Origin of the sequence: Bacillus cereus group sp. N12 (genome assembly GCF_016483575.1) — a bacterium.
Classification (GTDB): domain Bacteria; phylum Bacillota; class Bacilli; order Bacillales; family Bacillaceae_G; genus Bacillus_A; species Bacillus_A toyonensis.
In genome coordinates, this window is record NZ_JAEHBO010000008.1 from 1 (window position 1) to 57671 (window position 57671).

Consider the following 57671-nt stretch of genomic DNA (forward strand, 5'->3'; position numbering starts at 1 on the left):
TAAAGGCAAAATTAAAAATGAGCCCGGTGCAATACCGGACTCATTTGGATCAAGCTGCCTAATGAAATAACCGTGTCTAACTTTTAGGGGTCACTTCAATTTCCGCTCTTTTTTATCCTTTTACAATTGAAATTATTGAATCCCTTCTGGTAACTTAATTGAATCAAACTTTTCATATGAATCAATCTTTATACTCACAACTGCATCCAACTTTTCCTTATCTGTACTAGCTTTTTTATCTGCGTTACTTTCACTCACTTTTATAGTTGTTCGCATCTCTTCAAATTTATAATCTTTTGTTATTATATATTCAATGTTAAACGCATCCATACTAAATCCTTCCGTTAATTTTTTCATATCTCCATTAATTTTTTGTAACGTATCTACTGCTTCTTTTCCCTTTAATTCAAGTGTAAGTTTATATGTGTCCCCATCCTTCTTTGCTTTCATTTTCTTAGCCAAAGCTTCCGGTAAATCTAACTCATTCAGTAAATTTTTACTGACCATTACATCATTTACATTAAATTGATCATTAGGTATCGTAACTAACTCTCCTGTATCAGGGTTTTTCACTTGAGCAGCGACCTTTCCATCTACTTCATACGTTACAATATCTGTACCACTTATTTTCATTTCAGCTCTAGAATTCTTCAGTTTCGGCTCCATCTGTATTTTCATTTTAATCTCTTCTGATTGGCTGCTCCCCTTCATTGACATAAGAGATGTCAATGTAAGATATTCCTCTTGTTTTAATCCGTCAGCTGCTTTTTTAAAAATATCCTTCGCTACTAACTCTTTTTCTTTTTTTACAGATACTGTTTTAGGTCCACTTGTTTTTTCACTGCTACAACCAGTTGTTAAACCTACTATTAGAGCCAAACTAGATATTACAACCATTTTCTTCATACTGATTCTCCCCATTTCCCGCTTAAAAATATTTTCATTTCATGTATAGTAAATCAACTGAAATAAATATATATACAATAATTATTTAACCTCTAAACTAAACCAGTTATTCAATCCGTATACTAACGTAACTAATGCTCCTATTACACCAAAAACAACAATATTTATACCAATTGATGAACCGAATAAAACAGCCATCATTGACACCATCAGTAATAGCATGGCGATACTATTTATCTTAATTTCTACTATGTCGCCATCCTTTACTTTCTTTTCTTTACTTCCAAAAAAAAATTGTTTTACTTTAATATTCGCTTCATCTAATTCAAAAGGAAGCGTATATTCTTCGTTATTCTCAAGTTTCATTACTACTTCGTTATCTACCTTTACTGCAACTCTTGCTGCTCCGCCCATTATCCCTGTTGCTCTTATTACTTTAATGCTCATATTAAATCCCCCTATTAGATTTCACTGCGACTATTAAAAAATTCCCCTTGTTGCACACTACTTCATCCTCCGTTTAATAAACATAATATTCCAAAAGGTATTATAACAAGTCCCTGTACAATATTTTGTCAAAATTTGTCGCGTTTCTACAAAAAGGATATTTTATCCATTACCGTAGAAAAAAGACTCTTACAATAGTAAGAGTCTTTTTTCTACAGTACACTTTCATTAGCTGAAGGATTATTACTTCATTAAGCAGTCTCACCCGCAAACAAAAACATACTATCACTTCGGCTGTAAAGTTAATACTTTCCCTTCAATTCCATCTGTATTTAAAGTAGTCATATGATACGTGCCATTTACCCAATCATCTATTTGATCATGATACCAATCGCTTCTAAAATGTCCTGACTGTCCTGGTCCCACTATATGATAACCGTTTGACATATCCTTCGTATCAATAACGAATCGCCAAGAAGCCCCGTGATTTACAATACCGTTATCGCCGTAACTCGCGGCTTGAACGGTAACTTGACTTCCGCCAATCGGAACTGGTTTCTCACGATTAAAAGCAAATAACTCTAACATACTAGATGATTTCGAAATTGGATGTGTAAAAGCAAGTTGATGGTAATCGCCCCACTTCCACTCTGCAACATCGGGTCCATACTCCTTCTGCAATTTCTTCATTACATTCTCGTACGATGTATGCACAACTTTTGTGAAGCCTCCATACTTAGAAAACCATACACTATTTTCTCCGGCTACTTGTTTCCGAATCAATTCATCAACAACTTGTGACTTTCCTTCAAATAACTCCATCACATCTTTCGGTATTTCTTTTGAAAATAACGTATTCGAAATCTCTTTCATTAACAAATGAAAAATTAATGGTGCCGCTTCATCTTTACTATCGTAAAAGTTCCACTTTGTTAATTGTTTTACGCCTTCTTTCTCTACTTCATTTAAAGCTGTTTTATGTAACTCTTTTAAAAATATTGGAGTAAACTCTTTCCCGTATAAATTCTTTTGATCCATCTGTAATCCTTCTAAATCTTTCACCGTATACTTGTCCTTCTCTTGCAAAAACTCTTGAATACGCATTTGTCTATATGGCTGCGCCCACGTATTGCTAATATGGTATGGATAATTATCATCCACAATTTTATTATTCGCAGTTGAAATAAATCCTTCTTTCGGATTTATTACTTTTGGCAGTTGATCATATGGGATATACCCTTCCCATTCATATTCATCAGTCCACCCTGGCACTGGCAAACTCCCATCACCTTTTTTACGCACTGGTATATTTCCATTCGCTTTATAAGCAATCGTGCCATCGTTTGATGCAAATACAAAGTTTTGAGTTGGTGTATGAAAATCTTGAAGTGCCGTTTCAAACTCATTCCAATCTTTCGCTTTATTCATATTTAATACAGCCTTTAATTCAGCAGAAGGCTCCAAAGCAGTCCATTTCAAAGCGAATACTGTTTTCGTTTTCTCTTTTCCTTTATCCGCAAACTCTGAAATGACTGGACCATGCCTCGTAACCGTCACATTATACGGAATTGTTTTCCCGCCTTTTACTTTAATAGATTCGTCAACAACAGTAGCCTTTTCCCACTTATCGTTATACAAAAATTCATTTTCATTATTAGGGTTTCTCTTTTCAATATATAAATCTTGCACATCAGGACCGGTATTCGTAACGCTCCATGCTATTTTGTCATTGTGTCCTAATATAACACCTGGCACTCCAGCGAAAATAACGCCACTCACATTTAAATCTTTCATTTCAAGTCTCGTTTGATACCATATAGAAGGTGTCGCAAGAGATAAATGAGGGTCATCCGCTAAAATTGGCTTACCTGACGCACTCTTCTCACCGCTCACAACCCAGTTATTACTACCGTTAAACTCCGGCGGAATTATCGTTTTTGAAAAACTTTGTGCTACGTCCACATTTGTATTTTTCAGTTCAGCGAGCAATCTAGGGGCATCTTTCGGATATGTAGGAAATATCTCATTTGCTTGCTCTTTCGGAAGATTTTTCAGCGCCCAATAACGAAACGCTTGCCCGTGCCAATGTCCTCCTAAATCAAACGCCATATACTTCCCAATCGTTAAAGTATCAACAATTGACCATTCAGCAGGTTCATAACCTAATATAGTAAACTCAACTGGCAATCTCTTTTCCGCTTTCGCTTCACGTATAAAAGCGTTCACCCCATCAGCAAATGACTGCAAAGCAAATTTTGCTTCCCCATCATATTGACTAACAGACGCTTCTGCTGCTCGCCGTAAACCGAGCGTTCGAAACAATTTATCTCTATCAACGGCTGCTTCTCCAACAACTTCACTTAACATACCAGAAGCTTGCCTTCTACTTAAATCCATTTGAAATAAGCGATCTTGTGCTTGCACATACCCTTGCGAAAAATATAAATCATGTGCATTTTCCGCTTTAATATGCGGTACCCCGTTACTATCTCGTTGCACCGTAACAGCATGTTGTAAATCCTCTAGCTTTTTCGTTCCATCTATCTTTGGCATAGATCTCAGCGTATATACGTTCAAAAAAATCACACTGCAAATAATCAATAAAAGAACGATACTACTAGACCAAATAAAAATTCTCTTACCTCTAGTTCGTTTCTTCTTTATAACAACTTCCATATAACCCCTCCTTTCTCAAACTATTCGCTTCTATTTTGAAAGAACCTTTTAAAATAGAAAAATCCTTATATGCTACGGATCATACAAAATGAATCCTTCCTTTTCTTCACTTAAATCTACTTGCCCTTTCTTACACCAATTCCTCAAAATCCCCTTCACATAAGCGAACGTTCGCTTATTATGTTCAAACGCAATTTTAAGTGCTTCTAGTACTACCTTTCCTGAAACTCTTTGTATCCAATCCTTCAATTCCTTCACGATATATGGGGATAAACTACTAATATGTTGTTCATAAAACTTGTACACTTTACTATTGGGAACGGCCTCTTCTATACTTTCTACCTCTTTCTCTTCAATAACTTCTTGTAAACTACTAGTATCCTCTTCTTCAGGCATACCAAAATGATGCAATAACAATGGGATCTTCCATTCTTTTTCAAGACATCTACGTAAATACATATGTATGAACTCTTTATTTTTCACAGTCTTCAACTCACGTAACACACATTTTTCTACATTCATATTTAAAATAGGGTTATAACGTAGCCAATTTACTATGAATAACTCTTTCGTTTCCATATCATAAAAAATCTTCCCATATTCAACAAACCGGTTTAATAGCTTCTCAACAGTTTCCATACTGTAACCTGTTTCAAGCTCTGCCACTCGCTTCGGTAATATGTAAATACCACATTGCTTCGTTTTCGTTCCCGTTAACAAATATATGTAAAAATAACGCTCTTCTGGTGTTAAATCTAATATGAATTCATCTTGCCAAAAGTTCACCTGCACATTACGGTACACCGCCATCTATTTCCCTTCACTCTTTGCTAGCAAATAAGAAATCCCAATCCTTCAATATAAATATAGGAATGTGAGAACTGTTTTGGCATTCGAATTACAAATTTTTTACTACTTCCTGTAAAGTAACAAAAAGGTTATTTAATCTTGCTACCAAAAATACAATAGACATCTGTCTATGTAAATGACAGATGTCTATTAAAGTCGTTTAAAAATCTAGTTGTTTCATAGACAATGGATTTTTAGGTGAATAATAAAGTTGCTTCATTTGAGAACCAAATAATGAAAATGAACCCTCATAATAAACATAACAAATAGAGTATTTGCATTTAAACTTTATAAAACTCAAATGTATTTTTTTCTAGACATATTGCTTCATCGGAACTTTTAATAATAATATCAAAACGTTGACTGTATGGATGCATAAACACTTTATACTGAATCCGACGTTCTGCATGAGACCGCCTTAAATAATTGATATCGGCTCCCCTTTCAGCAATATCTCGGCTAGACCTTCTCATTAATTCCGTTTCATCATCTGTATAGAAGTAAATTTTCAAATCAAATAGATCGGGATTAATAAATGCGACACACATTCCTTCTACAATTGTCACTTTGTTTTTTGAAGAAATTAACTCGCTTTTCATATAATGCGTATCTATCGTATAAAAATCTAAACCAGCCCTTACCATCTGAACATCTCTTTCTAAAGCAGACAAATGATGCGCTGATGGATGACAAGCCGTCATTTTATAATGATGATTTTCGTTTTGATATGTATAGTCAATAATTGCATGCTTTCGTATGTCTGAACTAACAATATATGGATCTGTATTAATATAATTCACTTCATTTTGATCTAGTAGGTCTACAAGCATATTAGCAAACGTTGTTTTTCCAGCAGCGCCATGTCCTGAAACACCAATAACAACCTGTTCATTAGTCCTACTAATCCAATTTATGATTTCTTGCAATAACTTATCCATCCTTCTCCTCCTTTTACTGATATACTGCCCTTATTTTAATTAGTTAAATATTGAGATGTCCCCTCATCTTATTATACATGAAAGAAAAAATAGCATAATGATCCATCGTACCATCTCTATTTTTGAACAACTATATTATTTGTGAACACTTACAACGACGTTTTATGTTTTCGCGCTTGTTTTGTTCTTGTAGTTGTTTTTGTTTTTGTTTTTGTTTTGTTTTTTCTTAGTGATTTATTACTTGGTAGGTGCTTATGAGGGGCTTGGAAGGGGCTATATAGCGTTTTATTCCCGTCTAATTTAATTACACACGCCTCCTACAATCTTCTTATACTGTGTACACCTATAAAATTATATTGTTTCCGAAAATAAAAGTACTGAATTTTCTTCGTATATCCTTTTACTCTTCGTATCTTTTTTATTACATCGGAATTTACCTACTCTTGAACATAAAAGAATAACAACTATGCCTTACCGAAAATTAATACGTTCTGTTCTCTTATTATTTGTAGAAGAACGATTCTTACGCATTCGCGGAATATTAGCATTGCTCATTTTCACTTCATTCAGTATTTTATGGACTTCTTTAGTATTACCTCTAAGTGCTACACCTCATAATCTATCACATACAGCTATTGGTGCATTCGGCCTTGCTGGAGTTGCAGGTGCATTAGCTGCTACGAAAGCGGGACAATTAGCAAAGGATTAGGACAACGAACAACTGGCATAGCCTTATCTTTATTAGTACTTTCATGGCTCCTAATTAAATTTATTAACTACTCTCTATTGTTACTAATTTTCGGCATTATCCTTTTAGATTTAGCTGTGCAAGCTATACATTTCACCAATCAAAGTATGCTTTTCACAGTGCGCCCTGAAGCAAGAAGTCGAATCACTGTCAGTTACATGATTTTTTATTCTATCGGTAGTGCAACGGGTGCCATTCTTTCAACAAATGTTTATGCAAAATACGGATGGAACGGAGTATGCCTATTAGGTGTATCCTTTAGTGCTTTTGCTCTTTTATTTTGGGCAATGACCTTACAGCAATCATCACAACTAAAAAAAGAATAATTCATTTATATATTTTCTAATATGCATTTTTCTACAAGACTATAGAATACCATTTACTTTTTAAAATAAATCAACGGCATTTTCATATTAAAAATGCCGTTGATTCCAAACTTTTATGTATGCGATTCGCCATGTCATGTTAATGGTTCCTATACTAACGAAATACCTCTATTACAAATTACCTTTAACTTGTCCAACAATCTCATTTATCGTATTTCGATCAAACTTATCACTAATTTCGTATGGCTTACGATCTTCTACTAATTGTACCCCTACGATGTCTTTTCGGTCTTTACCATATTGCACTTCAATAATAGCTCCACGCTCTATTTGTTTCCAAATGAGACCTGCTTCATCTTTATTATCTAAAATAATGCAGTCCTCAATACTTTCGTCAATCCCAATTAACTTATTATCATCCATATATCCAATCTCGTATTGTTGCCGTTCTTTCGCTTTACCACTTACTAATATACCTTTGCTACCATATGAATAATCCATATAGTCCTTTTTCTCAGATTGTACCACTTTCGGCTTTTGTGCTTCCGTTTTTTCAGCAGCCCCACAACCTGTAATAAGACCAATCGGCATAGCCACCGTTAATACTACTCTAGTAAATTTCTTTATCATTTGTAACCAACCTCACATGTTAAACTTTAAATTCCATTTATCCTCTTACCAAATAATAACATAACACTACAGAGAAGATGCCAAAGATAAAATATTATTTACATTCTCCCACTTTAAAAACCGATGCGGAAAGTTATACATCTATTTTGTCTCTTTCCCGTTTACCTTAATGTAATATTCTCATGATTATAATTAGATGGAAGGTCAAAATCACAAACTGAATTGCCAAGGAATTATAGAAAGTAGACATCCTACTCACATACGATTAGTATTAAATTTGAGAGGTATGGAAAACTCGATAAAAAATATAAACTATATCATTACAATTAAAATGGTCTTTATATTAAGGAAGGAAGTGCACAGTTATGGATTTTAAAACAGTTATGCAAGAGCTTGAATCCCTCGGTAAGGAAAGAACGAAAAAAATATACATATCTAACGGTGCACACGAGCCAGTTTTCGGCGTAGCTACGGGCGCTATGAAACCAATCGCTAAGAAAATAAAATTAAATCAAGAGTTGGCTGAGGAACTTTATGCCACAGGTAACTACGATGCTATGTACTTTGCAGGCATTATTGCAGATCCAAAATCTATGAGTGAGTCTGATTTTGATCGCTGGATAGACGGGGCATATTTTTATATGCTATCCGATTATGTAGTGGCAGTAACTTTATCAGAGGCAAATATTGCACAAGATGTTGCTGATAAATGGATTACAAGTGGGGATGAGCTTAAAATGTCTGCAGGCTGGAGTTGCTACTGCTGGCTTTTAGGAAATCGCAAAGACAATGAGTTTTCCGAAAGTAAAATTTCCGATATGCTTAAAATGGTGAAAGATACGATCCATGATTCGCCAGAACGAACAAAATCCGCTATGAATAATTTCCTAAACACTGTGGCAATTTCATATGTGCCACTACATGAAAAAGCAGTAGAGACTGCAAAAGAAGTTGGTATAGTTGAAATCAAACGGGAGAATAAAAAGAGCAGTTTGTTAAATGCTTCTGAAAGTATTCAGAAAGAACTTGATAGAGGCAGACTTGGTTTCAAACGTAAATATGTAAGGTGTTAAAAGTATGAAGGTGTCAATCTAAGTGAGATTGACACCTTTTTTTATGGACATTACTAGATTAATGGGACTCAAAGTTAAAGAGAACCAATCATTCATTTCCCTCTATACATCTAAAACTTCTTCTTTCAATTTATATACTCTATCTCTTTTCTCATCATCTTTGATAAAAATAAGTTTTCCTTCTTTAACAAAACCTTCTAATATTAAGCATACTTGACCATATGCTTTAGGCTTATTTGTTGTGAATCTTTCATCGGGTATTTTACCAGGTCGTATTAATCGTTCGCATAGCTCAAGTACACTTATTTCTTCAGAATTAAGTAATTCCAAAATAGCTTTTTGCAATGGCGATAACGGTACGGGTATCTCAGCTACCTCCACCTTCTCTTCTTCTTCAAATAAATCTTCAAATGAAATTTGATTCATTACATCTTTTCCTTTCTCACAATTGATTTATATAACATGAACTGAATCCTATATGTACTGGAACTTTAAATATTATGTATTGTTATGTAGTACTTACCTTATTACATGAATTTCAAACTCATGCCCGTAATTCCATATAGTATGTTTCGATTATACCAAATATACGTTCTGTCTTCTATTGTAGAATCTTTTATAACAGGAATGAAAGTAATAGTGAACATTTTTCTTCTCGTTAGTTGTATAAAAAACTATGTAAAAAAACAGAAATAAGTTTACATAATAAAATTATAGCTATCTATTAATTTTCTATGCTAAAACGCAAAAAGCACTTGTTTCCTTTAATTGACAATCAAGTGCTTTAAGTTCATCTGTTTTTAAGTAGCATTTATTTTGTAAGTTTTATAGTGATAGTATATAACACTTTTTACATGTCATGACAACTACTACGTTAAAACTTACGAGTTTGTATGAGTTCGCTAATTTAATATACATCGCCATGTAAAATGTCATCTCGCCTAAGCTCGTACTTCTTCATTGCACACAGGACTCCATGATGGTACAACCATCATGGAGTACATACTTTCAAAAAACCTTTTGTTTTTCTATCTACTTCACATATACTTTATTTTTTATTCATATATACTTATGCGTATTTAAATTTAGCACCACGAACTTTATCATATCCGTACATAGAATATAATTTAATAGAGTAAGCTTTATAAAATCACTATAACTAAACTCATTTATTTACTGTAATGAGTTTTTAATGTTTATTTATATTTTAGGAATATCAATTATATTTCCTGGTGACTCATTAATAAGAATATCTGAAATATTTGGGTTCCTTTTTTTCAACTTGAATATTTGAATTTTTGTTAATTCAGGGCTAAATGATATATTTTGTGTTTTAAACTCCAAATTCATAATTTTATTTTGAAGTTTTAATATAAAAACCTTCCATTCTTGTAATGGAGAATCCGAAACTTCCTCCGAATTTTCTAATAGTCGATATCCGTCCGCATAATGAAACATTAGTAATCCTGTTCCTAAGTCACAATCTTTGTTTTCAAGAATTGCATTTGGTATATCAAATCCACTATTCCAATTATAATTTGCTGCAAAACTATGAAGGATTATCGAATTATCTATATTCTTTATTCGGCTAATTGCATCCTCTTTATTTGTATTATAAAGTAATTCTTCAAGCAAACTAATATCTTTATTTTCCATTACACCTTACCGCCTTACTGATATTTATTTATTTATTTTGTATTTCCAATTGTTTTAGTTTTCTTTCCCAAAGTTCTACTGTTGCACCTTGGCTTGGGTACAATGGTAAACCATTCCCCTGTAATTTTCTTGAATTTTTTCACAAATCTTATACCTGCTTTTGTAAACTATCAATACTTTGGTTAATATCCATTTTATTTAATGTTCTTGCAACTACTTCATTGTAAACAGAATGATATCCTCTGTGTCTAGCCATTGTACTTATATTATCATCTGGTACTCTTAGAAAAATACCGTTTGATGAGTCATCAAAGTTCATACCTATCTTTTTAATTACAGGATTATCTGCCATTTCAGAAGGAATAATATGCTGTGCTTGATATCCACTCCATTTAGTTGAACGTTTAAGCCCCATTTCTGTCATCATATTTTTTCCTAATTTAGTAGAATTTCCTCCTGTTACAATACCCGGAGTACCAGGAATAATCCTACTACCTTCACCCGTACCCTATGTTGTAATCTTAATATCTAAAAGTAAAAAATAACACATCTAAAACCTTATTAAACTACTTTCTCTTGTATATTGAGTCCTCTCCCGTTACAGCAATTAAAGTCCCTGTAACGTTTACCCGTTTTTTGCGGATAACGTATGCATAACGTCCATCCGTTAAAACGTACTTTACGATGACTTCAAAACATAATACAACCCTTTATTTTTCCCTCTACTATCGTGATACACTATTCACAACCATTACAATCTATAAAAATTGACACTTAGCGCACTTATAAAATTATAGTGCTCTGTTAAATTTCTAAGCTAAAACGCAAAAAAGCACTCGTTGCCTTTAGTCGACAATCGAGTGCTTTAAGTTCATCTATTTTTAAGTAGCATAAATCTGTAAGTTTTGTAGTAACAGTATGACACCTTTTATATGTGGTAACAACTACTACGTTAAAACTTACGAGTTTGTACGAGTTCGTTAGTTTAATATATATTCCATGTGTTTATATTCAGCACCCAATAAAATGTCATCTCGCCTAAGCTCGTGCTTCGTTTTCTATTCTATCATTGCACACAGTACTCCATAATGGTACAACCATCATGGAGTTTATTCTTCAAAATAGCCATTTCTTTTTCTACCCACTTCTCATATATGCTTATGCATGTTTACGTTAAACCACTACAAGCTTTTATCATATATGGTATTGCACTCAATTTTTTGTATCTTCAAGATTTTTAAGATGTTTTTCTAAGTATTTTTTCCCTGAATTACTTTTAGGCATAAGACCAAGATGTTCATATTCCCAAATAATCATTCTCTCGTGCGAATTTTCATCCGAAAGGTCATCATAATTAAAGTCAATATTAAACTTTCCTGTATTATCAAAAATCATAGTGAAATTTGTCCAAGCTTCTTGATCATTATCAATAAACTCTTTCTTCATTCTCTTGATACAATCTAACAAACGATGCCACTTCTTAAAATATTCTTCTTCTGGGACATTAAAGTGTTCAAAAATACTATGACTGTAAATAGGAGTACTATTCTCTTCAGGGTAGTAATAAAAATATGACTCTTGAGCACCTTCCCCAACCTCACCATACAGGTAAACCTTAAACCAATTCTCTGGAATTGTATCAATTACAACCTCCGCTATTTCATTGTATAACTTGCTTAATTTTTCATCATTCATCTAATTTCCCTCCTGGTACATTATCAAAATTCCTCAATCTCCATCTATCTTCATCACCAATTTTATATCTAATAACAAAACTGTCTGGACGTTTTGAATTCCCGCTATAATTCGGCGTTATTTTCACCCTAACTTTATCACCATCATTAAGAGCATTAGCCCATTCATTCTCTAGTTTTTTCCATTCTCCTCTATTTAAGTTACTATTCATTGGAACTAAATTATCCATATTACCAGAGCCTTTAAATATAGTTGCAATTAAATGTCCGCCGTCATCATCATCCAAACGGTCATTCCCACCTATCACTCTCTGAGCGTAGTTATTCCGCTTACCATCACCTAATTGAAGGCTACCCTCGCAACTTGCAACACGCCCTTGACTATCTGTTGTATATGTATATCCTTCTTTACTTGTATACTCAACATCTGGCTTTAATATCTTTTTACGTTTTTCCCTAGCATATTGTTCTCCATAGTTTACTTTTACAGGCCCTTCACCCGTACCCTTAGCAAATTGATAAGCGTCATCCTTAGCTGTCGTACTTGCCTTTGAAAACTTTCCAGCTACTTCTCCAACAGTTGAAGATTCTATATAAGGAAGCTTCATTCCTATTCCAGTATCCACCGTCCTAACTGCTACTGGAATAGGAGTATTTTTCATAGCATCTAGTGCATTTTTTAAAGTCTTATTTTCCTTAAGCGATTGTACCACATTTTTACCCAAATTTGGATTAAAACCAGGCATTCCTTCTTTGAATTTTAATAATTTCGCTAAATCAGCTAATTCACTCGTGCCTTTGAATGCTTTTACTCCTTTTCCTACTGCTCCAACAACTGGGATTGCATCTAATCCGCCAAAAATGATGTTTCCTACCCGCTCTTCTTGGCTCAATTTCCGGTGTGTTCCCCAGTCTTCTCCGTCGATACCGCTTTTTATTTGTACAGCGCCGTATACTACTGCGGCAGCGGCCCCGAGTGGTGGGCAAAGGATTGTTGTGATGATGATTCCTACGCCTATTCCTATGTCTCGCACCATTTCTAGTTTTTTCTGTTCATCTTCTATCGATTTGTATTCAAATCCTCGTGTGGATGGGACTACTTTCTTGTATTCTTCATAATTTAGTTTTGCATCCGGATTTTGTTTTTTTAGTTCTTTGTATTCCTCTCTCAGTACGTTATCAAATGCAGGTGAATCTTTAAAAATATCTTCTATTGTTATTTTATCTTTTTTTGTTTTTATTGTTTGTGGTACACTTCCGTACCCTGCATGCGCATCTGGTAATACTGTCGTTGTTGTGGAGCCAATTCGGTTATCTGTTTCGAAACTGAGAATAGATGTATCTCTCATTTTTTGAGCGAATTTATCCATTTCTACTAAAAAAGGTTTATCTATATGTTCAGAGACTACTCGCCCTACTTCTCCGCAATATTTTTGTAATGTCGAATAGCTATCAAGTAATTCCCCAATTTTTTGCGATTGATCTTTTGGGTTAAAATGTATACTACCATCCGAGTCTAATTCTCGTATTCTTCCATCAATTTTTTTTAATGATTCATTTGCGTCCCGTAATTTCATGAGTGCATCTAGTTTGATTCGATTCATACCATCTCTCATGTCTTGCCATGGTTCAGGTCTATATTTCACATCCATTTCGTTTTCATCCCCCAGCCATATGGTGATTTCTACAACTTACTTAATCTTTCACGTAATTGTTCGTCCTTTTCAAGCATTTCTACACATACATTTCCTACAACTGTCGCCGACCTAGAATAGTGTTCAGCCAATTCTAGTGTTTTGTGTAATATATCAGGATATTTTTCAATTACTCTCATCGCTTCACCTTTTTGATAAAAATCACTGCTTAATAAACTCTCAATATTTGTTCCAATGACGTCTAAATGGATTTTATATATATTTTCTAACTTCATTACTATATCAAGTAGTTCTTGAAAATTAACTAATACTTCTTCTCCACCACCAGAACCACTATCTCCCATTGATACTTGCATTATTGAATACCTCCTAACGAGAATTGTCTCGGGTCAATTAACTTTTTATATGGCATTTTTAACACGTCATACAATTTCTTATTAACCGCATAGAGGCTCACCCAGTCATATCGATTACGATCTACATCTATTTGAACGAAATCTTCTCCTTCAGTGAAATATAAGAAACATTCCCATTTTCCTCCTCTATTACTTCGAGGCCTCGTATACGTTTCTATCGCTATAACGTCTTTATTTGATAAATCTTTTCCCTCAAATGTTTGTTGTTCTGTTTCTGTCATTCTCTTTGAGAAAAATGTATCTTCTATTTCTCTCGGTTCTCTCAATAAGAAAGGGATGCGTGTTAATAATGAAAAATATACATCTGGCTTTGGTATGTAGTCGATCTCGTATTTTTTATTTGGCTCTACTTCTGTTAATACAGCCACTCGGTCTTTATCATGTTTCAAAAAGCCAATTAATACATTATTCATTCTCGTGTATTCATGACAATTTTCATATTCCTTTAATAGTTCAATTATTTGAAAAGCTGCAGGTGTAATTCCATTTTCACTTATAAGTAGGCCTTTTTCTTTTAAACTCGTAGTTGCTTTCGTGACACATTCTGCATCAAGTAAAATAATTACGTCACGGTTTGGCAATCCAAATATATCGGTAACCCCAGCTGCACCTGCGAGAACATATAATTCAGCAGGTGCAAAACTCATTTCTTTCCCCATTCTTTTATCCCTCATTTCTCCATCACAACTGTTTTATCGCCCTTACTTCCGATCTATCTCCGTACGTTTGAATACTTTTATCTAACTCTTTCAAAGCTTTCGTATGTCCTTCAAATGCATCTACCAGTTCTGAGTTATATTGAATGATTAAATCTAGATAACTTAAAAAGGCATCTCTCGTTTTTCCATTCCAGTTTGCACATGTAACGTATGCTTTTAAGTTTTTCGCTTCGTTTAAAGAATCCTTCATACCATTTTCAATGTTTTGTGCGTAAGAAATGGCACTTGCAGTGTTACTTCCTATAATTTCAACCTCTTTACCACTCATGTTGGTTCCCTCCATTCTTTGTATGCTTAATGGATAAGTTTTTCAATTTCCTTTTTCTTTTCTTCAAAAGCCTTAGTCGCTGCAGCGTATGCTGACGCTTTCTCCGATTCTGCTTTCGCTTTATATTCCAAATACTTTGCATAAGCTGTACCTTTTGCAGATCCAACATCGCTTAATGCACTTTTAAAATAGGATACTAATGTATTTAATTCTTCATCCTTTTCATGACGTTTTTGTTCAAATTCAACTGCCGGAATTTTATTAGCTTCCAAGCCATTACTTTTACTCTCATAATCTCTCTTCGCTGATTCAGCCTCTTGAATGAATTGCTTTAACTCTCTTTCTTTATCTTTTAAATAATCATGTAAATCATCATACCAATCTCGTTTCCTCGCACTTTCTGTAAAACCAGAGGCATTTAAAAAAGCATTGTACAATTCATCTAACATCTTTCTCCCCCTTTATTACAATAATTATGTAGTTAAATTCGTATATATAAACATGAATATTCATTACATTAAGAATTAACAAATAATTATTTTTGCATATTGCTATTTTATCAAAGGGGTTTTAACATTTCCATATTTTATAAATAGCTTTCGCATTTTTCTTCAATTGTAATACCTCAAAAGCAGGCAGTCTTTAAGGCCTAATTAAGTAAGTATTCTATGTTACGAATGAAAAAGGATCTGATATAAATATCAGATCCTTTTCCACTGCTTCTTTTATAAATTTAATTTCTTGATACATACATCGTTTCATACGATAACTGGTTCATACGTGCTCAAATTATCATACACAGTTTTTACAATACTAGGCGGAAGGTTAACACATCCTCAGATCCACCTTTTCCTGTGGCAGTGCATAATTTTTAATAGAATCCAAGTGTATTTTTACTTGCCTGACTTAATTTTTTCGCTATACTCTTCTAAAGTTAACCCTTTTTCTTTTAGATACACAGCAACTTCTTTTCCTACATAACGATAATGCCATGGCTCATACTTAATACCAGTAATATTCTCTTTATCTTTCGGATAGCGGAGAGTAAACCCATACTCTGCAGCATTCTTATCTAACCATTTGAATGCATCAGTCGTTTCAAATTTTGCATTTAAATCTTCTACCGTATTCTGCCATTCAACTGAAATAATGTCTAACGCTAATCCAGTATGATGTTCACTTGCACCAGGATACTGAAGATATTCCAATGCTTTAGCACTAGCCTCTTTATCCGACAAACCTTGAGATTTATAGCTTTTAACTGAAGCATCATAATAAGTTTGTTGTAATTTTATAGCTCGATAACCTGATCTTAAATAAAGATTGATTCCCTCTTTTTTTGCAGCTGCTACCATATCCTGATAGGAAGTTGCAATTCTACTATCTATTTTCATATTTGGCTTCGCATTTTGAGTAATACTTGTTAATTCAATTCCTAGTTCCTTTGATAACATATGCTCTCTATTTACAAGAATAATTCTCCAATCATTAACATCAGAGATAGGTAAAACATCTTTTTTATTCGCATTTATCTCATTTTTATTTTTATCGTTATTATTAGTAGTTTCCTGAGATGTTTGCTTTCCACTACAAGCAGCAAGGCTCCATCCCATTGCCAATACCAATGCTAAAATTATAAATTTTTTAATTGTATCTCATTCCCTTTTTGTTTATTAGTCTTTATACCAATTTCCCAACACATCTCTAGGAATCTCCTTGAAATCCTCTAAAGAAACGGGGCCGACAAATTTTTTAATCCCATGATTTTTAGAATCTTCATCCGAATAATCTTTTAAAAATTGAATTTTAAATTGTTTCTTACCATCAGCATAGTCGGTTACTGTCGGTACGAGTGCCGCTTGTCGTATACCAAAAGTTTTATCTTCATACTTAACAAATTGTATATAAGATAATCCTCCTACCAATGTTTCTAATTTTTCTTGAGCAGAAATAAGATTTCCAAGAGAATAATAGATTAGCGTTTCATGTCCATCTTTATTTTGTTTCCACTCAATTGGTTGAATTACATGTGGATGATTTCCAATTACTACATCTACACCTAAATCTGTTAAATATTGAGCAACTTCTTTTTGTTGCTTTGAAGGTGTAGAGGTATATTCTACTCCCCAATGCACCATAACAATCACCATATCAGAGCTACTCTTTGCCTTTTCCACATCATTTTGGATCGCTTTTTTATCCATTACATTTAATGCCCAAGACTTATCAGCTGGAATTTTAATTCCATTCGTACCGTATGTATAATTTAGTAACGCAAAACGAATACCATTTTTTGTAATCGTTTTTATTTCATTACGCTCATTTTGATTCTCATTAATGCCTAATGGGATAACATCCGGATATTTCTTCCAGTATTCTCTTGTATTCGCAACACCTTTAATACCCATATCCATAGCGTGATTTGTCGCTTGCGTCACTATATTGAATCCAGTGTCCACTAAAGATTGACCTACTTCTTCAGGTGTATTGAAAGTCGGATATCCCTGTACTTTTAGATTATTTCCTGCTATTGGAGTCTCCTGGTTCACTATAGCAAGATCACTTGATTGAACAGCTTTTTTGATATTTTCATAAATATAGTGATAATCATATGAACCGTCTTTTTGTTTGCCATCTTTAATTACTGCATCATGATATAAATTATCACCCGTTGCCATTACATTCACAACCGATTTTACTTTTTTATCTTCAATAAAATTAGGAGACTGTTGAATGGGACTTTTCTCTACCCAGTTTGGTGCTTTTAATGATGTATCTGTATTTGATTGAGCCGGTGGTGATGAAGCTTTAGATGACTTAATATCTGTATTATCACAAGCGGTTAAAAGTACTAAAAAAATAAGACATAATAAAAATTTATTTTTACTTCTCTGTAAATTATGTAACATGTAATCCTCTTTTCTGTTCTATTACTTATAACCAATTTTAACAAATAACTTTTTAAACAACGTATTTTGGTTTTACACTTCATTATGGAAGGACACTTTGTTACAACTGCTTCGGAATATACGGATAACCATTTTCCACTTTCTAGAAATCTATCGATTCTATTAGAATTGATAGATTTCTAAAAAAGCATTATCCACCAGGATGCCGACTAGATTCCAATCAACATCCTCCATATATTGAATTTGATATACCTCTTCCAATTGTAGTAGCTGGTTAATCTAAACAAGAGAGGAGATATAGCCTCTTCTCTTGCTTTACATTTGTGAGTGGCTCCAAAAAGAGGGAATCGTTGCCGTCCTCTCTTTAGATAGTGCAAAATTTTTGTACCTATTTTCTTTAAGTCGAGCGACAATCATTATACGAATCACAATAAGTAAGACCCAAGAACTTATTTTACCAATATATTAAAAAAGTAGCAATATCACCTGCGATTCATATAAAGAAGCCAATTAGGAGAAATGAAAAAGGAAGTCGTTATCTCTATCGTACAATTGATAAAGATGATGTAACTCAAGTATTAAAAAAGTTAATCTGTACTATTAACAACAGTTAAAAGAAAAAATAGTTATTTCCTATATCGAAAATTATGTAAATGAATACTGTTATGAAACGACTATACGATGGCACCGTTATATTTCCATAAAACTAACAAACTAAAATACCACGTAACATTACAAGAGTTACGTGGTATGTAAACGATGAAATATTAAATTTTCACTGATTGTTCTTCTTGATAAATAATTTCACCATCAATAATAGTTATTTCTACTTTTAAACCTTTAATTCGGTTTGGATTCACACTTAAAATGCTGTCATTTAATATAACTAAATCCGCCAACTTTCCGACCTCTATGCTTCCTTTTATCTCTTCTTCAAAACTCGCATAAGCGCCATTCCATGTGTATAGTTTAATAGCTTCCATTACACTTATAGATTGATTCACACCAACCTCTATTCCAGACTTCGTTTTTCTATTGACAGCAACATGAATTCCTAATAAAGGGTTATAGTCGGTAACTGGTGCATCCGAACTACCTGCTGCAATGATGCCTCGATCAATATAATCACGAGCAGCGTACATATGATTAACACGATCACCATAGTGCCGTACATATATCTCTCCGAATTCATATGGAAATGGAGGGTTTGGAATTGGAACTATCTCAAGTTTTTTCATTCTCTCTTGTAAATCTGGTGAAGAAATTCCCGCGTGCTCGATTCGATGACGATGATTTTTTCTTGGTGATTCCTCTAACGCCCTTTCTACACAATTTAAATACATTTCAATAGCTTTATCACCTTGTGCATGCACAGTGATTTGATAACCTTTTTTGTGTGCTTCGCCTAACACTTGATAAATTTCTTCCTCATTATAATAAAGAATGCCATAATTGTTACGATCACTCGAATACGACTCACGGGTTGCAATTGTAGGTCCAGTGCTACTTCCATCTGTAAACAGTTTAGCTGGTCCAACCTTGAACCTCTCATCTCCGGTACCAGTTATCACACCAGCTTCGACCATTTTATTAACAAATTCATGGGAGTTATTTATTTGACATATCATTGCATATATTCGGACACGAATATCCCTACTCTTCACAGCTCGTTGTAGTAAACGAAAACTCTCAGGTCCATCTCCACCTGCGTCATGTATACTCGTTATACCAGCTGCAACGAAATGATCTGATGCAATTTTCACAGCCTTCATCATTTCACTTTCTTTATAACTTGCAACTTCACTCATCTCCATATTTGCTGCTTCAATTAACCTTCCTGTAAGCTTTCCTGCCTGATCCTTTTCAATAACTCCCCCACTCGTGTTCGGTGTGTTCTCGTTAATTTGCGCAATTTCTAATGCTTTGCTGTTCACTACGCTTATGTGGTGACAAGTACGAGTTATAATAATAGGATGGTCAACTGAAATGTCATCCAGCTCAGTAATTGTTGGATAACGCTTTTCCTTCACAGCGGTTTCATTAAAGCCCCAAGCACGTATCCATTCACCTTTTGGCGTTTCTAATGCCTTCTTTTTTAGGTCATCTAACAAAGCTTCGATAGAATCAATATGTTCAGCTTTACAACTTACAGCCAACTGATTTTGTCCATAAGAAATGAGGTGCAGATGGGAATCAATGAATCCAGGAAGAAGCGTTTTTCCTTGCAAGTCAATTACATCCGTTTTTTCTCCTATAAAACTCTTAACCTCCTCATTCGAACCAACAAATGCGATACGATTATTTTGTATTGCCACAGCTTTGACTACTGTATTCTTTTGGTCGACTGTAATAACTTCTCCATGTAACAAGACAACATCAGCTTTCATAAACTCAACCCTTTCGGAATTACCCTTTTCGAGTAATTCATTCCGTATTTACAGTTACATCTCTCAATAGGATCTTCCGCCTTTTAACAAATTAAAGTTGAGCTAAACACTCTTTTATTGTTGTAACGATAAAAGTAAAGTCTTCCTCTGTAATGCTTAATGGCGGTGCAAGTTGCAAAATATTATTGTAACCGGCAACAGTGTCACCATTTTTACCGATAATTAGACCTTTTTCTTTACAAGCATTGATGACTTTGTTCATCTTTTCAATGGAAGCCGGTTCTTTTGTTTGCTTATCTTCCACTAGTTCAATACCTAAAAGAAGACCTTTTCCGCGAACATCTCCTACGTTTGGATGTTCTTTTACATCCTCTAGTTCATCTAACAGTCGTTCACCCAATTCCTTGGAACGGTCAATGAGTTTCTCATTCTCCATAATTTCTAAATTTTTCAAAGCTAAGGCGCAAGCTGCAGGGTTTCCTCCGAACGTATTCACATGGCGAAATCGATCATAATCTTCGCTGCCTACGTACGCCTCATAAATCTCTCGTTTAACTGCTGTTGCCGACAAAGGAAGATACGCACTTGTAATACCTTTTGCCATCGTAATGATATCTGGTTTGACACCGTAATTCATAAATCCAAACGGCTTCCCTGTCCGCCCAAATCCACATATTACTTCATCACAAATGAGCAACGCACCGTGCTTCTCGCAAATTTCTTTTACTTTTGCCATATATTCATCAGGAGGCATCAAAATGCCGCCCCCAGTAATAATCGGCTCCATAATTACGCCGGCTACTGTTTGACTTAACTCCCATGTCATGACACGATCGATTTCATCAGCACTTGCCAGTGTACGAACATCTTCTGGATTACGATACGTATCAGGCGGTGCTACATGCAAGAATCCTTGCCCAAGTGGTTCATATTTATACTTTCTTTGTGCTTGTCCTGTTGCCGCAAGAGCCCCCATTGAGTTACCATGATAAGCACGATAGCGTGAAATAAACTTATAGCGTCCATGATCACCTTTTTGCTGATGATATTGACGAGCAATTTTAAACGCTGTTTCATTTGCTTCCGATCCACTGTTAGAAAAGAAAATAACGTATTCATCATCAAGCCATTCATTCAATTTCTCTGCTAATTTAATAGCAGGAACATGACTTTGTGTCAGAGGAAAATATGGCATTTCTTCCAGTTGTTCAAAAGCCGCTCTTGCAAGCTCTTTACGGCCATATCCAACATTCACGCACCAAAGACCGGACATGCCGTCTAAATAACGGTTTCCATCAATATCCGTCACCCATGCTCCTTCTGCTTTTGTAATAATTAAATTCGTTGGATTAGGGGATGCTCCTTTCATTGCATGCCAAAGGTACTTTTCATCTGCTTGTTTCAAACTTTGTGTTTGCTCTGTCGCTTGCACAATCACCAACTCCATTCTATCCGTTTATGATTTTCTAGCACTCTATCAATAACGAGCCGTAAGCATTTTCTTGCGCGTATAAAATTCTACGCCATCTTTTCCATTTGCATGGAGATCACCATAGAAGGATTTCTTATAACCTGAGAATGGGAAGAATGCCATTGGAGCAGGAACCCCAAGATTGACCCCAAGCATACCTGCATCAATTTCTTCACGGAATTCACGAATTGCTTTCGCGCTATCGGTGTATAGGCATGCACCATTTGCGAACGGTGATGCATTAGCAACATGAATTGCTTGCGCCAAGTCTTTTACGCGTATAATAGAAAGAACCGGTGCGAAGATTTCATCTTGCCAGATTTTCATTTCCTGTGTCACATTGTCAAAAATCGTTGGACCGACAAAATAACCGTCACCGTTTGCTGCATCATCTTCACGTCCGTCACGAATAAGTGTCGCTCCCTGCTCTATACCAGATTGAATGTATCCGTGTGTACGCTCTTTATGGCCGTCACGAATAACGGGACCAAGAAAAACATCTTCTTCCAGACCATTACCAATCGTAATTGCATTCGCCTCTTGAAGCAGTCTATTAACGAGCTCATTTGCAACGTCTTCTTCCACGACAACAACAGCCGCCGCCATGCATCTTTCACCCGCTGAACTGAAGGCAGCACTTGTAATTTCTTTCACTGCAAAACTAAGGTCCGCATCTTTTAATACGATCGAATGATTTTTTGCACCTGCAAGAGCTTGTACACGTTTGCCGTTTGCTGCTGTTTTATATATATACTCAGCGACAGGTTGAGAACCAACGAAAGATACAGCCTTCACATCCTCATTGTCAAGAATGCCATTCACGACGTCATGTGCACCATGTACAACATTTAGTACTCCATCTGGAAGACCTGCTTCTTTAAACAGTTCAGCTATGCGATTCGCCAGCAACGGTGTTCTTTCAGATGGTTTTAATACAAACGTATTTCCGCATGCAATCGCGAGTGGGAACATCCAGCATGGCACCATCATCGGAAAGTTAAATGGCGTTATTCCTGCGATTACTCCGATTGGATAACGATACATCCCTGATTCAACACCAGTAGCAATATCAGGAAGTTGCCCTCCCATCATTAAAGTAGGTGCACCTGCTGCAAATTCAACACATTCAATCCCTCGCTGTACTTCACCGTAAGCTTCTTTATAACTTTTTCCATTTTCCAAGGTAACGAGTTTCGCTAACTCCTCCCAGTTTTCAATCAAAAGCTGTTGGTAGCGAAATAGAATCCGAGCACGCCGAGGTACAGCAACCTTTTTCCATGTTTGGAATGCTTCTTTCGCAGTTGCTACAGCTCTATCCAAATCTTCTTTAGTCGAAAGCGGCACACGAGCAATAGTCTCTCCTGTTGCTGGATTTGGTACATCTTCTACTTGTTTACTTTTAGATTCTATCCATTGTCCACCAATATAATTTTTTAACGTTTGTACATTTTTCGTTACTACCATGGTGAAACCTCCTAATTTTAAGATAGCCGTCCTATGTATGTATTGCATTCACAAAAAAGAAAGCGTATTCATTAAACGGTATATAAACTTATTTATATACATTTCTCTAACATTACTAATCTTACTCTTATCGATTGCATATGCAGGAGCAGTCATCTGCTTAGCATTTGTCCACTCCCCAGTTCACATTATTTCAGATTAATCTCATGGTTCATCTTATAATTCTTTTTCAAAAATACTGGGCAATCCCATTCACAAACAAGGTCCTTATCCAAGGAAACAACCCAGCCCTTTGTAACATGATACTTTTTTCCATCAACAATAATAAACACTTCACCGTCTGTCACATAGAAAACTTCCTGTTCTTCTACATGCCACGTTCCTTTATTTGGTTCACCTACCCATGGTTCCCATGTGTTGGCACCTAGTTGCTCTGCTTCTTCTGCTGTAATTTTTTTCGCAAAAAACATGATGATACCCCTCTCTCTTATTAGTAATTTTGACGGAATACGTTCCTATACATCTACTGTTTTAACATTGGTATCTGTATTAACATTGGTAACCTTTAAACGTTTGAACTCTTTTCTCATAAAGTATATGGCAATGAGAACGCCTGGAATTTCGGCAGCAGGAGCAGCGTACCATACACCTTCTACACCCCAGAACTTCGGAAAAACAAATAGAAACGGTATCATGAACAACAATATTTTGCTAACACTAATAAACGTTGCGGACCAGTTTCTCTCCTGTGATTCAAAATAACCAGAGACAAGCAAACTAACTGCACTAAGTGTAAACAAACAATTGAATACAACCGTCGTCCAAATGCCCAGTTTTTGCAATTCAGGATTACCACCGGAAAAAAATGACACAATTGGATCTGCAAAAATGATTAATATAGCTGTCACAATTACAAAGAAGGAAACTGTAAAAATGAGTCCCATCTTAATTGCTTGTTTCACACGATCAAGGTTGCCTGCACCATAATTATAACTAATGATCGGTTGAAGCCCTGTCATTCCACCGAGCGCCGCTAAAGCGAGAAGATTTGTAATGTAACCATTTTGAATCGTGAAAGCTGCAACGTGCAGACCACCTCCGTAGCTTTGCAGTAAATTGTTGGTGAAAATAATTGCTATAAACATCATGAACTGACTAGAGAAAGATGCAAACCCCGTCCAAACTACTTCACCAATCTTCTTAAGATTAATCATCACATCTTTCATTTTTGGCTTCAGTTTTGTTTTACCAAACCAGAAATAAAAGATTAAGAGAACAGGAATCGATTGCGAAATCGTATTAGCCCATGAAGAACCCATCATCCCCATGTCATACTTCACTACCATAATCCATTCCATAACTCCAGCAACAACTGCTGCGACTAACCAACTGTTCATTGACAATATAGGTTTTTCATCGATATTAGCTAAAATACTTAATACAACGGCCAATATCGTTAATGGCAACGAAATCCATAGTAGTCGGCTATATTGCACCGCATACGGAAGTGCTTCATCACTTGCTCCAAATAGAATCATAATATCAGTTTCAAAGACCAATCCAAGTACAGCTATCAAAGTGGAAAGGAAAAGAGTAAACCATAAAGTTTGTCCCATAATACTTCTAGCTTCTTCTATCTTCCCTTTCCCCATTCGAAGTGAAATGACCGCTCCAGCTCCTATCCCCAAAAGAACCCCAATCATACGGGTAATAACCATGACCGTAAACCCAATTCCGATTCCTTCGATTTCTAGCTCCTGAAAGCCACTGACGAAATAGCCATCAATAACCGATACAACTCCTAGAATTACATTAGCCATAATTCCTGCCAAAGCAAACCGTAAATATAGTAACGGAATACTTTTGGTTCCGAGCACTGAATCATCCACCGACTTATTCATTCCTTCTGGCTTCTCTATGTTCGATGACGGACGGTTGTCCACTATTTTCATGAGCATATCCCCTTACAAATAATTTATATAGCAAGTTAAGCTCAATTAATTCACATACCAACCTACAGGCTTGGCATGCTGGTGGATATTGATTTGCTTCGTTTCCATAAAGTGCTCCAGCCCAGCAACACCTAAAGCCCTACCGATTCCACTTTGCTTATACCCGCCCCAAGGACCTTCAACATAAGCAAGATGATAACTATTAATCCAAGTAATTCCCGCACGCAATTTACTAATGACACGTTTTGCTCGGTCCATATCTTCAGTAAATACAGCACCGGCTAATCCATAAATGGAATCATTCGCTTTTTGGATCGCATCTTCCTCATCTTTAAATTTCTGTACAACAAGGACTGGTCCAAAAATCTCTTCCTTAACAATACGCATATCTGCATTTACATCAGCAAAGATTGTTGGTGCGATAAAAAAACCTCGATCAAGCCCATTTTCTGTTAAACGTTTACCACCACAAACTAATTTTGCACCTTCTTCCATTCCACTCTTTATATAATGTAAAACGTCATTCATATGAGACTCGGTTGTGAGAGCTCCCATTTCGATATTCTCGCTTTCTCCGTTTCCAACTACAATTTTGTTCGCACGCTCGGCCAATCTTTCAACAAACTTATCGTAAATGGTCTCTTGTACAAGCAAACGGGATGCAGCTGAACAAACTTGCCCAGCGTTGTGGAAAATACCAAACATCGCATTATCGACAGCAGTTTCAAAATCCACATCGTCGAACACAATAAGTGGAGATTTCCCCCCTAGTTCCAGTGTAATTTTTTTCATATTGCCCGCGGCTGCTCGCATAATACTTTGACCTGTTTTTGTTCCACCTGTAAAGGCAATTTTGTCAACATCATGGCTCTCTGCAAGCTCATTCCCAACCTTTGAACCAGGTCCCAACACTAAGTTTGCCACTCCGTCTGGAAGCCCAATCTCTTCGATAATTTCAAATAACTTGAATACGCTTACAGGAGTGACGTCAGCAGGTTTAATTACAATTGTATTCCCTGCGGCAAGTGCAGGAGCAATTTGCCAAACAGCTAGCATAAGCGGGAAGTTCCAAGGTACAATCAGTCCACAAACACCAATCGGTTCATGAATAACAATCGTTTCTGAAGAATCATCACGATTGTAAGATTCCTTTTTTATACCTTTAATCAAGTCAGCATAATAGCGGAAGCATTGAACCGATACTGGAATATCTATATAGGTTGTTGCACGAATAACCTTACCGTTATTTGCAGTTTCCAAACGGGCAATTTCAGCTGTCTTCTCTTCAAGACGATCTGCAATCTTATATAGATAATCAGCTCTTTCATCAGCCGATAAATCTGACCAAATTCCGCTGTCAAACGCTTTACGAGCCGCCTTTATTGCTAGTTTCGCATCATCTGCTGATCCATGAGCGGACGTTGCAATAACCTCTTCAGTTGCAGGATTGATAATATTTCGTCTAGCACCCGATAATGCTTCTACCCATTTTCCGTCAATGAACATGTTTATTTCCATAAACACCTCTCCTTTACGCAATAATATCTACCAGCTTGAAACCAATATGTGCTATATTGACCAGCATCGTTTTCTGATTATAGAATGGGAATGATTTGAGACGTTCCTTTTCAAATCGATATCCACCTGCATTCCCCGTAACGATCCATTGTGCCAATAACTTACCAAACAATGTTGAGAGAGACGCGCCGTGGCCTGTATAACCAGTTGCAAAATATGCACCTTCTTTAGATTTACCGATAACCGGGAACGTATCAATTGTCACACCGATAAATCCACCCCACCTGTAATCTATCTTGCTTCCTTCTAGTTTTGGCATTATTTTAACCATAGCATCGTACACACTTTGATAAACGGCATCACCTAAGTTCGGACGAATATCACCACCGCCAAATACGATTCGATTATCTGGTGTACGCCTGAAATAGTAAAGGAAACTACTCGTATCAAAAACCATGCGATCTTTAGGAATAACGCTATTCAAAAGTGTTTCTGAAAGCTGTTCAGTAGCAATAATGCGTGCCGAAATTGGCAGTACGCCTTTATTCAGTTCAGCCATGATTTTTCCAGAGTAACCATCTGTAGCAACAATAATGTCTTTCGCTGTAACAGTACCTTTTTCTGTAACAACTTTCACACTATTCCGGCCGTACTCAATAGATAATGCTTTCGAATGCTCAAAGATTTTTGCACCAATTGATTTCGCTGCTTCTCCCAAACCAATTGCATAGTTCAGTGGTTGGAATGAGTAACTCGAGTTGTCGACTAAGCAACCATAATATTGCGGGGAATCAATTTCTTGATGCAACTGACTTCGATTAAGCACGCTACATTCATATCCAAAATTTTTGTTTAAGTACTCACTTTCATGTTTCAATCCTTCAAAATGTTTGGCTTTGTAAGCTGCCACAATGTGACCTGTCTTTCTAAAATTACAGTTGATTTGATGCTCGTCGATAATGTTTTTAACTAATTCAACACTAAGCAGAGAAAGATCGTTAAGCTGTCTCGCCTCTTCGGCACCATATTTTTTAGCAAGCTCCTGCATCGTTGACTTATAGCCCGGCAATACCATTCCGCCGTTGCGACCGCTTGCGCCATATCCGATTGTTTCCTGCTCAAGGACAATGACACTCTTTCCTAATTTTTGCAAATGATATGCAGAAGAAAGACCTGTGAAACCTGCGCCAATAATGACAACATCCGCCTCTTCATTTCCTTCAAGAGGTTTTCCTTTATCATAGCTGTTTCCAGTCGCTGTCCACAGAGAGAGCGTATCCATTCGATCCATCTTTTCCATAGCTAATCCTTCTCCTTTCGTGACATGTATGTTACAATACAGTCAAAAATATTCGAAATATTCACTCTTATTGAATTAATAATATGATTTGGAGTTTCCTCCAAGTCAATAGTCATTTAAGAGTTTTTTGAATTCATTTTACGAAAAAAGTGGAGTAACTCCACTTTTTTCATCGGAGGGACACATCTATGAAAATTGGTGCATTTGCAAAACTTTTTCATGTTACGACTGATACCGTTCGTTATTACATTGAACTTGGATTATTAATACCAGACAAAAAAAACACCCAGTATCAAATGAACCAATTGTGTTTCGACGACATGGCTTTTATTACCGAGTTGAAAAAATTTCATTTTTCATTGTTAGAAATCCAACGAACTTTATCGTATCGGCGTGTTACAAGCTTCTCGGACCATGAGGATATCGACTACTACAACAACTTGCTCACTGATAAAAAGAACGAACTGATCCAAAAAAAAGAAGACATATCAAAAGCTATCCAATTGATTGAAAAAGCGGTTCAAACCAGTTCGCCTTCATCCAAAGAAGAGAATATTACAGGAATCCCGCTTGACTTTGTAAATCTGCTCTATTGTCCGAAATGCCAAATTCCCCTTGAAATGAAAGATGTAACGATTAAAAAAGTTTACATTCACACGGGAAGTTTAACTTGTACCTGTGGATACGAAGCGGCTATCGAGGAAGGTATTATCATTACCGCGAACTTGTATGAGACGTCTCCTTATCCATCTTATTTTTACGATAAAGAAACGATTAAAGAGATTAATCCCAAAATGATTAACTTATTTGAAAAAATTAATTTTCATTTTCAAAAAGTTCTACAAAATATAGATTTGAAAAACAAATTAATTGTGGAAACAAACGTTGACGCTTTCGTGTCACTACCCAAATATATCGATGTTCTTGAAACGAGCGCATCCTATGTATTCAGTGGCTATTCACTTGAGATGCTCAAGAAGGTTCGAAACAGAATTGAGCGTATGAATCCGAAGCCACGCGTCCTTTATATTTTGAATTCCGATTTAAATTTGCCATTGAAACCGCTTAGCATCGATGTTTTTGTAGATAGTTTTTCAGTAACTGATTTTTCATTGCTCAATCCGCAATTCCCCATTCACGTTCTAAAAAACTATTTACATAACAGTTCAACAATTGTCGGCGGATACTCGTATTATGATAGCTCGGCCAAATCCTTGAAAAACATTTCAGGCTTATATCCAAATTCCAACGAGCATATTTTGTATCCCAAATACTTAGAAGAAAATTTATCAGTCAATGGATTTCAAATTACGCAAAGTGAAAATATCGGTTACTGTACAGATCCAGGACCTTATTTCGATTATCATGTAATAGACGAAAAATTCCACATGCTCATGTATTTGGCTAGTACGAACAAATAGCATACAAAAAGTATTTGTCCGAAAAGCATGCTAGTTCACAAATGAGTAGCACCTTTGTAGCTAAAATGGTAGTGCGGGATCAGCACCCGCGCTACCATTTTCGATTTGCCAATTTCATTCTACAACGTTTACATATCAATCTTATTTAAATGAATTATAGTCACGGCTCTATAGTTCCTGTCCCAACTCCAAAACTCTATACGTTTAGCATTCTTCGGACTACTATTAGATTTTTTATTTAGTAAAGGTCTCACAGTACTACCTTTACTAACGAAGACAGCGCAACTCATTTTTATTCGTTCTTCCCAGAAAATATCTCTTCATTCTATCCCCCTCCTAAAATCCCTTTTCCTCCATTGACCAGTCGTAAAAAAAGCCATCCAACTCGAACGAATTGGATGGCCTTATACTATAAAGAAAATGTTCTATTTGTATTACTTCAATTTTCCCTCAAAAACAATTTTTCTACCACACGGTTCAACTACTGTTTTTCCGTCTTTCTTCACTTCATGAAAGATTGGCTCTTCCATACGACGAGACGGGGCGTATCCTTCTTGTTCCATGCGAGCTAAGCAGTCTGTAATTGCTTCGTTTTCGAGTACTTCAAATTTCTTTTTATTAGGTTGTTTTGTCATGCCCTAACCTACTTTCTATTTTTCTTGATGCGAATTGATTCTTCATGTAGATCATATATACCATTGCGAGAATCCCTATTATAATCATAACTGCAATAAAAAAGCTTGTATACTGTATTTTTTCTATAAATACGCCTCCTAATACAGGCCCCATAATACTTCCTAAACTAAAGGCGATTCCAGATAATATATTACCTGCTGGTAGTAAGTGTCTCGGTAATAAATCTGTCATAAATCCAAGTCCTAAAGAGAAGCAAGATCCAATGACCATACCAGCTAACAGCATGCAGGCAAAGACTATCCAGTAATATTGATCAAATACGGCCGCAAGTAGAAAAATGCTCGTACCTATGCTGAACGTCCACGTTAATATACGGTCCCTTCCGTATTTATCACTTAATATACCGAGAGGAATTTGTGTAATAATGCCCCCAACTGCAAACGCTGGCAATAAGAAGGAAACTTCCGATACAGACCACCCTTTACGAAGTGCGTATACTGGTAAGTTACTATTTAACATTGCTTCAAGCACACCGTATGCAAGTGGTCCCAGTAATGCAATCCACCCTAATCCAACAACTTGTTTATAACGAGAAAATGATGATTCACTCTTCACTTCTCTTTCATCTTGTGCTGGGAATGCATTTTTCGTTGGGAGTAGTAAAAGCCAACCTATTAAACAAAGTATAGTAGATATGATAAATGGTGTTGCAAGACCGTACTGAACAGTGCTTGCTAAATACGGACCGACGGCAAAACCAATTCCGAAGAATACACCGTATATCGATACTTGTCTACCTATTTTACTCGGATCCGATGTTGTCGTAATCCATGTTTGCGTTCCAACATGAAGCATATGATCTCCGACTCCAACTAGAAATCTAAGGATAAACCATACCCAAAACGAAAATGTTTGTGTAAAAAAGAATAATGAAATAATAACAAGAAACCCACCAATGACGATAATTGGCTTCATTCCAAACTTTTGCATCGGTTTTTCAAGAAACGGTGAAATAACTAATATCCCAATGTATAATGCCGTCGCATGAATACCATTAATACTTGAACTAACCCCTTCTTGTTCAAAAATCATTGCAATGGCAGGTAAGAGCATCCCCTGTGATAAACCTGAGATTGCCACAATCCCAACCATAATCCAAAAAGTAAAACGCATCGACATCCTGTTCCCTCTCCTTCTCACGCTTTCCACTTTTCATTATAAACGGTTTCTTCAAATGCGTGTACGAATATTAACAATAAAAAGAAGCTAAAAGAATGAGCCTTTTAGCTTCTTATCCTTCCCAAACTTGTGCTTTCACATTGTAATGAAAATGTTTAAAATATGGATTTTCATAAAATGAAGGGCCATATAAGTACGGATGTGAATGAGCGATTGGTGGCTGCTGTATTTGTAAAGGAACTACAGCTGGTGAAACTTGCAAATACATCGGGCTTATCATTATTTTTGCATATAAGTGATGATTATATGGCGAATGCGCAATTAAAAACGGTTGATGCACTAGTAATCTCCCCTTTTACCTACAAATGTTATAGTATATGCAATACTTTTGCTTTCGGGGACTATTTCTGTTCTAACCAATTCTCTACATGATTTATAAATACATCTAAACAATCAATAAACGGTGAGTGCCCACAATCTTCTAACACCTGCAACTTTGCATTTGGCAAATGTTTTGCTAATTCCTCACCGACTACTTGCGGTACGACGTAATCCCTGTCACCTTGTATGACGAGTGTAGGAGTTTTAATACGATGAATTTGTTTATTTCCCTCTACCACACCATTATGTTCATCCGAAATATTAAATGTGATGAGCGCATAATTCACATCTACGAAATTACGCTGCGTTAACATATCATCTAAATACTTCTCATAACGATCCGGTTCCGGTTGATTGTGTGTATATATTAATAGATTCCACACTGTACGATAATATAATTTATTCATATTTTTTATCGCATCTAGTACTGGAGCAATTTGTACGGGATCTTGCGCGATTTCTTCTTTCGTCTTTACTAAACTTGATACGATCGGTTCCCCGTTAATATCTTTTTTAAAGATTGGATAGCCTTTCATCCCTACTGATTCTACTAAAATTAACTTTTCTACAAAAGTTGGGTGATTCGCTGTAAATTGCATCGCAACACCACCGCCCATTGACCATCCCATTAACGAAAACTTCTCTAGCTTTAATTGATCGATAAATAATTTTACATCTTCTGCGAAGTCTTGTAATGAATCTATCGACTTATTATACGTCGATTGTCCAAATCCTCTTAAATCAAGAGCGTAAATATGGTATTGATTTTGCAGCTTTTCGATAACTAAATCAAAGTGTTGTGACGATGTCATGTTCCCGTGAATGAGTACGAGAGTTTCTGTATTTCGCCTTCCAACTTCCTGATACGCAATCGTTTCTCCATTCGATAGTGAAACAAACTCCATTGTTGCAGGCTTAATCATCACAAGTTCCCCCATTCTTTTTAATAGAAAGAAAATTCTTTATATAATTAAAGAATAACATACAGAATATATGTTCTCAACATAAAACCTATGCGAAATTTTTACATAAAACAACATGCCTATTACTAGACAACTATAATAAAAAAAGATATAGTTAGCTAGGTAACTAATTTGAAAGGATCAAAATATATGGACGAAAAACAACATTTTTTTCACATCGTCAGCCAGACTTCTCGAAAGTTTACGAAGAAATTTAATGAACGCGTATCTCCAACTGGGTTATTTAGTGCGCAGTGGGCTGTTATTTTTCGTATTAATCAAACCGGTTCTTGTACACAAACAGAATTATGCCAGTATTTAAATGTTGAATCACCAACGATGACCCGTACGTTGACACGTATGGAAACGATGGGCTGGATTATTCGTACAGAAGGAAAAGATCGCCGTGAGAAGCTTATTTCTTTATCCGAAACAGCTATAAAAATGATTCCAGTATGGCAAGAAGAAGTGGATACTTTCGAAGAAAAGACGCTAGATGGTATTAACGAAGATGACTTACATCAAGCATTTCAAGTGTTACAACAAATTATTAAAAACTTAGATTAAATTGGAGGGATGACGATGCAAAGTGAAAAACTTTGGACGAAGGATTTCCTCGGAACTTGTTTTAGTAGTCTATTTCTCTTTTTAACATTCTATATGCTTATGACTACTTTACCTGTCTATGTAATAGACGGCCTAAAAGGAAAACCTGAGGAAATTGGTTTAGTTGCAACTGTTTTTCTTATTTCTTCTGTTTTATGTAGACCATTTACAGGAAAATGGCTCGATGACTTAGGAAGAAAGAAAATATTATTTATTTCACTTTCATTATTTTTAGCCGCTACTGTTATGTATTTCGGTGCGCAAAGTTTATTTTTATTACTTGCCCTTCGCTTCTTACATGGTATTGGCTTTGGGATGGCGACGACAGCAACTGGTACGATTGTAACTGATGTTGCGCCAGCTCATAGACGAGGCGAAGCACTTGCTTATTTCGGCGTATTTATGAGTCTGCCGATGGTAATTGGTCCTTTTTTAGGTTTAACAATTATTTCTCATTTTTCGTTTACTGTACTATTTATCGTTTGTTCCGTATTTTCATTACTTGCATTTTTATTAGGATTACTTGTAAATATTCCACATGAAGCACCAGTGAAAAAACAAAAACGAGAAAAAATGAAGTGGAAAGATTTAATTGAACCATCTTCTATTCCAATCGCTCTGACAGGATTTGTTTTAGCCTTTTCTTATAGTGGTATTTTATCCTTTATTCCTATATATGCGAAAGAGCTCGGTTTAGCCGATATTGCAAGTTATTTCTTCATTGTATACGCACTTGTTGTTGTAATTTCTCGTCCATTTACAGGAAAGATTTTTGACCGCTACGGCGAAAACGTACTTGTTTATCCAGCTATTATTATTTTCACAATTGGGATGTTCGCATTAAGTCAAGCACAAACTCCATTTTGGTTCCTAAGCGCAGGTGTATTAATCGGTTTAGGTTATGGAACATTAATTCCAAGTTTCCAAACGATTGCAATTTCTGCGGCGCCAAATCATCGACGTGGTTCTGCGACAGCTACGTACTTCTCATTCTTTGATAGTGGTATTGGCTTTGGTTCTTTCATTTTAGGTATCGTCGCGGCGAAATCAAGTTATCATAATATGTATTTTATCGCAGCTATTATCGTTGCGTTCACTTTACTTCTATATTATGGATTACACGGTCGAAAACAAAAATTCAAGAAACAACGTACAGACGGACAAATTTCCGCTTAACGTTAATAAGGAAAGTAAACTTCCCCGTTTACTTTCCTTATTTTGTATTTCTTTCAAGACGAGCGTATACTTATAGTAGCAAATAAAGGAGGGACCTATATGAAACTAAAAAAATCTCCCCTACTCTTACTTATACTAACATGCATATTTGTAATTACAGGGCTTGGTTTTACATACTTCAAACATAATAAAACAACCCCATCAAAAAATAACGTGACAAAGGAGAATTGGTTAGATGATCCTTACTTACGTTGGTCGTACACACATATGAAAGAATTCACTTTAATTAATGAAGTCAAAAACAATCCCGACCAAGTGGCTCACTTCCCTACTTCGTTACAAAAATTAGATGATTTTGCTGTGGAGCGTGGATTTGGAACTACGACTCCTTTAAGAAAACTTTTAGCCGATAACAAAACAGATGCTTTTGTCGTTGTACATAATGGGCAACTTGTATATGAACGATATTTCAATGGATATAACGAGAGTGAACCGCATGGTATGGCTTCATTAGCAAAGGTCTTTACTGGGGCAATGATACAATCTCTCGCTGAAGAAAATCGTATCGATTTAGAGAAAACAGCTGACACTTATATAAAAGAATTAAACAATACACCGTTCGGTAAAGCTACACTCCAGCAATTAATGGACATGCAAGTTTCTGTAGAGTACCCTACTCATGGATATGAACATCCAGCGTTAGAAAATCAAGATGCACAACTATATTTAGCGAGCAATATTTTACCCCGAGGTAAAAACTACAACGGTCCGATGAAAATTTATGATATGTTACGAGAAGCAGAAGAAACTGCACCGCCTGGTTCCGGTTTTTCTTACGATAACGGATCAGCGGAAACACTCGCTTGGGTTATTCGAACTATCACTGGTAAATCATTAGCTGAAAATGTTAGCGAACGAATATGGTCTCAAATTGGTATGGAAGAAAATGCGTATTACGTTACAGACGAAACAAAAGTAGAACAAGCAAGCGCTGGTTTAAATGCAACTGCTAGAGATATGGCAAGATTCGGTCAACTACTATTAAATAACGGGGAATATAACGGAAAACAAATCATCCCTTCCTCCATTACAGAAAGTGTGGAAAATGTACAAGAAGGTGAACTCGCAATTGGCAATGGCGCTTCTATTTCTTATCATAATCAATGGTGGATTCCACACAATGAACAAGGTGCTTTCGAAGTGTTAGGCAGTTACGGACAAACACTTTATATCGACCCGAAAGCAAATATGGTAATCGTCCACTTCTCTTCTAATGCTACACCTAGTAATGAAATACATTCGGTTTATTCCAATATGTATGTTGATATTGCCCATCATTTGGAGAAGCTTCCACAGTAGTGGAAGCTTTTTTTATTGGCTTTTTTTATTTACACAAATCCTATTCATTTGGTTATTAAGGGAGGCTGAAACAATAGCTCATCATTAGAATCGATTTTTTCATCACTATTTCAGTTGAAAGAATTACTATTTGAACCACGCCTACCCCCTATTTATAGTGATAATATTTTATAAATTTGAAAATACTAATGCCTAGGAAAGGAAGGATTACGAATGTCTGTGAAAAAGCTATTAACTGGATTAATCATTTCACTTGCGATGATTATAGTTATTACTACTTTAGGGTCACTCCGCGCATTGGCCGAATCCGACGTTGTGAGACAGTCTATTGAGGTTGAATTGAATGATGATTATTTTAATCCGAATGTCATCACCGTTCCTGTTGGAAAAACGACAACGTTAATATTGAAAAACCAAGGAAATAGAGAGCATACCTTTACGGTGAAAAAACTTGGCATTGACGCCGAGGTTCCGCCAGAAAAAGAAAAATCAATTACCGTGAAACCTGAAACTCCCGGTACATATGAACTTATATGTCGGTTCCACTACTTGAAAGGAATGGTTGGAAAAGTAATAGTCAAATAACAAGCAGTACCGACCAATTCTGGCTTTTTATAACGTGAAACTCAGATTCATGGGGGTGTCCATCCCCCCACTGATTATTAGCCCTCATTAATCCGTTTTTTACGGGCAGCATAAAATCTTTACGTTGTCGTAGCATACGAAATTTGTGTTTTGTTAGTACTATCCCCTCCCCATCAAGCTAACAATAATCAAAAAAATAGAGAACTAAATTGCACATCTATTTAGTCCTCTATTAGTTAGTTCTATTCAATAGTTGATCTAGTTTTTGGCTTATCTCTATTGTTTTAGGATCTGTAAAGCCTTTTTCAAGGGCAGTAAACACCATTAGTCCCCTCATTTTTTCTATCTCTACTACCAATGGTTTACATTGAAGAGAACATGTCTTAGTATATTTTTTTAACAACAAAATGATCACTCACCTAGCTAAAATTAGATTCATATATAAGTCATTTTTAATTACACCATAATTGGTACTTGAACATTCCATGTAGGTTTGATGTCCCTTTCAAATAGTCTTCACACTAAAACCTTGAAACATATCAAAATTTATACTAACAAAATAGGTTTAAACTCACCCGTTACTTCCTGATACCCATTATTGCTTTCATATGTTTTCTCTTGCTCAAGATCAAATTTTTCCATAATCGGTAAATCATTTACCGAGAAGAAGAACGTATCTTCTAACGCTACATGTTCATGGACTGCCCAGTTCGGAATAATAAAGTAATCACCTTGCGACCAGTCAAATCGAATGCCGTTAATTATGCTGTAACCGCAGCCTCTATATACTTGGTAAATCGTTGAATGCGTGTGGCGGTGAGCTTTTGAATGGAATCCTTTTGGAAGCTTCTGAATCCATGCCCCAATATTTGGATTCGCCGTTTGACCGTTTGATGGATTAATAAATTCTACGGCATAACCATCATATGGATCTGGATCAAAACGCGATAATCCCTCAATAGCTTTCAATGTTTGGTTCCATTTATAAGCACCAAGTGGTGCTGCCTTAGGGTAACGGTCTGAAATCGGACGAACCATACCGCCTTCATAGCGCTGGGCAGAATAGTTATCTGGTACTTTCGGTTGTTCGATTCTTTCAGGATAAGACTGGAAGAACGTACCTCCCATCATATAAATTGTCGGGATATCAAGAACATCCATCCAAATCATGGGCTCAGTACCTTCATGGCCGTGGCCATGCCAGAGGTTTTTTGGAGTAATAACGAAATCTCCTTCCTCCATGAAAATACGCTCGCCTTCAACAATAGAGTAAGCACCTTGACCCTGTGTAATAAAGCGAAGGGCATTTTGTGTATGACGATGGGAAGGGGCTACTTCATCGGGCTGCAACAGTTGAACTGCTGCGTAAAGCGTTTGAGAAGTGGATGCCCATCCCCACGGCTGCCGATAGTCTAAACCAGGGTTTTGAAGATAAATCGCTCTTCGTTCACCACCGCGCTCAGGAGTGAAAATTTGTGCTGCTTCCCCTAATTTTTTCTCAAGTAAATCCCATTTCCAGAGGTATGCTTGTGCATGCGGCTCAGGTTGATGATGCATCAATTCTGGAATTGCCTCCCAAAGTGGCCCGAGATTATATTGTCGAATATCTCTTGTAAAATCCTGAACTATTTTACTTTTAAAAAAACCCATTTTTTCAGCCATTCTCTATTCCTCCTGTTCTATTACTTATTGAATTTGGATAAATTGCGCTCGATTTGTCCTAAATGCTTACTCGTATGTTCAACAAGTAAATGATCCACGATAAACAAGATAGGCTTTGTACCAAAACGAGGATTTCGACTAGGTGCCTCTATTGCTAATTTCTCCTCATCTAATTTGTTAAGGGTTTGTGCTACTAGTGGTTTCAGCGCTTCCAATTCTTTTAAAACATCGGATAAATAAATACTGTCAACCTTACTTTTGTTGACAGCAGCTAAACGATCCGTATTCTGCAATCCTCGCCCCCACTCTTTTTTTGGGGTCTCTAAAAGCTGTTCAATTTCATCAAGCCAATAAGGAACCGCTTCAACGAGATGGCAAAGAATTTGCATAACAGACCATTCTTCTTCAGTTGGGTTCCAACGAAGCACCTCGTCGGAAAGCCCTTCTGCCTTTTGAATCACTTGATTAATTGACTGTTGAACAGATTTAATGGAATCTTTAATCTTTAAAGTCATCATCATAACTTCACCCCTACTACTTTTTTGACACTCGTTACACGGTTTTCAAGGGCACCAATTTTATCAATCTCAATTTTGACAACGTCCGCGTCTTTCAAGAAGGCTTGTGGATCACGCGCAACTCCTACTCCACCTGGAGTACCTGTTAAAATGACATCTCCGGGCTCAAGCGTCATTAAGTTTGATAAAAATTCAACTAAGTACTGAACGGAGAATACTAGGTTAGCAGTATTAGAACGTTGACGTTCTTCACCATTAACAGTTAAAACAACTTCTAAACCAGCAGGATCTTGAAGCTCATCAGATGTTATTAACCATGGCCCCATTGGTGCACTTCCTTCAACAGTTTTACCTTGCAGCCATTGAATAGTGCGTCTTTGAAGATCACGATACGTTACATCATTAGCAATTGTGTATCCAGCTACGTACCCAAGAGCCTCTTCTTGTGATACGTTTCTTGCACGTTTTCCAATCACGAAAGCAAATTCAGCCTCATAATCAAGCTGTTCTGAAATTGGATAAAATGGAATGTCGTCCTGTGGGCCAATGACTGTATTAGCAAATTTAGCGAATACAACCGGGTGTGATGGAAGCTCACGTTTCATTTCTAAAATATGTTCACGATAATTGTGACCAATACAAATCATTTTTCCAGGTACCGGAACTGGCGCTTCAACTTTCACTTCATTTAAAGCATATACAAGCCTGTATCCATTGTCGGTTTTATTTTCTATTGCATAGTCAATTGCATTTTGGGCAAGCTCCAAGCTTTCTTTTCCACCTTGTAAAAATCCAGTCATATCTGCCGGGACAAATGCATCAGCAATTTGTTGGGCGCGAATTTTTCCTTCTGATGCAAGTAAAGACTTATAGGCAACATGCAGATCAATGATTTCTTCATTGACAACCGCTCCAACACGTTGTACCATACCTTCTCGACTAAATGTAATTAACTTCATTTCCATATCCTCCATTCATACATTCTTCATTATTAAGAATTGCTTTAATTGCGGGGAGTTATCTTCTAATCTCGTGAAAGATAATAAGATACTTTAAGACTTCTATATAGCCAGCAACATATGTAGCAAGCTCTTCCAAATAACAATTCCCTGATTCTATAAATCTTCTTCATGCGTCTTAAACGAGATAAAATATATTCCCTTCTAGCCCAAGCGGCAGGTAACCTGCTTCAAGCAATTCTACTATAGGTAAAAAAAGTTTCAGTTCTTCAGCCAGTACAGCTGTGCAAATCAGTATACTGAAATACATCGCATGCCCCACAAGAAACTGAACCGTTTTTTCTTCACCAAATGTATGGAAAGCCCTTTCAAAAGCATTATGAAATATCGCTTCTGGTACGGCATCCACTACCTTCTCAAGCAATGATTCATTACCAACTTCATTTACTTTAGCTCTCAATTGACCCGGTATTTTTTCTAAAATTACCCAAAGGTTACTTCTCTCAAAGGTAAGACGTTGGATAGCACCTGACACCTGATTTTTTGACAACCATTTTACTTCATATTCATTTACACCTAGTGTTCGCATAAATTGGTTTACATTTTCTACTGCACCTTCTTGCTGCTGACCTTCCTGGTTATACCATTCAATAGCTAGTAAGCGTTCTATCCAATTATTCACTGTACGAGCACCCGTCCCATGCTTTTCCTCATTCAGCGTAACTACCATTAAATTCCTCTCCTTTTTCCTTTGTCCTGATGCTCATATCCGCTTTTTCGCGGTAATTTGCTTCTCTCTTGGCATTAATATTTCGTTGTCAGTTCAGGTGGACCAAATTTCGGGCCATACGGACCTTCATCAAGCCAACGACCAAGTCTTGGAACAATGGATGTGAGCGACGCAGCGACTGCTCGTTTCATATCAATTTCTTTTTCCTCTCCCTGCAAATGGTGAAGTGCGGTTGTAGATCCATCACGGTTCCACCGGGCAGCAATTCTACGCTCTGTTGCTGAAGATCCAATCACTTCACGACGCATTTCTTCTGTATCCGCCCTAAGGGCTTTTTCAATGCCGCGTACCGCAATAATCGCATCCGGCACACCGGAATTCAGTCCACGAGCACCGAATGGTGCAAACAAATGAGCCGCTTCTCCAGCCAAAAGAACTCGGTGCTTTTCATCTGTAAATGAATTAGCGACTACTTGATGGAAACGATAAGAAGATACCCAGGTAATGCGCTCTGCATATTTCGGATCCATTACTTTAGACAGCCAACTTTTCACACCTTCAATATTTGTAAATTCTTCAACGTCATCGTCTTTCAGTAATTGAAGATCAACACGCCAGCCACCTTTAAAAGGAACGAGCATCACGTTACGGCGCCCCATTGCTAGGTGGTGATAATGGAAAATCCGTTCAAGAGGAAGAGGATTTTCTTCGTCTTCCTTGACATCCACAACGAGGAATGTATCGTTTGTACGTGGCCCTTCTAGCTTAAGGCCCGCCTGTTCGCGAACGACTGAACGAGCACCATCTGCTCCAATAATGTACTTTGCTTCCCAAACTTCACCTGATTCAGTAATTAATGTTACCCCATGGTCCTGAATGTTTAGTTTAGCAACAGGTTCTCCCCATACAAACTTCACTCCGGCTTCAATACAGACGTTATAGATATGTTTTTCAATCTGATCTTGATGAAGCGCAGTAAAGTGTGGCAATTTATCTGGATCCTGGTTGTTGGTGACCCCATAATTTTTCACATATACTTCTTTTCCTTTATAAAACGTTCGCTTTACTGGCCAAATAATTCCGTTTTTGGCTAATTCGAAACCTAATCCTTTTGATGTTTCTTCCAACAGTTTTAATGTCGCGCTATGTAAATAAATCGCACGGCTACCTGGGCGCGGACGACCTTTTGGTTCCGCTTCGATAATCACGCATGAAATCCCCTTTTTTTGTAGCGCCAACACGGCTGTCAAACCAACTGGCCCAGCTCCAACCACAATCACATCACATTTATTTACATTTTTCATGAAATTACGCCTCATTTCTAAGTTTTATGGAATATATAAAGTAAAAATTTATAACTATGAATGACCTACTGACTATAATCTTTTATTGTTTTAGGAGTATCATCTGAATTAAATGATAAAAAAGTGATTCACTTCTTTCTTATCTGTCACAATTACTTCACTTTTTCACTATCACTACATTTTCAGCCATCATTTTTTCTCGGATATGGTTCGGAATCGGATGAGCCTTCGGTTTTTCTATAAACGATGTCCAAGCCCGAATTTCATATCCTTCCGCTACCATCTTTTCATCTTTGAAAAACATGTGGCTTATTTTGAATACTTTTCGGTGCATTTCTACGACTGAACTGCGAACGGTCACATGATCTTCAAAAAATAGTGGACTCTTAAACTGACAATTCGCTTCAAGAAGCGGAACACTAATTTGCTGTTCAACGTACAAGGTAGAAGATGGAGACCCTATAGCAGCTAAAAACTCGTGTGTGGCATCGTCCATCCACTTATAAAAGTTCGGATAAAATACTATTCCCGCAGCATCAGTATTTCCCCATCTTACTTTAAACTTGTATTCTACGATCATTTTCACCAACCCCTTTATACTTTTTATTGTTAAGTGTTTTTATATCACGGAATATTCAAATTGTTATAGGCGAATAGATCCCAGCAATCTATTTCTGCACAATTTCATAAGATTACCGACGAAAATACATATTTGTATTTTTGCCAAGTAATTCATCACTCTATTACAATCGTTCCCAAATGGATGCTATCCCTTGCCCCCCACCAATACAGACAGCAGAGGCTCCATACCTTTTTTTACGCCTTTTTAATTCATAAGCAAGCGAAAGTGTAATTCTTGTTCCACTAGCCGCAAGTGGATGACCTAGCGCAATCGCACCGCCATTTACATTTCCTTTCTCTGGGTCAAAGCCTAGCTCTTTCTGGCATGCTAAATACTGTGCAGAAAAAGCTTCATTGATTTCAATTAAGTCTAAATCCTCCACTCTTAATCCCGCTTTTTGTAAAGCATTTTGAATCGCAGGTACTGGTCCAATACCCATATATCGTGGATCAACACCAACCACATCCCAGGAAACCAGTCTCGCAATAGGTCTCAGGCCTTTCTCTTCAGCATATTCGCTTGAAGTGACAATAACAGCTGCAGCACCATCAACCATCCCACTCGCGTTTCCAGGTGTCACAACACCATTTTCGATAAAGCGGGCTTTTAATTTACCGAGCTTTTCCATGCTCGTTTTCCGGACATGTTCATCTTCTTCAACCACTCTGCTTCCTTTTCTGTCCTGAAGCGTTATAGGGACAATTTCTTCCTTCAAATACCCTTTTTCCATAGCAGCCAGCGCCCGCTCATGACTTAATAATGCATGACTGTCGATCTCTTCACGAGTGATTCTATATTTTCCCGCTAAATTTTCCGCAGTAACAGCCATACTACATCCACCGTACGTATCATATAATCCATCCCACACCCAATCTTCTATAGTAGGCCCACCCAACGTGCTCCCCCATCTCAGTCCAGGAATCACGTGCGGGACTTGACTCATACTTTCCGTTCCTCCGGCCAATGCTACTTTTGCTTCGCCAGTCATAATTAAGCGTGCGGCCGTTAAAATGGCTTCTACACCCGTTCCGCATAAGCGATTGATTGTCAATGCAGGAACATGGATGGGAAGTCCTGCCTTTAAACCAACATGACGAGCGAGATAATGTGCATCTTTACTGGACTGCTGGACATTTCCAAATACGACTTGATCTATTTCTTCTGGGGCAATTTTCGCTTTACAAATCGCTTCTCGGGCTGCTTCTGCTCCTAAATCTGTTGCAGAAATCTCTCTAAATGAGCCTGAAATTTCCGTAAATGCAGTACGTGCTCCTTCTATCAATACGACGTTGCTCACTCTATCCATCTCCTCTTCATTTATGCCTTTTTATTTCAATCTATTTTTTACTTTTTATATAAATCTTCAGTTAATTTCGCTTTCATTTCAAAACGTGGTAGCGATTCTCCTGGAACGAGTTGAACATCAGCCGTGAAAAATAGTTTTGCTCGTAACACAGATTCGATTTCTTTCTTCAATGTGCCTTTTTCATTTTCATTTAAGCCTTTTGAATATTCCACTTTAATTGGGAGTGGCGACTCCGCTAAAGGAGGCTTTTCTTTCAGTAGAATCCGAATTTCACCTGTTGTTTTCGGTCTAAAACTATTCACTACATCCTTGATCGCTGATGGGAAAACATTCACTCCACGCACGATTAACATATCGTCGGTTCTTCCAACACAGCGCAAACGGAAACTTCGTCGTCCACACTTACATGGCGTTGTATCGACCTGAACTAAATCTCTTGTTCTGAATCGGACAAGCGGGACACACTCACGGTCAATGGCTGTATAAACAAGTTCACCCTCCATATGATCGCTATGTGGAACAACTTCTCCTGTTTCAGGATCAATGATTTCGCAAATGACGTAATCCGATCCGATGAAGTGCATTCCATTCTGCTCTTGGCATTCACTGAACATCACGGGAGCCATATCCGCATTTCCCATCGCTTCTACGACTTTACAGCCCCAATCCTGTTCAATTTTTTTACGAACTTCAGGTAATCCGCCACCTGGCTCTCCACCGACAGACATGATTTTAATGCTTAACTCTGAAGGCTCCATATTATAATTTTTTCTAACAAATTCAGCTAAATGGGATGCATAAGATGGCGTACAGAACAAAGCATCAGCTTCAAAGTCGATGATACTTCGAATGACCCGATCCGAAGCACCTGTACCTATCGGGATAAAAGTGGCACCTAATCTTTCTATTCCATCTTTAAAGGAACTTCCAACAAAAAAGGAAAGACCCATTGCGAAAACAACTTTGCTTTCTTTTCTAATCCCATGAGTATATGCAGCTCTGGCTAGCATTTCAGTCCAAACATCATAATCATGTCTTGTGATTCCAACATAAGTCGGCCGGCCAGTCGTACCAGATGATGAATGCACACGAACAACTTCTTTCATATCGACAATCGCATGCGAACCTAGTGGCGGCAATACATTTTGGCTTTCCCTAATCTCATGCTTATAGGTAAACGGCAGTTTTGCTAAATCAGTTAACTCTTTAATATTGCTTCTTTCAATATCTAGTTTTTTAAACTTGTCCTGATAGAATTTCGAATTCCCCAAAATATAATCCAGTTGTTTTTGAAGTTTTTGAGATTGAATATCCTCTACACGAATATCAGGCTCCATAAACACTTCTTTTTTCTTTTCAGAAATCATCATTATCGTTCTCCCTTAAATGTAATTGTTTTCATAATTATTATTTCGAATATTATCACAACACTTTGCCATTTATAAATCACACATTCTTCTATGTGGCAATTTAACTTTTTTATTTTCGGAATATTCAATCATAATATTTTCTAGCGCTTTCCAACTATAGCGAAAAGGTATCTTTTCCCTTCAAAAAAGGATATTTTCTTGTATGAAAAAGTCTTCACAACCTAATCTTTCTTCGTCGCTTTATACTACAACAAATTAACGCGGTGAATATTTAAAGATGCAGGACAAAAAAGACTTTCTAACTGTTAGAACAGTCAGAAAGCCTCGTTTATTTCTTCTTCATTAATTATTACTGTTTAAAGATTTTTCCAATTCTATCGTGGCTTCTATCACTTTTTTTACATATGTATTAACAGAAGATGGCCGAATACGTTGCTCAGGACCAATTAATTCAATGGCAGCTATAATCTCTCCGCTCTTATTTTTTACTGGTGCAGCAATTGATGTTAATCCAGAGGAAAAGTTGTTATAACTTATTGCGTACCCCATTTCTTGAACGCGCAGTAACTCTGTTAAATCATACTGAGGCTTATCTGTATGATTAAGTGTTGCTTCCATAGAAATAATTGCCGATATTTCTTCTTCCGATTTAGTGGAAATCAACACTTTTCCTGCGCTTGTACTTAAGATAGGCTGGGATTTTCCTACGTATGTCAATCCGTCATAAATAGGGCGATCAGAATCTACTGTATTAACATAAAAAATTTGATTATTATATAAAATGCAGAGTGAGGATGCCTCATTCACCTTTTTAGCCAGTGAATATAAAATTGACGTAGATGCATTATGTAGGGCCAAGTCTTTTATTAAAACTGACTCTAATGCGCGTATAGAAATACCAAGACGATATTTATTATTTATATTATCTTTAGCAATGAATCCTTCTTTTTTAAGCGTGGACAGCAATCGATGAGCTGTACTGTCAGCAATCGAAAGCCGATCTGCAATCTCTTTCACACTAAAGTCTGGTTCTTCAACACTAAACACATCAAGTATACGTAATGCATTCTCAAGTGATGAAAAGCTTCTCCGTTTCATTACCTTTCCTTCTTTCTTATTCTATAATCATATTAATATATATATCCGAGACTTTTCGAAATGTCTTTTCCTGCCTTCACCACACCTTCTATAATTTGTGGAAGGTCTATTCGATTACTAGGGCCAGTAATACTGATCGAAGCGACGACAGATTCATTATAATCGTAGATAGGAGCAGCAATACTGGTTATGCCTTCGCTAAATTCATCTATACAAACTGCATATCCTTGCTTTTTGATTTGACTAAGATGACTCTTTAATTCTCTTGCATTTCTAACCGTATTTGAACTAAACTGATGAAATTGTTGTAGTTCAATTGCTTTTATGACTTCTTCCTGTTCTATTTGTTCTTTAAAAGCGAGTATAACTTTTCCGCATCCAGTGCAGTATACAGGATTATTCTTTCCAATGTGGGAAGATAATCGGACTGGATGTATGCCTTCCATTTTGTCCAAATAAATCGTTTCTGTTCCTTCTAACACTCCAATATGGACAGCTTCGCCAAAATTGTTGACTAATTTTTTTAAAACTGGCCGAGCTTCCCGGTGAATTTCCATTGTTGTTTTGACAATACCGGATAATTTTAAAATCGATAGACTAAGTCTATATTTTTTAATTCTTAACCCCCTCTCCAAATACCCATAGTTTTCTAATACCTTCAAAAGGCGCTTAGTAGTACTAATACTCATAGATTTTTTTTGAGCAATCTCCGACAATGTCCATTCCCGTTTTTCTTCGGTGAACAAACGTAAGATTTGCATAGCGTTTTGCACAGTCTGGATTGTATAATCTCTATTAATATCATTCACCCCTTTAAAAACTTCCTATTTTGTAATACATATTACTTTCTTTATATCATATTTTAATAATTATTAATTGTTAAAATATGATTATCCTTTCTCAAGGCCCCTCTTTCAATAGAATAATAAAAAGAGTAGTTCAAATGTCTTTTTATTTGATTCGTTTAATCGTACGCTAGATCATTACTTAGATAGATAAGCCTCTTATTTCCGATAAAAATTCCCACTTGAAAGGAATTATTTTAAAAGTCCCCAACAGATCGCTTTAAATAAATTATATTTTCTTAATTTTTAAAAAATTAATAAAAATTGTCACATAGCAGAATTTTATTATTTATATACGACAAAATCCCGTGTTACTATCAGTCCAATCATTAAAAAGGAGGAATTATTTTGAACTTACAAAGTGAAAATTGAAACTGAAGGTCTAAAGAACGGAATGAAAAATGTATAAAGCAGATCGATTATGTTTTTGATAAATCCAATTTTCATGAATAGTAGTTTTCTAAACAAAGAATTCGTAGATTAAATGATAAATATTTGGCAGCCCTAAAATTGTTAGCGTTTACACCGAATGTTTTATACACGAAAGCTAAAATATGTCCTTTTACTAATAAATTTATCTTTTACAGCAAAAATCTGCTTAATTCTTCATGGGACTTTATCTGGATTTAAGATGAAGGCTGAACTGACTGAAAATGCTCTCTGGTTTGTAATTGAAGAAAAGTTTTCAAATCTATAAGTATATTCACCAAAGTAATTTACTAAATACTGTAGAGCCTAATGATGATTCGTTATTTTAGGAGGGAATGTATAGTATGAATTCAATGAATCAATCAGTTGAAAGTACAACAATCAAAAAAACAATGATACGCATTTTACCATTTACGTTTATATGTTATGTCATTGCTTATTTGGATCGTGTGAATTTAGGCTTTGCAGCTTTGGAAATGAATGCAAGCTTGGGGTTATCTGCAGAAGTTTTTGGGTTATTATCAGGTATTTTCTTTCTTGGGTACTTCCTGTTTGAAATACCCAGCAATTTGATTATGCACAAAGTTGGTGCGAAAATTTGGATTGCTAGAATTATGATTTCATGGGGTATCATTGTAGTTTTAACAGCATTTGTACAATCAGCTACACATTTGTACATTGCTCGTTTTTTACTTGGAATTGCTGAGGCAGGATTTTTTCCAGGAATTATTTTATATTTCACATATTGGTTTCGGAATAAAGAAAGAGGGCGTGCTTCCGCTTCTCTCGTTATGGCTTTGCCGATTGGTACGATTATAGGAGCCCCATTATCAACCTGGATTATGGATAACATTGCATGGTATGGGATATCTGGTTGGAGATGGATGTTTATCCTCGAGGGAATCCCAGCCGTTATTTTAGGAGTTGTCACACTGTTTTACTTAAATAATGGTCCCAAAGATGCTAAATGGTTAAATGAGACTGAAAAAAATTGGCTAGAAAATGAATTAGATAAAGAAAGACGTCAAAGCATTGCAGTAAATAAAGCGTCAAAATTAGAAATGTTTAAAGACACGAAGGTTTGGAAATTAGCTTTTATTTATTTCGCTAATTATACAGCAATGTACGCTCTTAGTTTTTGGCTGCCAAGTATTATTAAATCATTTGCTACTAGTTCAAATAATATGGAAATTGGCTGGTTAACAATTATACCTGCACTAATCGGAATCCCTTCCATGTTACTCTTTGGATGGAGTTCTGATAAAAGAAATGAACATAAAAAGCATTTGATTGCAAGCTTCCTCATCGCATTTTCAGGCTTTATTATGTGTGGGTTTGCTGGTAACGCATTGACAATGATTGTATTGATTGCTTTCGCAGCAATTGGTCTGTATGGATTTGTAGGCGCCTTTTTCTCATTTATGACCCTGTTTTTCACGGAATCAACCGCACCAGCCGGCATTGCAACAGTAAATGCATTTGCAAGTTTAGGTGGTTTTTTTGGTCCTATGATTTTCGGGAAATTAGCTATTTCAAACGGAATGTTCGTGATTGGTGCATTAGCGATTTTTGCTTGCATGGTCATCCTATCCCTGGGACGAAAAGAATTAAGTATTGTAAATGGAAAAGATAATGTGGATAAAAGCACCATCAATCGGTAATATTGATCAACTGTAAAACAAATAGTAGAAAAAATTTGGGTGTATCTGTGTTAGCCGTATCCCCCACTTTAACATTTCTTACAAATAAATAGAAAGAAAGATTGGATAAGATGAACCAAATGGATACTCACTCTCTATGGACATCGACCGCAAACAGCTATGAGAATGAAAAAACTTTAAAAGGAAATAAAGAAGCGGATATTGTCGTGATTGGTGCTGGTTTCCAATACTTGATATTTTGTGTAAGGAAGAATGAATTGAGCTGAACTTGCTGTAAAAATTATTTTTAGGAGGGTATAAGCATGGGAATATCAGGAAACCACCCCTCGCCGCAGAAAGAAAAAGCAGAAATTATGAATAAGCCGGTAAATGATTCAGCACTTGGAACTAAAAGTATTCCGTTACTATATTTACGGTTTGCTTTGGCTGGAATTATGGCTAACGTAATTCTTGGAGTGGTAGCGATTGTTGATGGATATTTCGTCAGTGGCTTTCGGGAGCTTGAAATCGAAGGGATCGGAATTGGTTTTACAGTAACAGTTATTATTCGTATGCTTGGCGTTCTTTTTGGGATTGGAGCCGGAGCCGTCATTTCACTTCGACTTGGAAAAGGGAAAATCGATGAAGCGAGGAGTACTATGGGGCAAACTTTATGGTTTACTCTATTCGTCTCCATTTTGCTAGCTATACTTGGATTGGTCTTTAATAATCAAATCATGACTTTATTCGGAGCAAGTCATGATGCACTTCCATATGCAGTGAAATACAGCCAACCATTGTGGACTGCATTGCCAATAATGATATTGGCGGTTGTACTAAGTATTTTAACCAATATCGATGAAAAGCCTGTATTATCAATGAACAGTTGGTTAGTCGCAGCAGTTGTTGCCGGAATTACAGAGTGGATTATGGTAACGAAATATGACATGGGGATGATGGGTTCCGCCTGGGCAAATACCATTGCACAATCTATCCCTGTTCTACTAATCTTTTACTTTTGGTTCGGTAAAACGAAGCTTAAACCCAAAATAAAAGATATAATGATTAATCTTAAGACAATTGGTGAAGTCGCTTGGACAGGCTTTGCATCTTTTTCGAGTCAGCTCATGATGTTTTTTTCTATTATTTTCTTTAATAATTTACTGCAAAGCTATGGTGGTGGGATGCACGTTGCAGCTTTCACCGTTCAAAACGGTTACATTACAAACCTGCTCGCCTTAGTAGCGCTCGGTGGGATGACAGGACTTCAACCAATTATTAGTTACAATTACGGTGCAGGTAACCTTGATCGTGTGAAACAAGCAATTAAGATTGGTCTCATTTTTACAGTTTCCTTGTTTTTGATTGTTACTGCTTTATTAATCATTTTTGCAGATCCAATTATGTCATTTTTCTCTAATGGTAATCCGGAATTACAGAAACTCATAACCTGGACGACAATCGTATTTAATTGTATGTTTACATTAAATGCCATTACCTTACTTGTCTCTGGTTATTTCGAAGCGCAAGAGAAAAACTGGTCCGCAACGTTTATTAATGTGAGCAAAATGTTGTTTTTTTCATTCCCGTTCATGTTTATTTTCCCGAAATACTGGGGAGTTGATGGTGTTTGGTATTCCGCTCCAGCTGCTGAAATTCCAGGTATCCTTATAGCAATTTATTTTCTTCGAAAAGGATTAAAACGCTTAAAAGAAACAAAAGTAAAGAAAGCATATTGATATTAATTAATCTTTCAAAATTATTTACAAGAAATATAGATGATGAGAATGTTTTGTGCGAAAAAAATTACAGTCAAAAAATCCCAAATATTAAGTATAGACACTTGGGAACCCTGAATAGGCGATCCTAGCAAAGGAACTTGGCATGTAGCAGCGCACGAAGTTTTCTATGTAACAAACGGTGAGGTGTTTATTATTGTTCACGAAGAAAAGTATCACATTACAAAGGGCTGGGTCGTTTCTTTGGATAAAGACCTTCTTTATGAACAAGATTGCCCTGAATTTTTGAAAAAGAATTATAAATTGAACCATGAAATTAATTTGAAATGCTGTGAAAGATCATCACAGCTGTATACTTTGCCTAATCGTAGTTTAAGCTACATAGCTCTGTTATCCGATTACTACTTATTTTACACAAATAAAATTCTCAATATTCAGATTTCAAGGAGGTTATTTACTAATGAATATAAATCAAAAAGCCGACATTGTCATCTCAAGTAATGCTGTTTTTACAGGCCTTGCCGATAGGCCCCTCTCCGCGCATATCGCTATTATTAATAATAAGATTGCAGCCATTGGTTCCGAAATGGAAATGACTCCGTTTATTGGACCAAACACGAAAGTATTTCATTATGCCGATCAACTTATTATGGCTGGCTTTCATGATTTTCACTTGCATATGTTAATGGGAAGCATTGCAGAAGAAAGTGTCTTTTTAGCTGATGCATCTTCAGAAGAAGATGTACTCAAAATGGTAGTGGATTTTAGCAATTCAAGGCCAAATGATCCATGGATTATTGGTTTTTCTTGGGATCAGGGCAATTGGGACAACCAACAGCTTCCAAATCGTGCTGCACTTGATCGCATACTTCCAGAGCGTCCTGTTATTCTCTTTCATATGGAAGGACATTATATCTGGGTAAACAGTAAAGCGCTTGAGATTGCGAGTATTAATCGCAATACGGATAATCCGCCCTACGGGATCATTGCAAAGGATGAAAATGGAGAACCAACAGGTATTTTGTATGAGACAGCGATTGCACTAGTATCGAATCATGCATTCAATTTTTCAAAGGAACATCGTATGAAAATGATGAAAAAATTTCTCGAACAGGCAGCTTCGCTGGGTGTGACCTCGGTTAACGATTTATATGGATCGCCTGCTATGGAAAAATTACAGGATTTCGAATTATTTAATGATCTAGATAAAAGAGGAGAATTAACTGCGCGGATTCATCTTTCACCTCCCTTAAATGATGATATAGAGCGTGCGAAACAATTACGTGATACTTATGCATCAGGCAAGCTTCAAGTCTCGGGGTTGAAACAGTTTGTTGATGGAGTAATAACCGGCTATACCGCGTATTTAGTTAAACCATATTCAGATAAACCAGAAACCTTCGGGGAAACAGCTGTTTCTCCAAATATAATTAAAAAATGGATAATAGAAGCTGATCGAGAAGGCTTTCAAATTCGTATTCATGCGATTGGTGATGGGGCAATTCGCCTAGCTTTGGATGCTTTTGAGGCAGCTCAGAAAAAGAACGGTAAGCGAGATGCTAGGCATTGTGTGGAACATGTGGAGGTTATTCATTCGGATGAAATCGCCCGTTTCCAAAAGCTCGGAGTCATCGCATCAATGCAACCAGAACACTTAGGTCTTGGTAAAGAACAACGTCAGACTTATGTTTCACGCGTTGGAAAAGAACGGGAGCCTTTTATTTTTGCAATGAAAACTATAAAGGATTCAGGTGCAATGTTGGCTTTTGGAACTGATTATCCAATTGTGCAATTAAATCCGATGCTAGGTATTTATCGTGCGCTAACAAGAATTGGATATGATGGATCACCGGCAGAAGGATGGAATCCGCAGGAACGTCTGTCACTATCTGAAGTCTTAAGAAATTATACGTTATCACCTGCCTATGGATCATTTAGAGAAAGGGAGTTGGGCACACTTGAAATAGGAAAACTCGCAGATCTTGTTGTATTAAACAGAAACCTCTTCGAAATCCCAGTTGAAGAAATACGAGACGTTCAAGTCGTTTTAACAATGGTTAATGGGGCTATCGTTTTTCAAGATGATTTAGCATGCGAGAAGGTCCCCTTTTCATTTGATACGTATTAAGACAAAGCTAAATAATAATATATCTATATAGTGAAAAATGACAACAAAACTATTTAATTTTAAAAGCTCAAATCAGTATAACCCCATTCTAAATTTAGGACGGGGTTATACATATAGACGTTTAATTTAATTTTTTCAAAAAAATATTCAATAGAAAAGAAATATTTTCTATTACGGATTACAATACAATTACAGAAAAATTGTACGTTAAGGAACTGAGTCAAATATTTCTGAGTTGTGTTTAAACGTAAAATATTATCGAAATGCTATAATGTTCCTTTATCGTATAAGCTAGGATTAAATTAAAACTTTAACTTTATCAGTGTTGTTGATTGTTATATATTTAGACCAAAATACAGTTATGCCAAATCCAATAATAAGTATTAATCCTGCAAAGATATATGGTAGATTAACATTTACATTAAGTAAAACGCCTCCCGTTGCTGGACCTATTATATTTCCGAGACTTGTATAAGTAGAATTCATCCCTCCAGCAAACCCTTGATTTTCTCCAGCTATTTTAGATAGTAATGTAGTAATTGCTGGTCGCAGTAAGTCACATGCTAAAAAAGTGACAAACGTTACAATCATGATGCCCCAATAATGACTAGTAAATGTAGACACGAATATAAATATAGCGGCTATGAATAAGCTACCTTGAATGATTCTTTTTTCACCAAATCTTTTTACTAGTTTATCAAAGAACAAGATTTGTGCTATTACTCCTAATATGGCGCTTATTGAAATAATCGTTGATATATCCTTAGGTGTAAAACCGAACTTTTTATCAACAACAAAGCTAAACATATGTTCATAAGCTGATAAACCACATCCTAAAACAAAAACAAGTACTAATGGGATAAAATATACAGGGTGAAAAGATTGTTTCATTTCATTAAAAAAACTAATTTGTGTTTTGTTATCTCGCATTTTAATTCTTTGTTCTTTAGATACAGGTTCTTTTAAAATAAATACTGAAAAACACGCAGCGATACCAGAAATTACTGCTGCAAAAAAGAACGGTGCACGTATGCCAAAATCAGATATAAAACCACCAATACCAGGACCAATGATGAATCCTGTACTGATTGCTGCCGATAGATATCCTAATGCTTTTGCCCTGTTTTCTAATGAAGTTGTATCAGCAATAAAAGCAGTAACTGCCGGCATCATACATGCAGCACTAATCCCCCCTAATGCTCTAGAAAGAAATAAAACCCATATTTGATTTCCAAATCCAAATAAAAATTCAGAAAAGGAAAAAATGATTAACCCTATTATGATCATTTTTTTTCGACCAAATATATCTACCCATATTCCAGAAATAGGAGATATTAATAGTTGAAAAAATGCAAAAGTAGCAATTAAATATCCCATAATATCAGTTCCTAATTGTAATGTTTTCATATATGTTGGCATTATGGGGACAACAAGACCAATTCCTAAAAACACGATAAATAAATTAAATAATACTAAAGCTAAAGATAATTTTTTTCTATTGTATATATCCATATAACTTTCCTCATTCCTTGATTAATCAAATATAAAAAGGCCTTTTTATATAATCATTAATCAGTATAAACCTTAAAGTAACTTCAAAGTCTATAGGGTATAGCTAAAAAAATAAAATATTTCCCATACTAGATACCAAAACGCAGCACAAAAAACAAAGTACATTATAAGTATTAAATATCATTTATGGAACTTTCTTAATATACGTTAAAACTAAGTTTTTTAACTTAAAAATCCCTTACCTTAGCGTACGAAATTCGCGTTTTATTGGTGCTATCCCATCGCTATCAAGCTAAGCTCATACAACGCCAATTATAGTAGAGATTACTTCTTCTTTCTAAAGGCTAAGTAATGAAAAAAACAAAAATGCATTTCAATTTATAATTTTAATAGAAGCGGTAGATTAAGTAGGAAGAGGCACTTTGAGGTTAGCGACTTTTTTATAAAAAAATCAAAATACTAGTATATGACGAATTAATAAAGATAGACTACTTTATATTTATTAGGATTGAATAATGAGGAATGAAATCATTAAAAAAATATAGTTACAAGATTTGCGAATTGATTATGATACATCTAAAAATACCGATATAATTTCAAACAAGTAAAAAAGCGCCCTGTACACAGGGCGCTTTTCTCCAACCTAATGTCTAATATTAGCAGTTGGGTATAATGTCGTTCCTCCAATTGAAACCTTTATTTCATTTGTTAGTGGATTCCGCACAATGAACAAGGTGCTTTCGAAGTGTTAGGCAGTTACGGACAAACGCTTTATATCGATCCGAAAGCAAATATGGTAATCGTCCACTTCTCTTCTAATGCTACACCTAGTAATGAAATACATTCGGTTTATTCCGATATGTATGTTGATATTGCCCATCATTTGGAGAAGCTTCCACAGTAGTGAAAGCAGGAGTTTAAGCCTTACATGAATGACTATTTGGTTGAACAATCGATCTATTGTGCTGAAACGTCAATATAGTAAAAAAGGATCTCTCTTTATCAAGAGAGATCCTTTTTTTACTTCTTCTTCTTTTCTGTCGGTTGGCTTTGTTTAGCGAAATTAGATGAATCATCGAAATTTGGTTGCTTTTTACCAGCATTATTACTTCTACCTTTTCCCATATGTAATGCACCTCCCTCCTCCTTACTATTCCCAATAAAAAAATCCTCTTGCATCCAAGAGGATTTTTTGTTGTGCTATTATTAATAATGCCCAACTGTTACCGCAGTACTTCCAATACGGTCCTATCCTAACTTTTAACCATGGTGTTGATCGTGGCCATCAAGCCTATGATTGTCTATCCGTCTTGGCGTTTTTCTTTAAACGATACCCTAGTCTTCGATCGCTTGGTAGGCCGTGGTCCAGAAGTCTTGGATAAGATGCGATGGGGCCGGAGTGGACATCCCAACCTGGGTGAACAGAATTCCAATAAACTGTTTATCTGGATCAGCGTAAGCTGAAGTGCCGGTTCCGCCATCCCAGCCGAATTGACCGATAGACGCGTAGTCTCCAAGATAGGTACGCACCGCCATCCCAAAGCCCCAGCCACCTTGGATCCCTTGTCCGAATGACAAATGGACGTTATTTTTGGCCAAATCGTCTCGGTATACTTGTTGTTCAGGAGTAAGACGGTTGGTGGTCATCAGCTGGACTGCGGGCCTAGACAGGATCCGTTTAGTACCATGCATCCCTTTATTCAAAAGCATCTGCAAATACGCGTGATAATCGTCGACGGTTCCAAGCAGTCCACCACCGCCTGCTTGGAATGCTGGAGGTTTGCTGTAACGTCCACCCACACCTTCATCCCACACGATGAATTCACCTGTCTGCGGATCGGGGTTGAAGGCTGGTGGAAGCCGGTCAATCTTGAGCTCAGGTACGTAGAATCCAGTGTCCTTCATTCCTAGCGGATCGAATATGCGTTCGCGCAAGAACGACTCGAACGTCTGACCCGTGACCCTGGCAACAAGAACACCGATTACTTCTAAACTGATATGATACTGCCACCGCTCTCCGGGCTGATAGCTTAGCGGAAGTGCACCTAGGCGACGCATAAACTCATCTGGATCGGGCATATCCTGCCCTGGCGTGTCGAATATCCCACTCTCGAAGAACGCGTTCATGATGGGAGAACCCATCAACGTGAGATCCACTCCGAGCCCGAATGTGGAGGTCAACAAGTCTCGTACAGTGATAGGACGCCGTGCTGGGACGGTCTCTTCTAGCGGGCCGTCGGGCTGTTTCAATACTTGCCGGTCGGCGAGTTCCGGTAGCCATTTGTCTACTGGGTCGTCTAAATGCAGTTTGCACTCATCGAGCAAAACCATTACTGGTGAAACTGCGATTGGCTTGCTAGTGGACGCCAATCGAAAAATCGTGTCCCGACGCATTGGTGCACCGCCATCATGCCTCATTGTTCCAAGCGCTTCGACGTGCGTCTCGCCGTTTCGGCTGACTAAGGCGACGAGCCCAGGAATCTTTCCAGAATCGACATGCTGCGCCAATACATTGCGCATTTTGCGCAATCCTGTTTCAGAAAAGCCCTTATTGTTTTGTCCCATTTTGTTCTCCTTTAGTTTAGATTGAGATTTCTAATACATATTGACAATCAATTATTAGTTCTTCAAATAGAAAAATTCCCCTTTTTAATAATTTCGACAAAATGTATTTATATACATGGAGGCACCATGCATCACTATCAACCTAAGATAGGCTACATTTATGGGGATTTAATAATGGAGAATGCGATCATTAAAAACATTGATACAGCCATTTAAAAATATGATTACAAGATTTGCGAATTGATTATGATACATCTAAAAAAACCGATATACTTTCAAACAAGTAAAAAAGCGCCCTGTACACAGGGCGCTTCGCTCCAACCTAATGACTAATATTAGCAGTTGGGTATAATGTCGTTCCTCCAATTGAAACCTTTATTTCATTTGTTAATGGAACATTTTGTTCATTAATAATTGTTCTCCACCATTCCCATGCAAGACCTGTACATTCTCTCGCTACGACTTTTACATTTTTTGAATTCGGTGGAAGTGGTATAACTGTAGAGAAGTGAGCAGTTTTATCTCTGCCGCTTCCTTCCCAAGTTTTATGTGTTAGTACTTCTTTCCCATTTTGATCATATGAGAATTCATCCCAAGATACATCAAATTGAGCAACATATGCACCGTAATGATCAAGCGTCATTTTCGCACTTGAATATTCTGTAGTTGTAGTCTCAACATAATCTGTATTGTTATGAACAGCAGCAGTTGCATTATCTTTTAAGAAAGTGCTCGTATATGATATTGGGTATGCTGGATTTTTTTTACTTAACTCTGCATTATCTTTAATGATATTTCGGATTTCATTAAAATCTTTTGTAACAACCTTGTTATGCTCTTTTGCATCTCCGCCTAATACTACAGCGGTAAAGGTACTTTCTTCAAAAATATCTTTGTACTGTCCACTCGTTTCGACGCTGTTATTTTTAAGTAACGC

The 57671-nt window shown here is 36.5% G+C and carries 51 protein-coding genes and 4 pseudogenes (1 of these 55 running past the window's edge); 12 read left to right on the forward strand and 43 right to left on the reverse strand.

Annotated features, from left to right (window positions below; genetic code table 11):
• Nucleotides 1-132: 132 nt before the first annotated feature.
• The 5 genes from JDS92_RS06285 to JDS92_RS06305 form a co-directional block, all read right to left on the reverse strand.
• Entirely contained in the window at nt 133-906 is a 774-nt protein-coding gene (locus JDS92_RS06285; RefSeq protein WP_000738998.1) for a DUF6612 family protein, read from the reverse strand.
• Between the two features lie 81 nt (nt 907-987).
• Nucleotides 988-1353, reverse strand: coding sequence for a hypothetical protein (locus tag JDS92_RS06290; protein WP_000025019.1), 366 nt, complete (start codon nt 1351-1353; stop codon nt 988-990).
• Nucleotides 1354-1638: 285 nt separating this feature from the next.
• Complete coding sequence (locus JDS92_RS06295) at nt 1639-4029, reverse strand: penicillin acylase family protein (protein WP_199631674.1); 2391 nt, start codon at nt 4027-4029, stop codon at nt 1639-1641.
• A gap of 72 nt (nt 4030-4101) precedes the next feature.
• On the reverse strand, nt 4102-4839 hold the full coding sequence (locus JDS92_RS06300) for a DnaD domain-containing protein (RefSeq protein ID WP_199631675.1): 738 nt from the start codon (nt 4837-4839) through the stop codon (nt 4102-4104).
• Nucleotides 4840-5159: 320 nt separating this feature from the next.
• The gene (locus JDS92_RS06305; protein WP_000359525.1) at nt 5160-5816 is read right to left on the reverse strand and encodes a uridine kinase family protein; all 657 of its coding nucleotides are present in this window, start codon (nt 5814-5816) and stop codon (nt 5160-5162) included.
• Between the two features lie 394 nt (nt 5817-6210).
• Here JDS92_RS06305 and JDS92_RS06310 point away from each other — a divergent pair.
• A pseudogene (locus tag JDS92_RS06310) lies at nt 6211-6890 on the forward strand (MFS transporter); the annotation flags it as partial.
• 171 nt (nt 6891-7061) lie between these two features.
• Here the strand turns inward: JDS92_RS06310 and JDS92_RS06315 are convergent.
• On the reverse strand, nt 7062-7520 hold the full coding sequence (locus JDS92_RS06315; protein WP_097959455.1) for a hypothetical protein: 459 nt from the start codon (nt 7518-7520) through the stop codon (nt 7062-7064).
• A gap of 365 nt (nt 7521-7885) precedes the next feature.
• On the opposite strand from JDS92_RS06315, the gene JDS92_RS06320 reads away from it, so the two are divergent.
• On the forward strand, nt 7886-8593 hold the full coding sequence (locus JDS92_RS06320; RefSeq protein WP_097959454.1) for a DNA alkylation repair protein: 708 nt from the start codon (nt 7886-7888) through the stop codon (nt 8591-8593).
• Between the two features lie 102 nt (nt 8594-8695).
• Here JDS92_RS06320 and JDS92_RS06325 read toward each other — a convergent pair whose 3' ends face one another.
• The 19 genes and pseudogenes from JDS92_RS06325 to JDS92_RS06410 form a co-directional block, all read right to left on the reverse strand.
• Entirely contained in the window at nt 8696-9019 is a 324-nt protein-coding gene (locus JDS92_RS06325; RefSeq protein ID WP_199631676.1) for a DUF3895 domain-containing protein, read from the reverse strand.
• A 306-nt stretch (nt 9020-9325) separates the two neighbouring features.
• Nucleotides 9326-9505: pseudogene (locus tag JDS92_RS31365) on the reverse strand (hypothetical protein).
• Nucleotides 9506-9793: 288 nt separating this feature from the next.
• Nucleotides 9794-10249 (reverse strand): DUF4274 domain-containing protein, encoded by a 456-nt coding sequence (locus JDS92_RS06330; protein WP_087970208.1) that lies wholly within the window; start codon nt 10247-10249, stop codon nt 9794-9796.
• A gap of 148 nt (nt 10250-10397) precedes the next feature.
• Nucleotides 10398-10676, reverse strand: a complete 279-nt coding sequence (locus JDS92_RS06335; RefSeq protein ID WP_000988148.1) for an AHH domain-containing protein — start codon at nt 10674-10676, stop codon at nt 10398-10400.
• Between the two features lie 785 nt (nt 10677-11461).
• Nucleotides 11462-11944, reverse strand: a complete 483-nt coding sequence (locus tag JDS92_RS06340) for an antitoxin YezG family protein (RefSeq protein ID WP_000997352.1) — start codon at nt 11942-11944, stop codon at nt 11462-11464.
• Nucleotides 11937-13595, reverse strand: a complete 1659-nt coding sequence (locus JDS92_RS06345; protein WP_199631677.1) for a DNA/RNA non-specific endonuclease — start codon at nt 13593-13595, stop codon at nt 11937-11939. The genes JDS92_RS06340 and JDS92_RS06345 overlap by 8 nt, the downstream gene beginning before the upstream one ends.
• 32 nt (nt 13596-13627) lie before the next feature.
• Nucleotides 13628-13954 (reverse strand): hypothetical protein, encoded by a 327-nt coding sequence (locus JDS92_RS06350; RefSeq protein WP_001198199.1) that lies wholly within the window; start codon nt 13952-13954, stop codon nt 13628-13630.
• Entirely contained in the window at nt 13954-14673 is a 720-nt protein-coding gene (locus tag JDS92_RS06355) for a DUF5081 family protein (RefSeq protein WP_199631678.1), read from the reverse strand. The genes JDS92_RS06350 and JDS92_RS06355 overlap by 1 nt, the downstream gene beginning before the upstream one ends.
• A 22-nt stretch (nt 14674-14695) precedes the next feature.
• Nucleotides 14696-15001 (reverse strand): WXG100 family type VII secretion target, encoded by a 306-nt coding sequence (locus JDS92_RS06360; protein ID WP_000014533.1) that lies wholly within the window; start codon nt 14999-15001, stop codon nt 14696-14698.
• Between the two features lie 26 nt (nt 15002-15027).
• On the reverse strand, nt 15028-15450 hold the full coding sequence (locus JDS92_RS06365) for a hypothetical protein (protein WP_199631679.1): 423 nt from the start codon (nt 15448-15450) through the stop codon (nt 15028-15030).
• Nucleotides 15451-15894: 444 nt separating this feature from the next.
• Nucleotides 15895-16626 (reverse strand): M15 family metallopeptidase, encoded by a 732-nt coding sequence (locus tag JDS92_RS06370; RefSeq protein WP_000241997.1) that lies wholly within the window; start codon nt 16624-16626, stop codon nt 15895-15897.
• 48 nt (nt 16627-16674) lie between these two features.
• Nucleotides 16675-17910 carry a CapA family protein gene (locus JDS92_RS06375; protein WP_199631680.1) on the reverse strand — a complete coding sequence of 412 codons (1236 nt, stop codon included), beginning with the start codon at nt 17908-17910 and terminating at the stop codon, nt 16675-16677.
• A gap of 767 nt (nt 17911-18677) precedes the next feature.
• On the reverse strand, nt 18678-20297 hold the full coding sequence (locus JDS92_RS06380; RefSeq protein WP_199631681.1) for an amidohydrolase: 1620 nt from the start codon (nt 20295-20297) through the stop codon (nt 18678-18680).
• 91 nt (nt 20298-20388) lie between these two features.
• Nucleotides 20389-21744 carry an aspartate aminotransferase family protein gene (locus tag JDS92_RS06385; RefSeq protein ID WP_179192225.1) on the reverse strand — a complete coding sequence of 452 codons (1356 nt, stop codon included), beginning with the start codon at nt 21742-21744 and terminating at the stop codon, nt 20389-20391.
• 30 nt (nt 21745-21774) lie between these two features.
• Complete coding sequence (locus JDS92_RS06390; RefSeq protein ID WP_199631682.1) at nt 21775-23232, reverse strand: CoA-acylating methylmalonate-semialdehyde dehydrogenase; 1458 nt, start codon at nt 23230-23232, stop codon at nt 21775-21777.
• A gap of 188 nt (nt 23233-23420) precedes the next feature.
• The gene (locus JDS92_RS06395) at nt 23421-23702 is read right to left on the reverse strand and encodes a cupin domain-containing protein (RefSeq protein ID WP_097959447.1); all 282 of its coding nucleotides are present in this window, start codon (nt 23700-23702) and stop codon (nt 23421-23423) included.
• Between the two features lie 45 nt (nt 23703-23747).
• A complete protein-coding gene (locus JDS92_RS06400; protein ID WP_000706168.1) occupies nt 23748-25184 on the reverse strand; it encodes an MATE family efflux transporter in 1437 nt (478 codons plus the stop codon).
• A 45-nt stretch (nt 25185-25229) separates the two neighbouring features.
• On the reverse strand, nt 25230-26702 hold the full coding sequence (locus JDS92_RS06405) for an aldehyde dehydrogenase family protein (RefSeq protein ID WP_199631683.1): 1473 nt from the start codon (nt 26700-26702) through the stop codon (nt 25230-25232).
• Nucleotides 26703-26715: 13 nt separating this feature from the next.
• Nucleotides 26716-28002, reverse strand: a complete 1287-nt coding sequence (locus tag JDS92_RS06410; RefSeq protein WP_098710154.1) for an NAD(P)/FAD-dependent oxidoreductase — start codon at nt 28000-28002, stop codon at nt 26716-26718.
• 188 nt (nt 28003-28190) lie between these two features.
• Between JDS92_RS06410 and JDS92_RS06415 the strand changes: the two genes are divergently transcribed.
• Nucleotides 28191-29423 (forward strand): MerR family transcriptional regulator, encoded by a 1233-nt coding sequence (locus JDS92_RS06415; protein WP_098912077.1) that lies wholly within the window; start codon nt 28191-28193, stop codon nt 29421-29423.
• 434 nt (nt 29424-29857) lie between these two features.
• Here JDS92_RS06415 and JDS92_RS06420 read toward each other — a convergent pair whose 3' ends face one another.
• The 4 genes from JDS92_RS06420 to phaZ all read right to left on the reverse strand — a co-directional run bounded on the left by JDS92_RS06420 (nt 29858) and on the right by phaZ (nt 32542).
• The gene (locus JDS92_RS06420; RefSeq protein ID WP_000166300.1) at nt 29858-30058 is read right to left on the reverse strand and encodes an NETI motif-containing protein; all 201 of its coding nucleotides are present in this window, start codon (nt 30056-30058) and stop codon (nt 29858-29860) included.
• A complete protein-coding gene (locus JDS92_RS06425; RefSeq protein WP_000062786.1) occupies nt 30042-31238 on the reverse strand; it encodes an MFS transporter in 1197 nt (398 codons plus the stop codon). The genes JDS92_RS06420 and JDS92_RS06425 overlap by 17 nt, the downstream gene beginning before the upstream one ends.
• Nucleotides 31239-31350: 112 nt before the next feature.
• On the reverse strand, nt 31351-31578 hold the full coding sequence (locus JDS92_RS06430; protein WP_000554163.1) for a hypothetical protein: 228 nt from the start codon (nt 31576-31578) through the stop codon (nt 31351-31353).
• A 61-nt stretch (nt 31579-31639) separates the two neighbouring features.
• Nucleotides 31640-32542, reverse strand: a complete 903-nt coding sequence (gene phaZ, locus JDS92_RS06435; protein WP_097855306.1) for an intracellular short-chain-length polyhydroxyalkanoate depolymerase — start codon at nt 32540-32542, stop codon at nt 31640-31642.
• Nucleotides 32543-32731: 189 nt separating this feature from the next.
• Here phaZ and JDS92_RS06440 point away from each other — a divergent pair, with 189 nt between their 5' ends.
• The 4 genes from JDS92_RS06440 (at nt 32732) to JDS92_RS06455 (ending at nt 36307) form a co-directional block, all read left to right on the forward strand.
• Entirely contained in the window at nt 32732-33148 is a 417-nt protein-coding gene (locus JDS92_RS06440; protein WP_000343676.1) for a MarR family winged helix-turn-helix transcriptional regulator, read from the forward strand.
• 15 nt (nt 33149-33163) lie between these two features.
• Entirely contained in the window at nt 33164-34363 is a 1200-nt protein-coding gene (locus tag JDS92_RS06445; RefSeq protein ID WP_001190323.1) for an MFS transporter, read from the forward strand.
• 99 nt (nt 34364-34462) lie between these two features.
• Entirely contained in the window at nt 34463-35722 is a 1260-nt protein-coding gene (locus tag JDS92_RS06450; protein WP_199631684.1) for a serine hydrolase domain-containing protein, read from the forward strand.
• 213 nt (nt 35723-35935) lie between these two features.
• Nucleotides 35936-36307, forward strand: a complete 372-nt coding sequence (locus tag JDS92_RS06455) for a cupredoxin domain-containing protein (RefSeq protein ID WP_199631685.1) — start codon at nt 35936-35938, stop codon at nt 36305-36307.
• 232 nt (nt 36308-36539) lie between these two features.
• On the opposite strand, the gene JDS92_RS31210 is transcribed toward JDS92_RS06455, so the two are convergent.
• The 11 genes from JDS92_RS31210 to JDS92_RS31370 form a co-directional block, all read right to left on the reverse strand.
• A complete protein-coding gene (locus JDS92_RS31210; RefSeq protein WP_307838328.1) occupies nt 36540-36722 on the reverse strand; it encodes an aspartyl-phosphate phosphatase Spo0E family protein in 183 nt (60 codons plus the stop codon).
• Nucleotides 36723-36853: 131 nt separating this feature from the next.
• The gene (locus tag JDS92_RS06465) at nt 36854-37969 is read right to left on the reverse strand and encodes a cupin domain-containing protein (protein ID WP_199631686.1); all 1116 of its coding nucleotides are present in this window, start codon (nt 37967-37969) and stop codon (nt 36854-36856) included.
• A gap of 20 nt (nt 37970-37989) precedes the next feature.
• Nucleotides 37990-38490 (reverse strand): DinB family protein, encoded by a 501-nt coding sequence (locus JDS92_RS06470; protein ID WP_242475986.1) that lies wholly within the window; start codon nt 38488-38490, stop codon nt 37990-37992.
• The gene (locus tag JDS92_RS06475) at nt 38487-39446 is read right to left on the reverse strand and encodes a fumarylacetoacetate hydrolase family protein (protein ID WP_199631687.1); all 960 of its coding nucleotides are present in this window, start codon (nt 39444-39446) and stop codon (nt 38487-38489) included. The genes JDS92_RS06470 and JDS92_RS06475 overlap by 4 nt, the downstream gene beginning before the upstream one ends.
• 178 nt (nt 39447-39624) lie before the next feature.
• Nucleotides 39625-40176, reverse strand: coding sequence for a hypothetical protein (locus JDS92_RS06480; RefSeq protein ID WP_199631688.1), 552 nt, complete (start codon nt 40174-40176; stop codon nt 39625-39627).
• A 74-nt stretch (nt 40177-40250) separates the two neighbouring features.
• The gene (locus JDS92_RS06485; RefSeq protein WP_199631723.1) at nt 40251-41480 is read right to left on the reverse strand and encodes an FAD-dependent oxidoreductase; all 1230 of its coding nucleotides are present in this window, start codon (nt 41478-41480) and stop codon (nt 40251-40253) included.
• Between the two features lie 157 nt (nt 41481-41637).
• A complete protein-coding gene (locus JDS92_RS06490) occupies nt 41638-42060 on the reverse strand; it encodes an acyl-CoA thioesterase (RefSeq protein ID WP_206772968.1) in 423 nt (140 codons plus the stop codon).
• 163 nt (nt 42061-42223) lie between these two features.
• Entirely contained in the window at nt 42224-43399 is a 1176-nt protein-coding gene (locus JDS92_RS06495; RefSeq protein ID WP_199631689.1) for an acetyl-CoA C-acetyltransferase, read from the reverse strand.
• Between the two features lie 47 nt (nt 43400-43446).
• Nucleotides 43447-44778, reverse strand: coding sequence for a phenylacetate--CoA ligase family protein (locus JDS92_RS06500; RefSeq protein ID WP_242475987.1), 1332 nt, complete (start codon nt 44776-44778; stop codon nt 43447-43449).
• A gap of 342 nt (nt 44779-45120) precedes the next feature.
• Complete coding sequence (locus JDS92_RS06505; RefSeq protein ID WP_199631690.1) at nt 45121-45876, reverse strand: IclR family transcriptional regulator; 756 nt, start codon at nt 45874-45876, stop codon at nt 45121-45123.
• Nucleotides 45877-45908: 32 nt separating this feature from the next.
• Complete coding sequence (locus JDS92_RS31370; protein WP_199631691.1) at nt 45909-46685, reverse strand: IclR family transcriptional regulator; 777 nt, start codon at nt 46683-46685, stop codon at nt 45909-45911.
• Between the two features lie 809 nt (nt 46686-47494).
• On the opposite strand from JDS92_RS31370, the gene JDS92_RS06515 reads away from it, so the two are divergent.
• The 4 genes and pseudogenes from JDS92_RS06515 to JDS92_RS06530 all read left to right on the forward strand — a co-directional run bounded on the left by JDS92_RS06515 (nt 47495) and on the right by JDS92_RS06530 (nt 52657).
• Nucleotides 47495-48811, forward strand: a complete 1317-nt coding sequence (locus tag JDS92_RS06515) for an MFS transporter (RefSeq protein ID WP_242475988.1) — start codon at nt 47495-47497, stop codon at nt 48809-48811.
• 302 nt (nt 48812-49113) lie between these two features.
• The gene (locus JDS92_RS06520) at nt 49114-50529 is read left to right on the forward strand and encodes an MATE family efflux transporter (RefSeq protein ID WP_199631692.1); all 1416 of its coding nucleotides are present in this window, start codon (nt 49114-49116) and stop codon (nt 50527-50529) included.
• A gap of 48 nt (nt 50530-50577) precedes the next feature.
• Nucleotides 50578-50856: pseudogene (locus JDS92_RS06525) on the forward strand (cupin domain-containing protein); the annotation flags it as partial.
• A 133-nt stretch (nt 50857-50989) separates the two neighbouring features.
• Nucleotides 50990-52657 (forward strand): amidohydrolase, encoded by a 1668-nt coding sequence (locus JDS92_RS06530; protein ID WP_199631693.1) that lies wholly within the window; start codon nt 50990-50992, stop codon nt 52655-52657.
• 297 nt (nt 52658-52954) lie between these two features.
• Here JDS92_RS06530 and JDS92_RS06535 read toward each other — a convergent pair whose 3' ends face one another.
• A complete protein-coding gene (locus JDS92_RS06535; protein WP_199631694.1) occupies nt 52955-54169 on the reverse strand; it encodes an MFS transporter in 1215 nt (404 codons plus the stop codon).
• Nucleotides 54170-54881: 712 nt separating this feature from the next.
• Between JDS92_RS06535 and JDS92_RS06540 the strand changes: the two are divergent.
• Nucleotides 54882-55073 (forward strand): annotated as a pseudogene (locus JDS92_RS06540) (serine hydrolase domain-containing protein); the annotation flags it as partial.
• Nucleotides 55074-55504: 431 nt separating this feature from the next.
• Here JDS92_RS06540 and JDS92_RS06545 read toward each other — a convergent pair.
• Complete coding sequence (locus JDS92_RS06545; RefSeq protein ID WP_097959442.1) at nt 55505-56734, reverse strand: serine hydrolase domain-containing protein; 1230 nt, start codon at nt 56732-56734, stop codon at nt 55505-55507.
• 322 nt (nt 56735-57056) lie between these two features.
• Nucleotides 57057-57671, reverse strand: the 3' end of a protein-coding gene (locus tag JDS92_RS06550) for a thiol-activated cytolysin family protein (protein WP_199631695.1). 924 nt of this gene lie beyond the right edge of the window; only the last 615 of its 1539 coding nucleotides appear in the window; its start codon lies off the right edge, out of view; its stop codon occupies nt 57057-57059.

Excerpts from the sequence above, each read along its gene's own strand:
- JDS92_RS06285 (WP_000738998.1), bottom strand. The coding sequence starts at position 906 with ATGAAGAAAATGGTTGTAATATCTAGTTTGGCTCTAATAGTAGGTTTA.
- JDS92_RS06290 (WP_000025019.1), bottom strand. The coding sequence starts at position 1,353 with ATGAGCATTAAAGTAATAAGAGCAACAGGGATAATGGGCGGAGCAGCA.
- JDS92_RS06295 (WP_199631674.1), bottom strand. The coding sequence starts at position 4,029 with ATGGAAGTTGTTATAAAGAAGAAACGAACTAGAGGTAAGAGAATTTTT.
- JDS92_RS06300 (WP_199631675.1), bottom strand. The coding sequence starts at position 4,839 with ATGGCGGTGTACCGTAATGTGCAGGTGAACTTTTGGCAAGATGAATTC.
- JDS92_RS06305 (WP_000359525.1), bottom strand. The coding sequence starts at position 5,816 with ATGGATAAGTTATTGCAAGAAATCATAAATTGGATTAGTAGGACTAAT.
- JDS92_RS06315 (WP_097959455.1), bottom strand. The coding sequence starts at position 7,520 with ATGATAAAGAAATTTACTAGAGTAGTATTAACGGTGGCTATGCCGATT.
- JDS92_RS06320 (WP_097959454.1), top strand. The coding sequence starts at position 7,886 with ATGGATTTTAAAACAGTTATGCAAGAGCTTGAATCCCTCGGTAAGGAA.
- JDS92_RS06325 (WP_199631676.1), bottom strand. The coding sequence starts at position 9,019 with ATGAATCAAATTTCATTTGAAGATTTATTTGAAGAAGAAGAGAAGGTG.
- JDS92_RS06330 (WP_087970208.1), bottom strand. The coding sequence starts at position 10,249 with ATGGAAAATAAAGATATTAGTTTGCTTGAAGAATTACTTTATAATACA.
- JDS92_RS06335 (WP_000988148.1), bottom strand. The coding sequence starts at position 10,676 with ATGATGACAGAAATGGGGCTTAAACGTTCAACTAAATGGAGTGGATAT.
- JDS92_RS06340 (WP_000997352.1), bottom strand. The coding sequence starts at position 11,944 with ATGAATGATGAAAAATTAAGCAAGTTATACAATGAAATAGCGGAGGTT.
- JDS92_RS06345 (WP_199631677.1), bottom strand. The coding sequence starts at position 13,595 with ATGGATGTGAAATATAGACCTGAACCATGGCAAGACATGAGAGATGGT.
- JDS92_RS06350 (WP_001198199.1), bottom strand. The coding sequence starts at position 13,954 with ATGCAAGTATCAATGGGAGATAGTGGTTCTGGTGGTGGAGAAGAAGTA.
- JDS92_RS06355 (WP_199631678.1), bottom strand. The coding sequence starts at position 14,673 with ATGGGGAAAGAAATGAGTTTTGCACCTGCTGAATTATATGTTCTCGCA.
- JDS92_RS06360 (WP_000014533.1), bottom strand. The coding sequence starts at position 15,001 with ATGAGTGGTAAAGAGGTTGAAATTATAGGAAGTAACACTGCAAGTGCC.
- JDS92_RS06365 (WP_199631679.1), bottom strand. The coding sequence starts at position 15,450 with ATGTTAGATGAATTGTACAATGCTTTTTTAAATGCCTCTGGTTTTACA.
- JDS92_RS06375 (WP_199631680.1), bottom strand. The coding sequence starts at position 17,910 with ATGTTACATAATTTACAGAGAAGTAAAAATAAATTTTTATTATGTCTT.
- JDS92_RS06380 (WP_199631681.1), bottom strand. The coding sequence starts at position 20,297 with ATGAAAGCTGATGTTGTCTTGTTACATGGAGAAGTTATTACAGTCGAC.
- JDS92_RS06385 (WP_179192225.1), bottom strand. The coding sequence starts at position 21,744 with ATGGAGTTGGTGATTGTGCAAGCGACAGAGCAAACACAAAGTTTGAAA.
- JDS92_RS06390 (WP_199631682.1), bottom strand. The coding sequence starts at position 23,232 with ATGGTAGTAACGAAAAATGTACAAACGTTAAAAAATTATATTGGTGGA.
- JDS92_RS06395 (WP_097959447.1), bottom strand. The coding sequence starts at position 23,702 with ATGTTTTTTGCGAAAAAAATTACAGCAGAAGAAGCAGAGCAACTAGGT.
- JDS92_RS06400 (WP_000706168.1), bottom strand. The coding sequence starts at position 25,184 with ATGAAAATAGTGGACAACCGTCCGTCATCGAACATAGAGAAGCCAGAA.
- JDS92_RS06405 (WP_199631683.1), bottom strand. The coding sequence starts at position 26,702 with ATGGAAATAAACATGTTCATTGACGGAAAATGGGTAGAAGCATTATCG.
- JDS92_RS06410 (WP_098710154.1), bottom strand. The coding sequence starts at position 28,002 with ATGGAAAAGATGGATCGAATGGATACGCTCTCTCTGTGGACAGCGACT.
- JDS92_RS06415 (WP_098912077.1), top strand. The coding sequence starts at position 28,191 with ATGAAAATTGGTGCATTTGCAAAACTTTTTCATGTTACGACTGATACC.
- JDS92_RS06420 (WP_000166300.1), bottom strand. The coding sequence starts at position 30,058 with ATGACAAAACAACCTAATAAAAAGAAATTTGAAGTACTCGAAAACGAA.
- JDS92_RS06425 (WP_000062786.1), bottom strand. The coding sequence starts at position 31,238 with ATGTCGATGCGTTTTACTTTTTGGATTATGGTTGGGATTGTGGCAATC.
- phaZ (WP_097855306.1), bottom strand. The coding sequence starts at position 32,542 with ATGATTAAGCCTGCAACAATGGAGTTTGTTTCACTATCGAATGGAGAA.
- JDS92_RS06440 (WP_000343676.1), top strand. The coding sequence starts at position 32,732 with ATGGACGAAAAACAACATTTTTTTCACATCGTCAGCCAGACTTCTCGA.
- JDS92_RS06445 (WP_001190323.1), top strand. The coding sequence starts at position 33,164 with ATGCAAAGTGAAAAACTTTGGACGAAGGATTTCCTCGGAACTTGTTTT.
- JDS92_RS06450 (WP_199631684.1), top strand. The coding sequence starts at position 34,463 with ATGAAACTAAAAAAATCTCCCCTACTCTTACTTATACTAACATGCATA.
- JDS92_RS06455 (WP_199631685.1), top strand. The coding sequence starts at position 35,936 with ATGTCTGTGAAAAAGCTATTAACTGGATTAATCATTTCACTTGCGATG.
- JDS92_RS06465 (WP_199631686.1), bottom strand. The coding sequence starts at position 37,969 with ATGGCTGAAAAAATGGGTTTTTTTAAAAGTAAAATAGTTCAGGATTTT.
- JDS92_RS06470 (WP_242475986.1), bottom strand. The coding sequence starts at position 38,490 with ATGATGATGACTTTAAAGATTAAAGATTCCATTAAATCTGTTCAACAG.
- JDS92_RS06475 (WP_199631687.1), bottom strand. The coding sequence starts at position 39,446 with ATGAAGTTAATTACATTTAGTCGAGAAGGTATGGTACAACGTGTTGGA.
- JDS92_RS06480 (WP_199631688.1), bottom strand. The coding sequence starts at position 40,176 with ATGGTAGTTACGCTGAATGAGGAAAAGCATGGGACGGGTGCTCGTACA.
- JDS92_RS06485 (WP_199631723.1), bottom strand. The coding sequence starts at position 41,480 with ATGAAAAATGTAAATAAATGTGATGTGATTGTGGTTGGAGCTGGGCCA.
- JDS92_RS06490 (WP_206772968.1), bottom strand. The coding sequence starts at position 42,060 with ATGATCGTAGAATACAAGTTTAAAGTAAGATGGGGAAATACTGATGCT.
- JDS92_RS06500 (WP_242475987.1), bottom strand. The coding sequence starts at position 44,778 with ATGATGATTTCTGAAAAGAAAAAAGAAGTGTTTATGGAGCCTGATATT.
- JDS92_RS06505 (WP_199631690.1), bottom strand. The coding sequence starts at position 45,876 with ATGAAACGGAGAAGCTTTTCATCACTTGAGAATGCATTACGTATACTT.
- JDS92_RS06515 (WP_242475988.1), top strand. The coding sequence starts at position 47,495 with ATGAATTCAATGAATCAATCAGTTGAAAGTACAACAATCAAAAAAACA.
- JDS92_RS06520 (WP_199631692.1), top strand. The coding sequence starts at position 49,114 with ATGGGAATATCAGGAAACCACCCCTCGCCGCAGAAAGAAAAAGCAGAA.
- JDS92_RS06530 (WP_199631693.1), top strand. The coding sequence starts at position 50,990 with ATGAATATAAATCAAAAAGCCGACATTGTCATCTCAAGTAATGCTGTT.
- JDS92_RS06535 (WP_199631694.1), bottom strand. The coding sequence starts at position 54,169 with ATGGATATATACAATAGAAAAAAATTATCTTTAGCTTTAGTATTATTT.
- JDS92_RS06545 (WP_097959442.1), bottom strand. The coding sequence starts at position 56,734 with ATGGGACAAAACAATAAGGGCTTTTCTGAAACAGGATTGCGCAAAATG.